The 55,315-nt window shown below is 63.4% G+C and carries 55 protein-coding genes, 1 tRNA gene and 4 pseudogenes (1 of these 60 cut by a window edge); 34 read left to right on the forward strand and 26 right to left on the reverse strand.

Annotated elements, in window-relative coordinates:
* Positions 1-236, reverse strand: the 5' end (the start) of a protein-coding gene (locus X760_RS58670; protein ID WP_023719992.1) for a TetR/AcrR family transcriptional regulator. It extends 349 nt beyond the left edge of the window; the window shows 236 of its 585 coding nt (coding positions 1-236); it begins with the start codon at positions 234-236; its stop codon lies off the left edge, out of view.
* A gap of 105 nt (positions 237-341) precedes the next feature.
* Here X760_RS58670 and X760_RS58675 point away from each other — a divergent pair, with 105 nt between their 5' ends.
* The 3 genes and pseudogenes from X760_RS58675 to X760_RS58685 all read left to right on the forward strand — a co-directional run bounded on the left by X760_RS58675 (position 342) and on the right by X760_RS58685 (position 2,788).
* Positions 342-1,157, forward strand: a complete 816-nt coding sequence (locus X760_RS58675; protein WP_023719993.1) for an oxidoreductase — start codon at positions 342-344, stop codon at positions 1,155-1,157.
* Positions 1,158-1,219: 62 nt separating this feature from the next.
* Positions 1,220-1,696: pseudogene (locus tag X760_RS58680) on the forward strand (alpha/beta hydrolase); the annotation flags it as partial.
* A gap of 90 nt (positions 1,697-1,786) precedes the next feature.
* The gene (locus X760_RS58685; RefSeq protein WP_023719995.1) at positions 1,787-2,788 is read left to right on the forward strand and encodes an NADP-dependent oxidoreductase; all 1,002 of its coding nucleotides are present in this window, start codon (positions 1,787-1,789) and stop codon (positions 2,786-2,788) included.
* Here the strand turns inward: X760_RS58685 and X760_RS58690 are convergent.
* A complete protein-coding gene (locus X760_RS58690; RefSeq protein ID WP_023719996.1) occupies positions 2,781-3,710 on the reverse strand; it encodes a sugar kinase in 930 nt (309 codons plus the stop codon). The two genes, X760_RS58685 and X760_RS58690, sit on opposite strands and share 8 nt — an antisense overlap.
* Positions 3,711-3,868: 158 nt before the next feature.
* On the opposite strand from X760_RS58690, the gene X760_RS58695 reads away from it, so the two are divergent.
* The 3 genes from X760_RS58695 (at position 3,869) to X760_RS58705 (ending at position 5,851) form a co-directional block, all read left to right on the forward strand.
* Positions 3,869-4,315: a FixH family protein gene (locus X760_RS58695; RefSeq protein ID WP_023719997.1), complete on the forward strand. Its 447-nt coding sequence runs from the start codon at positions 3,869-3,871 to the stop codon at positions 4,313-4,315.
* A gap of 7 nt (positions 4,316-4,322) precedes the next feature.
* Positions 4,323-5,522 carry a cytochrome c peroxidase gene (locus X760_RS58700; protein WP_023719998.1) on the forward strand — a complete coding sequence of 400 codons (1,200 nt, stop codon included), beginning with the start codon at positions 4,323-4,325 and terminating at the stop codon, positions 5,520-5,522.
* Between the two features lie 128 nt (positions 5,523-5,650).
* Positions 5,651-5,851: a hypothetical protein gene (locus X760_RS58705; RefSeq protein WP_031194293.1), complete on the forward strand. Its 201-nt coding sequence runs from the start codon at positions 5,651-5,653 to the stop codon at positions 5,849-5,851.
* A gap of 131 nt (positions 5,852-5,982) precedes the next feature.
* Here X760_RS58705 and X760_RS58710 read toward each other — a convergent pair whose 3' ends face one another.
* Positions 5,983-6,435: an Lrp/AsnC ligand binding domain-containing protein gene (locus X760_RS58710; protein WP_023720000.1), complete on the reverse strand. Its 453-nt coding sequence runs from the start codon at positions 6,433-6,435 to the stop codon at positions 5,983-5,985.
* 162 nt (positions 6,436-6,597) lie between these two features.
* Between X760_RS58710 and putA the strand changes: the two genes are divergently transcribed.
* Positions 6,598-10,209 (forward strand): bifunctional proline dehydrogenase/L-glutamate gamma-semialdehyde dehydrogenase PutA, encoded by a 3,612-nt coding sequence (gene putA, locus X760_RS58715; protein ID WP_023720001.1) that lies wholly within the window; start codon positions 6,598-6,600, stop codon positions 10,207-10,209.
* Between the two features lie 61 nt (positions 10,210-10,270).
* Here the strand turns inward: putA and X760_RS73760 are convergent, their stop codons facing one another.
* Genes X760_RS73760 through X760_RS58725 form a run of 3 tightly spaced genes read right to left on the reverse strand, consistent with a single transcriptional unit; the run spans position 10,271 to position 14,189 of the window.
* The gene (locus X760_RS73760) at positions 10,271-11,557 is read right to left on the reverse strand and encodes an energy transducer TonB (protein WP_023720002.1); all 1,287 of its coding nucleotides are present in this window, start codon (positions 11,555-11,557) and stop codon (positions 10,271-10,273) included.
* A gap of 47 nt (positions 11,558-11,604) precedes the next feature.
* Positions 11,605-12,039: a hypothetical protein gene (locus X760_RS58720; RefSeq protein ID WP_031194295.1), complete on the reverse strand. Its 435-nt coding sequence runs from the start codon at positions 12,037-12,039 to the stop codon at positions 11,605-11,607.
* 2 nt (positions 12,040-12,041) lie between these two features.
* Positions 12,042-14,189, reverse strand: a complete 2,148-nt coding sequence (locus tag X760_RS58725; RefSeq protein ID WP_031194296.1) for a TonB-dependent hemoglobin/transferrin/lactoferrin family receptor — start codon at positions 14,187-14,189, stop codon at positions 12,042-12,044.
* 256 nt (positions 14,190-14,445) lie between these two features.
* Between X760_RS58725 and hemP the strand changes: the two genes are divergently transcribed.
* The 5 genes from hemP to X760_RS58750 are packed head-to-tail and all read left to right on the forward strand — an operon-like array spanning position 14,446 to position 18,545.
* A complete protein-coding gene (gene hemP / locus X760_RS58730; RefSeq protein ID WP_023720005.1) occupies positions 14,446-14,652 on the forward strand; it encodes a hemin uptake protein HemP in 207 nt (68 codons plus the stop codon).
* A 9-nt stretch (positions 14,653-14,661) separates the two neighbouring features.
* Positions 14,662-15,723 carry a hemin-degrading factor gene (locus tag X760_RS58735; RefSeq protein ID WP_023720006.1) on the forward strand — a complete coding sequence of 354 codons (1,062 nt, stop codon included), beginning with the start codon at positions 14,662-14,664 and terminating at the stop codon, positions 15,721-15,723.
* A gap of 11 nt (positions 15,724-15,734) precedes the next feature.
* Positions 15,735-16,637 (forward strand): hemin ABC transporter substrate-binding protein, encoded by a 903-nt coding sequence (locus tag X760_RS58740; RefSeq protein ID WP_023720007.1) that lies wholly within the window; start codon positions 15,735-15,737, stop codon positions 16,635-16,637.
* 5 nt (positions 16,638-16,642) lie between these two features.
* A complete protein-coding gene (locus X760_RS58745) occupies positions 16,643-17,746 on the forward strand; it encodes an iron ABC transporter permease (protein WP_023720008.1) in 1,104 nt (367 codons plus the stop codon).
* 10 nt (positions 17,747-17,756) lie between these two features.
* The gene (locus X760_RS58750) at positions 17,757-18,545 is read left to right on the forward strand and encodes a heme ABC transporter ATP-binding protein (RefSeq protein ID WP_023720009.1); all 789 of its coding nucleotides are present in this window, start codon (positions 17,757-17,759) and stop codon (positions 18,543-18,545) included.
* Between the two features lie 13 nt (positions 18,546-18,558).
* Here X760_RS58750 and rirA read toward each other — a convergent pair whose 3' ends face one another.
* Positions 18,559-19,020: an iron-responsive transcriptional regulator RirA gene (rirA, locus tag X760_RS58755; protein ID WP_023720010.1), complete on the reverse strand. Its 462-nt coding sequence runs from the start codon at positions 19,018-19,020 to the stop codon at positions 18,559-18,561.
* Positions 19,021-19,211: 191 nt separating this feature from the next.
* Here rirA and X760_RS58760 point away from each other — a divergent pair, with 191 nt between their 5' ends.
* The 3 genes from X760_RS58760 to X760_RS58770 all read left to right on the forward strand — a co-directional run bounded on the left by X760_RS58760 (position 19,212) and on the right by X760_RS58770 (position 21,665).
* The gene (locus tag X760_RS58760) at positions 19,212-20,516 is read left to right on the forward strand and encodes a DUF445 domain-containing protein (RefSeq protein ID WP_023720011.1); all 1,305 of its coding nucleotides are present in this window, start codon (positions 19,212-19,214) and stop codon (positions 20,514-20,516) included.
* 84 nt (positions 20,517-20,600) lie between these two features.
* Entirely contained in the window at positions 20,601-21,029 is a 429-nt protein-coding gene (locus tag X760_RS58765) for a phasin family protein (protein ID WP_023720012.1), read from the forward strand.
* A 138-nt stretch (positions 21,030-21,167) separates the two neighbouring features.
* A complete protein-coding gene (locus tag X760_RS58770) occupies positions 21,168-21,665 on the forward strand; it encodes a MaoC family dehydratase (protein WP_023720013.1) in 498 nt (165 codons plus the stop codon).
* Positions 21,666-21,910: 245 nt separating this feature from the next.
* On the opposite strand, the gene X760_RS58775 is transcribed toward X760_RS58770, so the two are convergent.
* Positions 21,911-23,314, reverse strand: coding sequence for a PLP-dependent aminotransferase family protein (locus tag X760_RS58775; protein ID WP_023720014.1), 1,404 nt, complete (start codon positions 23,312-23,314; stop codon positions 21,911-21,913).
* 104 nt (positions 23,315-23,418) lie between these two features.
* Here X760_RS58775 and X760_RS58780 point away from each other — a divergent pair, with 104 nt between their 5' ends.
* Complete coding sequence (locus X760_RS58780) at positions 23,419-24,327, forward strand: DMT family transporter (RefSeq protein WP_023720015.1); 909 nt, start codon at positions 23,419-23,421, stop codon at positions 24,325-24,327.
* Positions 24,328-24,508: 181 nt separating this feature from the next.
* Positions 24,509-25,366 (forward strand): alpha/beta hydrolase, encoded by an 858-nt coding sequence (locus tag X760_RS58785; RefSeq protein ID WP_023720016.1) that lies wholly within the window; start codon positions 24,509-24,511, stop codon positions 25,364-25,366.
* On the opposite strand, the gene X760_RS0138290 is transcribed toward X760_RS58785, so the two are convergent.
* Positions 25,335-26,750 carry an MFS transporter gene (locus X760_RS0138290; protein ID WP_031194301.1) on the reverse strand — a complete coding sequence of 472 codons (1,416 nt, stop codon included), beginning with the start codon at positions 26,748-26,750 and terminating at the stop codon, positions 25,335-25,337. The genes X760_RS58785 and X760_RS0138290 overlap by 32 nt on opposite strands.
* 208 nt (positions 26,751-26,958) lie before the next feature.
* On the opposite strand from X760_RS0138290, the gene X760_RS58790 reads away from it, so the two are divergent.
* Positions 26,959-27,852 (forward strand): LysR family transcriptional regulator, encoded by an 894-nt coding sequence (locus X760_RS58790; RefSeq protein WP_023720017.1) that lies wholly within the window; start codon positions 26,959-26,961, stop codon positions 27,850-27,852.
* A gap of 20 nt (positions 27,853-27,872) precedes the next feature.
* On the opposite strand, the gene X760_RS58795 is transcribed toward X760_RS58790, so the two are convergent.
* From X760_RS58795 to X760_RS58810, 4 genes and pseudogenes are all read right to left on the reverse strand, one after another.
* Positions 27,873-28,913: a zinc-dependent alcohol dehydrogenase family protein gene (locus tag X760_RS58795; protein WP_023720018.1), complete on the reverse strand. Its 1,041-nt coding sequence runs from the start codon at positions 28,911-28,913 to the stop codon at positions 27,873-27,875.
* 34 nt (positions 28,914-28,947) lie between these two features.
* Positions 28,948-29,596, reverse strand: a pseudogene (gene maiA, locus X760_RS58800) (maleylacetoacetate isomerase).
* Between the two features lie 4 nt (positions 29,597-29,600).
* On the reverse strand, positions 29,601-30,311 hold the full coding sequence (locus tag X760_RS58805) for a fumarylacetoacetate hydrolase family protein (protein ID WP_023720019.1): 711 nt from the start codon (positions 30,309-30,311) through the stop codon (positions 29,601-29,603).
* 377 nt (positions 30,312-30,688) lie between these two features.
* Entirely contained in the window at positions 30,689-31,564 is an 876-nt protein-coding gene (locus X760_RS58810) for an acetylserotonin O-methyltransferase (RefSeq protein WP_245278623.1), read from the reverse strand.
* A gap of 144 nt (positions 31,565-31,708) precedes the next feature.
* Here X760_RS58810 and X760_RS79125 point away from each other — a divergent pair.
* Positions 31,709-31,881: pseudogene (locus X760_RS79125) on the forward strand (carbon monoxide dehydrogenase); the annotation flags it as partial.
* Between the two features lie 162 nt (positions 31,882-32,043).
* Positions 32,044-33,066 (forward strand): acyltransferase, encoded by a 1,023-nt coding sequence (locus X760_RS58815; protein ID WP_023720021.1) that lies wholly within the window; start codon positions 32,044-32,046, stop codon positions 33,064-33,066.
* Positions 33,067-33,083: 17 nt separating this feature from the next.
* Here X760_RS58815 and X760_RS58820 read toward each other — a convergent pair whose 3' ends face one another.
* Positions 33,084-33,581, reverse strand: coding sequence for a GNAT family N-acetyltransferase (locus X760_RS58820; RefSeq protein WP_023720022.1), 498 nt, complete (start codon positions 33,579-33,581; stop codon positions 33,084-33,086).
* 23 nt (positions 33,582-33,604) lie between these two features.
* The gene (locus X760_RS58825) at positions 33,605-34,369 is read right to left on the reverse strand and encodes a copper homeostasis protein CutC (protein WP_023720023.1); all 765 of its coding nucleotides are present in this window, start codon (positions 34,367-34,369) and stop codon (positions 33,605-33,607) included.
* A gap of 226 nt (positions 34,370-34,595) precedes the next feature.
* Between X760_RS58825 and X760_RS58830 the strand changes: the two genes are divergently transcribed.
* Entirely contained in the window at positions 34,596-35,039 is a 444-nt protein-coding gene (locus X760_RS58830; RefSeq protein ID WP_023720024.1) for an SRPBCC domain-containing protein, read from the forward strand.
* Positions 35,040-35,158: 119 nt separating this feature from the next.
* Positions 35,159-35,614, forward strand: a complete 456-nt coding sequence (locus X760_RS58835) for a carboxymuconolactone decarboxylase family protein (RefSeq protein ID WP_023720025.1) — start codon at positions 35,159-35,161, stop codon at positions 35,612-35,614.
* Positions 35,615-35,641: 27 nt separating this feature from the next.
* Here X760_RS58835 and X760_RS58840 read toward each other — a convergent pair whose 3' ends face one another.
* On the reverse strand, positions 35,642-36,409 hold the full coding sequence (locus X760_RS58840; RefSeq protein WP_051409689.1) for a LysR family transcriptional regulator: 768 nt from the start codon (positions 36,407-36,409) through the stop codon (positions 35,642-35,644).
* Positions 36,370-36,549 (reverse strand): LysR family transcriptional regulator, encoded by a 180-nt coding sequence (locus X760_RS77255; protein WP_051409690.1) that lies wholly within the window; start codon positions 36,547-36,549, stop codon positions 36,370-36,372. The genes X760_RS58840 and X760_RS77255 overlap by 40 nt, the downstream gene beginning before the upstream one ends.
* 127 nt (positions 36,550-36,676) lie before the next feature.
* On the opposite strand from X760_RS77255, the gene X760_RS58845 reads away from it, so the two are divergent.
* The 4 genes from X760_RS58845 to X760_RS58860 all read left to right on the forward strand — a co-directional run bounded on the left by X760_RS58845 (position 36,677) and on the right by X760_RS58860 (position 39,350).
* On the forward strand, positions 36,677-37,180 hold the full coding sequence (locus X760_RS58845) for a nuclear transport factor 2 family protein (RefSeq protein ID WP_023720026.1): 504 nt from the start codon (positions 36,677-36,679) through the stop codon (positions 37,178-37,180).
* A gap of 59 nt (positions 37,181-37,239) precedes the next feature.
* Positions 37,240-38,223: a CocE/NonD family hydrolase gene (locus X760_RS58850; RefSeq protein ID WP_023720027.1), complete on the forward strand. Its 984-nt coding sequence runs from the start codon at positions 37,240-37,242 to the stop codon at positions 38,221-38,223.
* On the forward strand, positions 38,220-38,774 hold the full coding sequence (locus X760_RS58855; protein WP_031194303.1) for a nuclear transport factor 2 family protein: 555 nt from the start codon (positions 38,220-38,222) through the stop codon (positions 38,772-38,774). The genes X760_RS58850 and X760_RS58855 overlap by 4 nt, the downstream gene beginning before the upstream one ends.
* 129 nt (positions 38,775-38,903) lie before the next feature.
* Positions 38,904-39,350, forward strand: a complete 447-nt coding sequence (locus X760_RS58860; RefSeq protein WP_023720029.1) for a nuclear transport factor 2 family protein — start codon at positions 38,904-38,906, stop codon at positions 39,348-39,350.
* Between the two features lie 55 nt (positions 39,351-39,405).
* On the opposite strand, the gene X760_RS58865 is transcribed toward X760_RS58860, so the two are convergent.
* Both X760_RS58865 and X760_RS58870 read right to left on the reverse strand, forming a co-directional pair.
* On the reverse strand, positions 39,406-39,837 hold the full coding sequence (locus X760_RS58865; protein ID WP_023720030.1) for a cupin domain-containing protein: 432 nt from the start codon (positions 39,835-39,837) through the stop codon (positions 39,406-39,408).
* 70 nt (positions 39,838-39,907) lie between these two features.
* The gene (locus tag X760_RS58870; RefSeq protein WP_023720031.1) at positions 39,908-40,738 is read right to left on the reverse strand and encodes an AraC family transcriptional regulator; all 831 of its coding nucleotides are present in this window, start codon (positions 40,736-40,738) and stop codon (positions 39,908-39,910) included.
* A 90-nt stretch (positions 40,739-40,828) separates the two neighbouring features.
* Here X760_RS58870 and X760_RS58875 point away from each other — a divergent pair, with 90 nt between their 5' ends.
* Positions 40,829-42,016, forward strand: a complete 1,188-nt coding sequence (locus X760_RS58875; protein ID WP_023720032.1) for an amidohydrolase — start codon at positions 40,829-40,831, stop codon at positions 42,014-42,016.
* A gap of 113 nt (positions 42,017-42,129) precedes the next feature.
* On the opposite strand, the gene X760_RS58880 is transcribed toward X760_RS58875, so the two are convergent.
* From X760_RS58880 to X760_RS58895, 4 genes are all read right to left on the reverse strand, one after another.
* The gene (locus X760_RS58880; protein WP_023720033.1) at positions 42,130-44,352 is read right to left on the reverse strand and encodes a xanthine dehydrogenase family protein molybdopterin-binding subunit; all 2,223 of its coding nucleotides are present in this window, start codon (positions 44,350-44,352) and stop codon (positions 42,130-42,132) included.
* Positions 44,349-45,338: a xanthine dehydrogenase family protein subunit M gene (locus X760_RS58885; RefSeq protein ID WP_023720034.1), complete on the reverse strand. Its 990-nt coding sequence runs from the start codon at positions 45,336-45,338 to the stop codon at positions 44,349-44,351. The genes X760_RS58880 and X760_RS58885 overlap by 4 nt, the downstream gene beginning before the upstream one ends.
* Positions 45,335-45,820 carry a (2Fe-2S)-binding protein gene (locus X760_RS58890; RefSeq protein ID WP_031194306.1) on the reverse strand — a complete coding sequence of 162 codons (486 nt, stop codon included), beginning with the start codon at positions 45,818-45,820 and terminating at the stop codon, positions 45,335-45,337. The genes X760_RS58885 and X760_RS58890 overlap by 4 nt, the downstream gene beginning before the upstream one ends.
* 285 nt (positions 45,821-46,105) lie before the next feature.
* Positions 46,106-46,360: a hypothetical protein gene (locus X760_RS58895; protein WP_023720036.1), complete on the reverse strand. Its 255-nt coding sequence runs from the start codon at positions 46,358-46,360 to the stop codon at positions 46,106-46,108.
* A 371-nt stretch (positions 46,361-46,731) separates the two neighbouring features.
* Here X760_RS58895 and X760_RS58900 point away from each other — a divergent pair, with 371 nt between their 5' ends.
* Positions 46,732-47,157, forward strand: a complete 426-nt coding sequence (locus tag X760_RS58900) for a hypothetical protein (protein ID WP_023720037.1) — start codon at positions 46,732-46,734, stop codon at positions 47,155-47,157.
* A gap of 595 nt (positions 47,158-47,752) precedes the next feature.
* On the opposite strand, the gene X760_RS58905 is transcribed toward X760_RS58900, so the two are convergent.
* Positions 47,753-48,643 (reverse strand): LysR family transcriptional regulator, encoded by an 891-nt coding sequence (locus tag X760_RS58905; protein WP_023720038.1) that lies wholly within the window; start codon positions 48,641-48,643, stop codon positions 47,753-47,755.
* A gap of 103 nt (positions 48,644-48,746) precedes the next feature.
* Here X760_RS58905 and X760_RS58910 point away from each other — a divergent pair, with 103 nt between their 5' ends.
* The 5 genes and pseudogenes from X760_RS58910 to X760_RS0138315 all read left to right on the forward strand — a co-directional run bounded on the left by X760_RS58910 (position 48,747) and on the right by X760_RS0138315 (position 51,789).
* Complete coding sequence (locus X760_RS58910; RefSeq protein WP_023720039.1) at positions 48,747-49,610, forward strand: NmrA/HSCARG family protein; 864 nt, start codon at positions 48,747-48,749, stop codon at positions 49,608-49,610.
* A gap of 37 nt (positions 49,611-49,647) precedes the next feature.
* Positions 49,648-49,919: pseudogene (locus X760_RS78015) on the forward strand (AtaL-like protein); the annotation flags it as partial.
* 934 nt (positions 49,920-50,853) lie between these two features.
* Entirely contained in the window at positions 50,854-50,985 is a 132-nt protein-coding gene (locus X760_RS78885) for a hypothetical protein (RefSeq protein WP_280940424.1), read from the forward strand.
* Between the two features lie 49 nt (positions 50,986-51,034).
* Positions 51,035-51,289 carry a DUF982 domain-containing protein gene (locus X760_RS58920; protein WP_023720040.1) on the forward strand — a complete coding sequence of 85 codons (255 nt, stop codon included), beginning with the start codon at positions 51,035-51,037 and terminating at the stop codon, positions 51,287-51,289.
* 209 nt (positions 51,290-51,498) lie between these two features.
* Complete coding sequence (locus tag X760_RS0138315) at positions 51,499-51,789, forward strand: DUF982 domain-containing protein (RefSeq protein WP_023720041.1); 291 nt, start codon at positions 51,499-51,501, stop codon at positions 51,787-51,789.
* A 1,651-nt stretch (positions 51,790-53,440) separates the two neighbouring features.
* Here the strand turns inward: X760_RS0138315 and X760_RS58925 are convergent.
* Positions 53,441-54,082, reverse strand: a complete 642-nt coding sequence (locus X760_RS58925) for a peroxiredoxin-like family protein (RefSeq protein ID WP_023720043.1) — start codon at positions 54,080-54,082, stop codon at positions 53,441-53,443.
* Between the two features lie 334 nt (positions 54,083-54,416).
* Positions 54,417-54,491: transfer RNA gene (locus X760_RS58930), tRNA-Asn, on the reverse strand.
* Positions 54,492-54,711: 220 nt separating this feature from the next.
* Between X760_RS58930 and X760_RS58935 the strand changes: the two genes are divergently transcribed.
* Positions 54,712-54,972 (forward strand): hypothetical protein, encoded by a 261-nt coding sequence (locus tag X760_RS58935; RefSeq protein ID WP_023720044.1) that lies wholly within the window; start codon positions 54,712-54,714, stop codon positions 54,970-54,972.
* Positions 54,973-55,315 lie beyond the last annotated feature (343 nt).

Below are 55,315 nucleotides of genomic sequence, written 5' to 3' on the forward strand. Positions count from 1 at the left end.
GCGGCCAACGCTTCCTGCACTTGCTGCGACTGCGCGTCCAGGGCCGCCGCCACGCTTTCACGGACGAGCTCCGCCTTGGACTGAAAGTGCGGATAGAAGGCCCCGTTCGTCAGCCCGGCGTCGCTCATGATGGTCGCCAGCCCGGACGCCGCGATGCCGTCAGATCGAAAACGTTCGGCGGCGACCTCCATGATCCGGCTGCGTGACGCGTCTTTTCGGCCCTTTTCGTAGCGCATGTCTTCTTTCCTGCCCTGCTATTGCATTATGCTCATAATCTGATATTACGACCATAATTCAATTCGTGGAAATAAGCTAGACCTCTCGAACCTGGAACATCAAAAATGAATGGGAATTCTGAAAAAACCGCAATCGTGACCGGAGCCTCCTCGGGCATTGGCCGCGCCAGCGCCGAGGCCTTGGCGCGGGCGGGGTTCACTGTCTTTGGCACAAGTCGCCGCAAGACCAGTAATGGCCCGGAAGGGGTGACCATGCTGGCATGCGACGTGACCGATGATGCGGCCGTCACTGCGCTCGTTGCCACCGTGCTCGCGCAGACCGGCCGGATCGATCTCCTGGTCAACAATGCCGGTGTCGGCCTGCTAGGGGGTGCCGAGGAATCCTCGGTCGCACAGGTACAAGCCCTGTTCGACGTCAATCTGTTCGGCGTCATGCGGATGACCAACGCAGTGTTGCCGTCGATGCGGCGGCGCGGCCAAGGGCGCATCATCAATATCGGCTCCATTCTGGGATTGGTACCCGCGCCATACTCAGCGCATTATTCGGCAGTCAAGCACGCGCTCGAAGGCTATTCGGAATCGCTCGACCACGAGGGGCGCGCCTTCAACGTCCGCGTTTCCGTCATCGAGCCGGCATTCGTCCGCACCGTCTTCGACCAGAACGGCATCGAGCCGGATTCGCTGTTGAAGGAATACGATCGGGCTCGAGCCGGGCTCAAGGCGTTGCTGGGCGATGTGATGCCGATAGCCGATCGGCCGGAAGTGGTGGCGAATGTGGTCGTCAAGGCGGCGACCGATGCCCGTCCGCGACGGCGTTACACCGCTGGCAAGGCAGCGCGCCAGGTCAGCCTGCTGCGCCGCTTTGCCCCCGCGGGGATGTTCGACAAGAGCCTGCGCAAGCAGTTCCGCTTGCCGGTCTGAACAACAGAGCCAGGGGATTTCGCGCATATGCGACTAGCAACCACAACACATTTGGTCAGGCCCTTGTGCGCAAACTCATCCTGGCTGGCACGGGGCCGGCCGGTGGCGAAGGCATCGACAAGGTGACGCCGCTGACGATCGTGGACATGATCAAGGGCGCGCTGACTTTGCGGGATCCGAAATACTATCTCTTCTTCACAACGACGCCGAATGGGCGCCGCGCCGCAAACGCATTTCTGCAACGGCTGAAAGAGCGCCGGTCCAACCGGGACAAGGCGGTATCGCTGAGCGCCTTCGGCGCGCAACTCAAGGCGATCAAGGCCTACGGACTCCAGGCGCCGCAAGACCTGAGCGCTATCCGCATTCCCACTTTGGTTGCGAATGGCGACCAGGACAGGATGGTGCCGAGCAGCAATACCTACGATCTCGCCGGGCGTATCCCAGGGGCGCATCTGGTTATCTATCCGGATGCCGGGCATGGCGGGGTAGTTCAGAACTACGCCGATTTCGTCCCGAAAGCCCTGTCCTTCCTCGAGGCTGAGGTCTTGCCGCAGGGCGGCCATGCAACTGAAAACGTTCGGCTTGTTTTGTCGCGGAACACCAACAGACATTCTTAGAAAGTAACTGCCATGAAGGCATTCGTTGTCGATAAATATAATAAAAAGGGCCTTCTGCGGCTGGCCGAAATGCCGGAGCCGCAGCTCCAGGACAGCGATGTCCTGGTCGAGGTTCATGCCGCAGGGGTGAACCTGCTCGATTCCAAGGTCAGAACCGGAGAATTCAAGCTCATCCTGCCCTATCGCCGGCCCTTCATCCTGGGCCATGACGTGGCTGGGAAGGTTATCCGCGTGGGATCGAAAGTCCGCAAGTTCAAGGCCGGCGACGATGTCTATGCGCGGCCGCGCGATGGCCGGATTGGGACATTCGCCGAGTTCATCGCCATGGATGAAGCCGATGTGGCCTTGAAGCCTGAGAATCTCAGCATGGAAGAGGCGGCCTCGATTCCCCTGGTCGGTCTCACCGCCTGGCAGACGCTTATCGACAGGGCAAACCTGAAGAAGGGACAGAAGGTCTTCATCCAGGCTGGTTCCGGGGGCGTGGGAACATTCGCTATTCAGTTGGCCAAGCACCTCGGCGCGACCGTTGCGACAACCGCGAGCGCGTCGAGTGCCGATCTGGTGAAAAGTCTCGGCGCCGATGTTGTCGTCGACTACAGGCAAGAAGACTTCGAGAAGGTTCTGTCGGGCTACGATGTCGTCTTGAACAGCCAGGACGCCAAGACGCTCGAAAAATCCCTGAGCGTGCTGAAACCGGGTGGCAAGCTCATCTCCATCTCGGGTCCACCGGATTCCGAGTTTGCCAGGGAAAAGGGACTGAATTTTATGCTGAGGCTGGTGCTGCGCCTCCTGAGCCGCGGAATTCGGGCCAAAGCCAAGCGCCGTGCCGTGCAGTTTTCGTTCCTTTTCATGTGGGCGCAGGGCGATCAGCTGAGCAAAATCGCCGCTCTAATCGAATCCGGCGCGATCCGCCCGGTTCTGGATCGGGTCTTTCCATTCGAAGCGACCAATGAGGCTCTGGCCTATGTCGAAACAGGACGCGCCAAGGGCAAGGTCGTCATCAAGGTCAGATAGCAGTTGCCTCGAACGCAGCCCTGAGCGTCTCGAACGGCGCCAGGGCGCCGCGCACCTGTACGACGGCGGCGGCGACGCGATGGGCGCGCTGCACCGCCTCAGTCGGCGCATGGCCGGCAAGGCGGGCGGCGAGATAGGCGCCATTGAAGGAGTCGCCGGCGCCGGTGGTGTCGACCGGGGTGGCGACGTGTACCGCCGGCACGGTTTGCAAGGTTCCGTTTTGCGCGATCAGCGCCGGTTCCTCGCCGTTCTTGACGACGACCTCGCCGACCAGCTTTCGCAGCCGTTCGGCTGTTTCCTGCGGTGTCGTATCACCAAACAGCATCTGCTCGTCGGGAAAGGTGGGTAGCGCGATGTCGGCGACGGCGAGCGCCTCGAGGATCGCGGCCTGCGCTTCCTCGCTTTGGCGCCACAGCCGCGGCCGGTAATTGGGATCGAAGGCGATCAGCGAGCCGGCCGCGCGCGCCTTGGCCACGGCCGTCAGCAGTACCTTGCGCGCACCCTCGTCGAGGATTGCCAAAGTGATTCCGGAAAAATAGACCAGCGCCTGGTTTTCAAGGCTTTTCTGTAAAGCGGCTGGGTCCGAAGCCAACTGCCTCGCGGCCGCATCGGCCCGCCAATAGGTGAACGAACGTTCGGCGCCGGTCAGCGTGATCGCATAGAGGCCGGGGCGGGCGCCCGCTATCACCGGGCTGGCGCCGACGCCGATGCCGTTTTCGGCGAGGAATTTGATCTGGTCGCCCGAGAACGGGTCGTCGCCGAAGGCCGAGACATAGGTCGCCGGCCGCTCGCCGCTCAAGGCATGCAGCGCCCATAAAGTGTTGAACGTGTCGCCGGCAAAGCCCATGCGCCAGTTCGGCCCGGCCTGGCCCGAAAGCTCGAGCATGCACTCGCCGATCGAGGCGACGCCGTTTCCTGCCATGAAGTACTCCTCCATCCGTGCAATTGCGGTGCTGTAGCTTTTTGCGGCCGGCAGCGCCATGCTTGGCGACGGCGGATTCTTGCGCTGGGCGCGATTTCCCACAGGGGCGTGGGACGCGATCTGCCCAGCGAATCGTTATCCGCAGAACAGGAATGGGTTTGGCATCGTTATGGCGTTATCTTCTTGGAGGCTTCGGCCTGGCTGCCTTGCTCGCCGGTGTGCTGGCCGTCGTCTATCTGACGGCGCCGCATGCGCCGCAACCAAGCTCGGACGTCGGCCGTTCAAGGACGACGGCGAACAAGCTGTTCGTGGCGACTTTCGAGCCCGAGAAAGGCGTCATCCGGCAGGGCGAACTGGAGTCCTGGCTGCTCACATTGAAAACCGTCGAGGGTGCGCCGGTGGAAGGTGCTGCGATAACGATTTCCGGCGGCATGCCGCAGCACAAGCACGGTCTGCCGACCAGCCCGCAGGCGACCGATTACCTCGGCGAGGGACGCTATCGCATCGACGGCGTGAAATTCACGATGAGCGGGTGGTGGCAGTTGCATTTTGCCATTTCCGCCGCGGCCGGTTCGGACACTGTCGTCTTCAACGTGGTGCTGTGAGCCATAGATGAGCCGGTTTTCCAGTCTTCTCGCGTTGGTGATGGTGGCCGTGCTCGCCGGCTGCGGCAGGCCGGAGTTTTCCGACGCCGAGAAGCAAACCGTCGCCTCATTGGCGCTGTCCAAGCTGCCGCCGCTGAAGCCCGACACGACCAATCGCTTTGCCGAGGTGCCGGCCGCCGCGGCACTCGGTTCGACGCTGTTCTTCGACACCGGGATGAGCGGCGGCGGCACCGTATCCTGCTCGACCTGCCACAAGATCGACCGCCAGTTCCAGGACGACCTGCCGCAAGCGGTCGGCGTCGGCCGCACCAACCGGCGTACCATGCCGCTGGCCGGCGTCGCGCATGATCCCTGGTTCTTCTGGGACGGGCGGCGCGACAGCCTGTGGGCGCAAGCACTGACGCCGCTCGAAAATCCGCTGGAGCAGGCCGGCAACCGCGCCGCCTTCGCGCATTACATCAAGGCCCGTTTCGGCGAGCGCTACGAGCGCATCTTCGGGCCGCTGCCGGACCTTTCGGGTGTGCCGGCCAATGCCAACCCGCTCGGCACCGATGCCGAGAGGGCGGCCTGGAACGCCATGCCGGAGGCGCAAGCCGAGGAGGTCAATCGCGTCTTTGCCAATATCGGCAAGGCGATCGCCGCCTTCGAGCGCTCGATCGCGCCGCCGCAGACACGCTTCGACCGTTTTGCTACCGATCTTGCGGTGGGCGCCGAGCCGCAAGGCGACGCCGTCTTTTCGCCGGAGGAAATCCTCGGCCTGAAGCTGTTCATCGGCAAGGCCAATTGCGTGACCTGCCACAACGGCCCGCGTTTTACCGACGGCAGTTTTCACAACACCGGCGTGCCGCCTGTCGCGGGCCTGCCGCCGGATCGCGGCCGCGTCGACGCGGTGGCGCAGGTCGAGGCCGATCCGTTCAACTGTTTCGGCACCTTTCGCGACGGTGATGCCAGCGCCTGCCGCGAGTTGCGCTTCATGGTCAAGGCCGGGCCGGAACTCATTCGTGGGTATAAGACGCCGTCGCTGCGCGGTGCCGCCACCCGGCCGCCCTACATGCATGCCGGGCAGTTTTCCTCGCTGGACGAAGTGGTGGCGCATTATTCCAAGGCGCCGGCCAGTGTCGAAGGTGTATCCGAGATCCACCCGCTGCAGCTTTCGGACCGCGAACGCGCGGCTCTGGTGGCGTTTTTGAAGACGCTGGCGGAGTGAGGCCGGGTTTGTGTGCGACAAGAGCGGACCACCGTCTTGGGCCGCCAAATAACGTTGACACGATGCAGGGTCGCTGCTCATGATAACCAAGGCGCAAAGTGCGATACCTCAGGCTGTGGGAGGATAAAATGCAGCCACTTGAAATCGACGCCAAGCCTCAACCTGTTTCAATTGACCCCGCCAAGACCGCAGTTCTCGTCGTGGACATGCAGAATGACTTCGGCTCGAAAGGCGGGATGTTCGACAGAGCCGGAATCGACATTTCCGGGATTCAGCGGGCTGTCCGCCCCACCGCCCATCGCGTCGGATGCACCCAGGAGCAATCATGACGCCTCGATTACGCTCGTGCAGATACTCTTTGGATGGACATCGACGTCCGACCATTCCTGAGGGCGATCGAGGAGCAATTTCAGGAGCGTCTTGAACGAGCCGGATGAGCTGACGAGATATCAGTGAGCGCCTACCGATCCTTCACCGTCTCCATCGCCACGAAGGTCGAGGTCTGGGCGACGTGCGGCAAGGCCGAGATGCGTTCGCCGAGCACGCGCCGGTAGGCGGCGATGTCGGTGGTGCGGACCTTCAGCAGATAGTCGAAGCTCGATGCCATCATGTGGCACTGCTCGATCTCCGGCACCGTCTGCACGGCGCGGTTGAAGGCGTCGAGCGCGGCCGAGCGGGTGTCGGACAGTTTCACCTGGACGAAGGCGACATGGCCTTCGCCCATGCGCTCGCGGTCGACGATCGCCTGGTAGCCCCTGATAAAGCCGTCCTTCTCCAGCCGCTTCACCCGCGCCTGCACCGGCGTCTTCGACAGGCCGACTTTTGCCGCCAGTTCCGACATGGAAAGCCGGCCGTTGCTGCCCAGGGCCGACAGGATGTTTCTGTCGATGCGGTCCAATTGGTCTTCTGCCATCGGATTCCTGGTCGAATTGGAGGTGATTGGCCATAATGATAGATCAATCGACCTGTCCTGTCGATTTCTTTGGACCGGACGAAATCCCTACTTATGTTAGCTTGCGCCATTCGGTCCGGTGACCGCCGGCCCGCTTCCTTATGCTCGCTCTACAGGACCGCCATGCCAGCGCTCGACACCATCCGCCAGCAAATCCGTGCCAATTATTTGCCCGACGAAGACCAGGCGGTGAAGCGGCTGGCCGAGGCGGCCGGGCTGTCCGTGCACGATCGCAAGGCGATTTCGGCCCGTGCCGCCGATCTGGTGCGGGCGGTGCGCGGCTCGTCCGATCCGCGGCTGATGGAAGTGTTCCTGTCCGCCTACGGCCTCTCGACCAAGGAGGGCGTGGCGCTGATGTGCCTGGCCGAAGCGCTGCTGCGGGTGCCCGACACCGAGACGATGGACGACCTCATCGCCGACAAGATTGCGCCGCACGACTGGTCGGCGCATTCGGGCGGTTCGAGCTCGATCTTCATCAATGCATCGACCTGGGCGCTGATGCTGACCGGCCGCGTGCTCGACGAAGGCGAGGGCGGCATCGAAGGCACGCTACGCGCCATGGTGCGCCGGCTGGGCGAGCCGGTCATCCGCAAGGCAGTCGCCGCCGCGATGCGCGAGATGGGCGAGCAGTTCGTGCTCGGCCGCACCATCGCCGAGGCCGTCAGGCGCGGCCGGCCGATGACGCAGAAGGGCTATCTCTATTCCTTCGACATGCTGGGCGAAGCGGCCCGCACCGAGGCCGACGCGCTGCGCTATCTCAAGGCCTATGCCGACGCCATCTCTTCGCTCGATGCCGGCGCCAACGGCCCCGACATCCGCCAGAACCACGGTATTTCGGTCAAGCTGTCGGCGCTGCATCCGCGCTATGAAGTGACCCAGAAAGAAAAGATGCTGCCGGTGATGGCCGAGCGGCTGTTGTCGCTGGCGCTGGCGGCGCGCCATTCGCGCATGGGGCTCAACATCGACGCCGAGGAAGCCGACCGCCTCGATTTGTCGCTCGACGTCATCGAGCGGGTGTTGGCCGAGCCGGAGCTTGCCGGCTGGAACGGCTTTGGCGTCGTCGTCCAGGCCTATGGACCGCGCGCCGCCTTCGTCATCGACTGGCTCTACGCTCTGGCCAGGAAATACGACCGCAGCATCATGGTGCGGCTGGTCAAGGGCGCCTATTGGGACACCGAGATCAAGCGGGCGCAGACGCTCGGGCTCGACGGCTATCCGGTCTTTACCCGCAAGGCCAACACCGACGTCTCCTACTTGGCCTGCGCGAAGAAGCTGTTGTCGATGACCGACCGTATCTATCCGCAATTCGCCACTCACAATGCCCACACCGTCGCCGCCATCCTGTCGATGACGACGGAGCGCGATACATTCGAGTTCCAGCGCCTGCACGGCATGGGCGAAGCGCTGCATGAGACGGTGCGGCGGGCCGAAGGCACGCGCTGCCGCATCTATGCGCCGGTCGGCGCGCATTCCGACCTGCTCGCCTACCTGGTCCGCCGGCTGCTGGAGAACGGCGCCAATTCCTCCTTTGTCCACCAGATCACTGACGAGGAGGTCGAGCCCGAGGACATTGCCCGCGACCCGCTCGAAACGGTGGAGAAACAAGGCCCCGCCGCCAATCCGGCGATCGTGCCGCCGTCGGCGATCTTTGGCCCCGGCCGGCGCAACTCCAAGGGTTTCGATATCACCGACACGCTGACGCTGGCGGCGATCGACAAGGCCAGGGCCGAGTTCGCCGGGCCGGAGCGCTGGCACGCCAAGCCGGTCAGCCGCGCCGCCGGCTACGGCAAGCAGCGTCCGGTGGTCAATCCGGCAAAACCTTCGGAAGTGGTCGGCACGGTCAGCGAGGCCGGCGCCAAGCAGGTCGAGACCGCCGTGCGCATCGCCGTCGAGGCACAACCGGTATGGGCAAGACGCCCGGTCGCCGAGCGCGCCGCCATCCTCAACCGCGCGGCCGATCTCTATGAGGCGAACGCCGTCGAGTTCTTTGCGCTCGCCGCCCGCGAGGCCGGCAAGTCGCTGGCCGACGGCGTTGCCGAGGTGCGCGAGGCGGTCGATTTCCTGCGCTACTATGCGGCCCAGGCCGCCAATGCCGAGGCGGGCACCGAGGCGCGTGGCGCCATCGCCTGCATCTCGCCGTGGAATTTTCCGCTCGCCATCTTCACCGGGCAGATCGCGGCGGCACTGGTCACCGGCAATTCCGTGATCGCCAAGCCGGCCGAGCAGACGCCGCTGATCGCTTTCCGCGCTGTCCAACTGCTGCGCGAGGCCGGCGTGCCGGAAGACGTCATCCAGCTTCTGCCCGGCGACGGTCCCTCGGTCGGCGGCCCGCTGACCGCCGATCCGCGCATTGCCGGTGTCTGCTTTACCGGCTCGACCGAGGTCGCCAAGCTGATCGAAAAGCAGCTGGCCGAGACCGCCGCGCCCGACGCCATGCTGATTGCCGAGACCGGCGGCCTCAACGCCATGATCGTCGATTCCACGGCGCTGCCCGAACAGGCGGTGCGCGACATCCTCGCCTCCGCCTTCCAGAGCGCCGGCCAGCGCTGCTCGGCACTGCGCATTCTCTACGTGCAGAAGGACGTCGAGAAGAAGATGCTGGAGATGCTGAAAGGCGCTATGGAAGCGCTCAGCCTCGGCGACCCCTGGCGGATCTCGACCGATGTCGGCCCGGTCATCGACGACGAGGCACAAGCGTCGATCCGCGACTATTGCACGAAAATGGGCCTGCAGGGCCGGCTGATCGCCAAGCTCGAAGCGCCGAAGGACGGCCGCTTCGTCGCGCCGCACGTCTTTCGGGTCAAGAGCATCGAGGAGTTGGAACGCGAGGTGTTCGGCCCGGTGCTGCACGTCGCCACCTTCGATGCCGACGAGATCGATGCGGTGATCGCCGCGATCAACCGCAAGGGCTACGGCCTGACCTTCGGCCTGCACACCCGCATCGAAGGCCGCGCGCAGCATTTCGTCGACGGCATCCATGCTGGCAACATCTACGTCAACCGCAACCAGATCGGCGCCGTCGTCGGGGCGCAGCCCTTCGGCGGCGAGGGGCTTTCCGGCACCGGACCGAAGGCGGGCGGGCCACATTATCTCCGGCGCTTCCGCAAGGGGCCGGAGGCCGGCACCCATCTTGCCGAAGGCCGCAAGGTGACGGCGACCGAGCTCGCCGACAATCTGCCGGACCCGGCCTTTGGCGGCTGGTCGACGCGGCCGGATCGCGTCGCCATCCTGAGGAAACATCTGCGCGGCAAGGGTGCCGCGGCCATCGGTGCCGCCGCCGGCATCGATTTCGGCCAGGTCGACCTGCCCGGGCCGACCGGCGAGGCCAACACGCTGTCGCTGTCGCCGCGCGGGCGCGTGCTGTGCCTCGGTCCCGACGCGGATACCCTGCTTGCGCAGACGATCCAGGCGCTGGCTGCCGGCAATGCCGTGCTCGCCGTCGCACCTGGCGCGCCTGCGGCACTGTCGGCGCTGACCGGCAAGGGCCTGCCGCTGGCGGCGATCGACGGCCGTCCGGACCCGGTCGAAGCGCGCTCGCTGCGGGTCGATGTCGTCGCCTTTTCCGGTATGCCCGAGGCCGCGCGCATCGTGCGCAAGGTCATCGCCGACCGCGCCGGCCCGATCGTACCGCTGGTCAGCGAAGTGTATTATCCGGCCGCCTATGCGCACGAGCGCGCCGTCTGCGTCGACACCACGGCGGCGGGCGGCAATGCCAGCCTGCTGGCCGCGGCATAGGGTTTCGCCAGGGCTCGCTCATCGCGGGCAGGGCGGCGCCGACTCTGCGTGGGGAGGGTCGCTACCTGATACCGAGCGGCACCTCGAACTGCCAGGCCGAGCGACCGGCTCCGTCTGGAATCGGGGGAAACGGAGAAGCCCGGCGGACCGCGTCGAGAGCGGCCTTGTCCAGCGCGGCAACGCCTGAACTGCCCGTCAGCCTGGCCGACCGGACGCTGCCGTTCGAACCGACGGTAAAGGCAACCGTGGCTGTGCCCGTGGCGCGCGTGCGTGTCGAATTGAAGGCCCGCACCAGCTTTGATCGGATCTTGCCGGGGTAGTTTGTGACGGCTGCATTGCCGATGCCGGACTTGCCGCCCCTGCTGGCAGTCAGGATCTTGCCGTCCTTCTTGCCGTCGGCCGTGCCGCGCGCGACATCCATTTCGTCACGGCCGCCGGAGCCGGTCTTTTTCTTCTTGGAATCGGCTTTGGCAAGTGCCTTGCCCGCCTTCTTGCGCAGGGCCGGCTTTTCAGGCTCGTTTGGTTCGGCTTTCCTGGCCGGCTTGTTCTTTGCGGTTGCCTTCTTCGGCTGCTTGGGCTTCGGCCTTTCCGGCTTCGGTTCTTCCGCCGCGACGACGGTCTCGACCGTCTGAACCGTTTCGGCCGGCGCCGGGTCGGCTGGTGCCGGAGCACTCGTCTCGGCAGGATCGGCCCTTTCGACCGTGCTGACTGGCGGCGGCACGGCATTGTCGTCAGTGGGCACCAGCCTGTCGGTCGCGAGAATGTCGGGCGATGGATCCGGGCGCGCCGGCTCGACAGGCTGGGCAGGCGCGGGCTCGGGGCGATCGGCAAGAGGAGCAGTTTCCGTGACGGCCTCGCTAACCGGCTCGACCACATCTTTTTCCGATGCTTCCGCCACATCGGTGACCGGCTGGAGCGCCTCCTCTGCCGCGGTTGCCTGCGCCTCGACCGTTTCGACGGGCTTGGCGTCGAGCATGGTCACCATCGTTACGTTGGTCACTTCCGGGTCGTCTCCGACATCGCCGGCCGCCTGCTGCGGATCGGCGCCGAGCAGCATTTCGCCTTGCTGGTCGGCACCTTCGATGCTTGGCCTGTCGTCCGGCAGGGTGAGAAAGGCCAGCGCCACCGCTGCGTGAAATGCGCAAGAGCAGGCGATCGCCACCGTCCAGTTGTGGCGCCGCTGCATCTGTCGTGCCTGCCGCAATGGCTCCGCCGGCACCGCAGTCAATTCGCCGTCGGCATCGGCGATGCAACTGTCTTCCGGTCTGTCGCGCGGCGAAACATGCAGCACCCCGCGAGGGATGGCGAAATCGGGATCGTCCGGTTCCGGCGGCAGGAAACCGGCCAATGGCCACGCCAGGGTGTTTCGCGCGAATGCCGGTTCCAGTCCCAAATTCAGACCCCGAAGGCGATGCCGGTCCTGGTCTGCGTCTTCAGCCCGCGCATGCAGGCATTCGGCTCGGCGCCGGCGCATTCCGTGGCGCTGTTGATCAACACGCGGCTGACCTTGCCGCAATCGGTGCCGGCAAGGTCGAAACGCGTCACCTTGGTCTTGCCTGCAGGCAGCTCCTTGAAATCGAGCACGGTCAGCCGGTCGACGACGCCGGCCTCGTTGAACAACGCGATCTCGAACGCCGCCTTGGAAAGACCGGCGCCGAGATTGTTGGTGACCACGAAGGTTAGGCGGCAGCCCTTGTCGGATGGCTGCGCGCCGTTCAGCTCGAGGATCAGCGCCGGCGCTTGCTGCTGTGTCCATGCCGGAGCCGCCGCAAGCGACATAGCCACCGCCGCGGCCAACAGACGAAGGGATGCTGTCACGCCTTGCCTCATCGTCAGCCTCCAAACCGCATGGTCGCCGCCAGCTTCAGGGTGACGCCGGGCTCGTAGACGATACTCGTGGTCGACGCGTTCAGTGGGTTGGCGTATTTGACGTCGAACAGATTGTCGGCGCGGAAATCGACCTTGAAATTGTCGGTCGCCTGGTAGCTGGCGAAGGCATTGACCAGCGTATAGTCCTTGGCCACCGCGTTGCCCTGCGGCTTGCCGTTGTATTGCACCTCGCCGCCGACAGTCAGCCTGTCCTCGAGGAAGCGAAAGCCGAGTTGCCCGGTGACCTGGGAGGAGGGGACGGTGACAAGGTCCGCCCGCTCGCCTTCATAGGAAATCGTGTGGCCATCGGTGAACGACGCCGAAAGCCCGGCAAAGCCCCAGGCTGCGTCATAGACGCCCTCCATCTCGAAGCCGTGGATCTTGGCCTTGGCGAAATTCTGATACTGGAAGCAGATCGGGATGCCCGGACCGAACGGGCAGCCGCTGGTCGGGTCGAACGCCGATAGCGTCACGCCGTCGATGTAATCGTCGACATTGTTGTTGAAATAGGCCGCCTTCAGCCGCAGCGCGTCGTCGGCCTCGATGACGCCGTTGGTGCTGTAGTTGACGCCAAACTCCACGGTCTTGCCGGTTTCGGGCTTGAGATTGGGATTGGGGAGGAACGGGAAGCTGACGCCTGCCGGATGATTGCCGCTGATCAGGGTCTCCGATAGCGAAGGGGAACGGTAGCCTTCTGCGTAAGTGCCGTAGAATTGCAGGCCGGAAAGGCTGGCGCTTTCGAAGGGCGAAATGCCCACTGTGATGCGTGGCGACAGCCGGTCGCCAGAGGTTTCGCCGACATCGCTGTCGAGCTTGTAGCTGTCGTAACGCAGCCCGGCGATGACCTCGAGCCAGTCCCAGGTGAGCTTGTCCTGGACGTATGCGCCGGAGACGTTTCTATCGCCCAAGGGCGTGTAGAAACTGTCGCCGCCCGCCGTGCCGCCTGTCTCGACATCGTCGCCAACCCAGTCGCCGCCATAGGTCAGCTCATGCGCGATCCCAACGGTCTCGAATCTCGACGTGTTCCAGATGTCGATGCCGGAGGTGCCGATGTCGAACATCGATTTCGAACCCGCCGGCAAAACCACGGGCAGACCGGTGACCGGATCAAACCGGTTTTGCGCCACAAGGGTCGTCAGATCGAGCTTGGTCTTGTTGTAAGAGGCGTTGATGTGGAGATCGAGCCAGCTCTTGTCTTCGTCGGTGATGTTGTAGCGGGCCGTGAAGGTATTCGCCTTCAGGTCGGCGTCGTTCACCGGCGCGCTGCCGCTGGTCTCGGTCCATCCGTCGTTCGAGCCGATCCAACCGAGCTTCAGCTCGCTGTTTTCGCTGGGGCGGATGGTCGTCTTGAGGAGGCCGCTCAAGACGTCGAAGCCAGTGCCCGCTACAGTGTCGCCGCCGCCATGCTTGTAGTCGTCATAGTCGCGGTAGACGATGTTGCCGAGCACGTCCCAGTTCTCGTTTATCCGGTAGGCGCCGGTGGCGCTGGTGGTCCAGCCTTCACCGTTGGTTTCGTAACGCCCGGTCGCGGATGCCGCCCAGGTCTCGTCGGGCTTGAGGAAATCCTGAGCATCCTTGGTATCGAAAAAGACGACGCCGCCGATCGCCCCGGAGCCGTAGGTATTGGCGACCGGACCGCGGATCACGTCGACGGATTTGATCAATTCGGGATCGATGTAGAAGGTCGATTGCGTGCCGTGATCCGAGCGCTGGAAATTCTGGCGGGCACCGTCGACGATGACGGAGACGCGGCCGAAGTCCTGCAGGCCGCGGATGTTGATGCTGGAGCTGACACGCCTTGCGTCGGCCTGGACGGCGACACCCGGCACACCGAACAGCATGTCGTTGGGCGTCGTCGCCATGCGGCGCTCTAGCTGCTCCTCGTCGACATGGCTGGCTGAAGCAAGCGACTCGATCGCCGTCTCGCCGGTGCGGCTGAGGATCAGGATCTTGTCGAGCAGCGTGGCACCCGCCGGGGCGGGCTTTGCCTGTTCTGGCGGTTGAGACGGGTCAGTCTGCTGCTGGTCGGCTGCCGGTTGGGCAGCCGGCTGGGCGCCGGCCGGTGCGGCGAGCAGCGGGATCGCCGCCGCGCCGGCCAGCAACGCGGCCATTTTGCTTGTCATAGAACAGTGTGCCAGGCCGCTGCCCACCGGCCGTCCCCAATTCGCCAACCCCATGCTGCAACTCCAAGAATCCATGTTCGATGCTGGCTGGCTTGGGGCTCGCTGGCATTTTTCATCGCGTCCGGCGTCTTAAATGTTGACTCATTTACTCCGCTAGATAACATGACCATTCGAGTCAAGAATTGAATCGGCATTTCACGCAGGCGCCGAGCCAGATGCCCGGCACAGAACAGGGAGCGAACCCATGAACACGCACAATCCCAGCGACTTTCGCTATCGCGTCCGCCGTTCCGACGAAAATTCCGTCCGTTTCGAACGGGTCCAATCGGCCGTGAGAACGCTGTCCAGCAACACGCTGTTCCAGGGCGAGCACGAGATCGGCATCGAACATCACGGTGCGCTGTATCGGCTGAAGATCACCCGGCAGGGCAAGCTCATCCTCAACAAGTAGGTGGTGGAAATGGACCAGCGCGTAAAACCCGCCCCGCACGAGATCCGACGGGCACGGGTAGACAATCCGAAAATGCGCGAGCGCGACCTCGCCGCCCAACTCGGTATTTCGGAGGCCGAACTGGTCGCCGCGCATTGCGGCGACGGGGTCGTGCGGGTCGAGCCGCGTGTCAACGACCTTTTGACTGGTCTCGAAGCTGTCGGTGAGGTGATGGCGCTGACCCGCAACGAAAGCGCGGTGCACGAGAAGATCGGCGTCTACGACAAGGTCGTCACCGGCAATCACAATGCCATGGTGCTCGGCGAAAACATCGACCTGCGCATCTTCCCGAAAGTCTGGGCGCACGGCTTTGCGGTGGAAAAGCGCGACGGCGCCGACATCCGTCGCAGCCTGCAGTTCTTCGACGCCGCAGGCGAGGCGATGCACAAGGTGCATCTCAGACCCGCATCCAACCTCTATGCCTATCAGAAGCTGGTGGCCGGGCTGGAATCACCGAACCAGGAACCGACGGTGGCGATTTCAGCGGGCGCGGCTGACGACGAGATCGAGACTGCGGACAATTCGGCCAGCGTCGAGCATCTGCGCGACCGCTGGAGCCAACTAACCGACGTGCATCAGTTCTTCGGCATGCTGAAGACACTGAAGCTCAGCCGCCGGCAGGCGGTGCGCTTGGTCGGCCAGGATTATGCCTGGCTGGTCGATAACGATGCGGTGAGCGCCATGTTCAACCACGCCGCCGCTGGCGCCATGCCGATCATGTGCTTTGTCGGCAATCGCGGCTGCATCCAGATCCATTCCGGCCCCGTCGCCTCGATCAAGCCGATGGGACCATGGCTCAATGTGCTCGACGAGACCTTCCATCTGCACCTGCGGACCGACCACATCGATGAGGTCTGGGCCGTGCGTAAGCCGACCAAGGACGGCCATGTCACGTCGCTCGAAGTCTATGGCACCGACGGCAAGATGATCATCCAGTTCTTCGGTAAGCGGCATGAGGGCGAAAGCGAGCGCGAAGACTGGCGCTTTCTGGCCGAAAACATGCCGCGTATCCCAAGCCCGACCGCAGCCTGAGGAAAACGACGATGGTTCTTTTCTCCAGGCTGCCATCGGTCTCCAGGTCGGCGCTTGGTCCTGCGGCCGCTGTTTTCCTGGCGTTCGCCGCGCTGATGCCCGCTCAGGCCGCCGAAGGCATCGCGACTTTTGCCGACCGCTCGAGGATCGTGGCCATCGGCGGCTCGATCACCGAGATCGTCTACGCGCTCGGCGAACAGCATCGCCTTGTCGCGCGCGATTCGACCAGCCGCTATCCGCAAGCGGCGGCGGAACTGCCCGATGTCGGCTACATGCGCCAGCTGTCGCCGGAGGGTGTGCTGTCGGTCAATCCGTCGGGCATATTGGCCCTGCACGGCAGCGGACCGAAGGAAGCCGTCGACGTCTTGAAGAAATCAAGAATCCCGTTCATCGAGGTGCCCGAGCGCTATGATAATCAAGGCATTCTCGAAAAGATCCACATCGTTGGCAAGGCGCTCGGCGTCGACGCCAAGGCCGATGCGCTGGCAGCCGAGATTGACGCCAAGCTGAAGGCAGCCGAAAAGCAGACCGCCTCGATCAAGGAGCGCAAGCGCATCCTGTTCGTGCTGTCGATGCAGGGCGGCAAGCTGCTTGCCGCCGGCAGCGACACCGCAGCCGACGGCATCATCAAGCTTGCGGGCGGCATCAACGCCATCGACGGCTTTGCCGGCTACAAGCAATTGTCGGACGAGGCAGTCATCACCGCCAGGCCGGACGTGATCCTGATGATGAACAATGCCGGACCGGCCACCGCGGATGACGAATTGTTTTCGAACCCTGTCGTGGCTTCGACGCCGGCGGCCCGCAAGCTGATCCGCATGGACGGCGGCTATCTGCTCGGCTTCGGCCCGCGCACGGCCGACGCTATCCACGATCTCGCCGTCTCGCTCTATGGCGGCCAGGTCACGGATTGAGCGCGATGGCCGATCAGTCGATCGCTGATGCGGCGGGCATCATGGCGACGGCAGCCGAGGGTGACCGTTCGCGGCGCGCCCGCCTCGTCATCGTGCTGCTCTGCGTCGGGCTGGCTATCGCCGTGCTGTTGTCGCTGACCTCCGGCGCATCCGATGCCTCGGCCATCGGTGTCATGCACGACTGGCTGTTCGGCGCGTTGCCCGGCGACGCGGCATTGAGCGCCCGCGACCATGTGATCATCCATGACATCCGTCTGCCGCGCGTCATTCTGGGCGTACTGGTCGGCGCATCGCTTGCCGTCTCCGGTGCCGTCATGCAGGGTTTGTTCCGCAATCCGCTGGCCGACCCCGGCCTGATCGGCGTTTCGGCCGGATCGAGCCTCGGTGCGGTCGCCGTCATCGTGCTTGGCTCGACGATGCTGGCGCCGCTGACCTCGGCGCTCGGCACGCTGGCTCTGCCGCTGGCTGCGTTCTGCGGCGGGCTGGCGACGACATTGCTGCTCTATCAGGTCGCGACACGGCAAGGCCGGACCTCGGTCGCCACCATGCTGCTCGCCGGCATCGCGCTGGCGGCGCTTGCCATGGCGCTGACCGGCATCCTGATCTTCATGGCCGACGACCGGCAATTGCGCGACCTGACCTTTTGGCAGCTCGGCTCGCTGGGCGGCGCAACCTGGCAAAAAATCGGCTCCGTCGGGCCGATCATCGTGCTGGCGCTGGCGGCAATGCCGTTCCTGGCGCGCGGCCTCAACGCGCTGGCGCTTGGCGAGGCGACGGCCGGCCATCTCGGCATTCCGGTGCAGCGGCTGAAATACACCGCGATCGTCGGCGTCTCGGCAGCGGTCGGCGCGTCGGTCGCCGTCAGCGGCGGCATCGGTTTTGTCGGCATCGTCGTGCCGCATTTGCTGCGCCTGCTGATCGGCCCCGACAACCGTTACCTGCTGCCGGCATCGGCGCTGCTCGGCGCCGCGCTGCTGCTGTTGGCTGACGCCGTTGCCCGCACCATCGTTGCCCCGGCCGAATTGCCGATTGGGATCGTCACCGCGGTCGCCGGTGCCCCGTTCTTCCTGTGGATCCTGCTGCGCAAGCGCGGCGTCATCGACCTGTGAAAGTTTGCCTATGATCGAAGCGCGCGATGTCTCGGTGGCGATCGGCGGCAAGCGCATTGTCGCCAATGTCGATTTCGAGGCGCGGCCGGGCGAAATCGCGGCCATTGTCGGCCCCAACGGTTCGGGCAAGACGACCTTCCTCAGAGCACTGTCCGGCGATCTTGGCTATTCGGGAGAGGTCACCATCAACGGCCGCAATCTATCGGCGATGAAGCCGGTCGAGGCGGCGACGGTGCGCGCGGTGCTGCCGCAGGCGACGACGCTGTCCTTCCCGTTCACTGTGCGTGAGATCGTCAGGCTGGGCCTGGTCGGCGGGCGCTCCGGCGCGCTGCCCGGCGAGGACCAGCGCCTGCCCGAACGCGCGCTGGCGCGCGTCGACCTCGACGGTTTTGCCGGCCGCTTCTACCAGGAATTGTCCGGCGGCGAGCAGCAGCGCGTGCAGCTTGCCCGCGTACTCTGCCAGGTCTGGGCGCCGGTGCTCGACGGCAAGCCGCGCTATTTGTTCCTCGATGAGCCGGTGTCCAGCCTCGACATCAAACACCAGCTGATCATCATGGACATCGCGCGTGATTTCGCCAGACGGGGCGGCGGCGTGGTCGCCATCCTGCACGACCTCAATTTGACGGCGATGTATGCCGACCGGATTTTCGTCATGCATCGCGGCAGGCTCGCCGCTACAGGTTCGCCGCAACAGGTACTCAGCGATGAGCTGATCGAAAAGGTCTTCGATTGCCGGCTGAAGGTCGGCGTGTTGCCGGCAGGAAACATGCCGTTCGTTTTGCCGCAATCGGCAGCTTAGGCAATCAGAAAAATCAGGCGGCCGGCGCCCGTTGCACCAGCATGTCGATGCCGAGCAGGTGTCGCACATTCGGGCGCGCCGCCACCAGATCGGCGATCGTGTAGCGCGACAGCACGGCGAAGAAGGCGTTGAGCGCTTCGCGCAATGCCGAATTCAAGGCGCAGCTGTCGACCAGCGGGCATTCGGCGGCGTCGTTCTCGAAGCACTCGGCCATGGCAAAGCTTTCCTCCGTCACCCGCACGACATCGAACAGGCTGATCGTTTCGGCCGCGCGACCGAGCCTGACGCCGCCATTCCTGCCGCGCACCGTTTCGATCAAGCCGTTTTCGACCAGTGGCTGCAGGATCTTGAACAGGAAAAGTTCCGATACCGAATAGGCGGCGGCGATCTCGGGGATGCGGCTCAGCCGTTCGGTATTGGCGGCGCAATACATCAGAATGCGCATGGCGTAGTTGGTCTGACGGGTAAGCCGCATTGTGTCCTCACATAGCAGTGGTTGGGGTCAATATGGCCTATAGTTTGGAACAATTCCAGACTGGCGCTGCATAATAGATGAATTCAGGCGTCAAGTTTGCATGCGCGATTGCGCGCACCGGGATCAGCGGCGCGCTTTCTGTGGGAAGCGACATTAGATAAGTTCGCATGATCGATCAGGAGCGGCCCACCATGTCACGACCAGCCCCGGTTCTTGCATCCGTCGCGTTCGCCCGGTTCGACACCGACGCCGATGCCAAGCTTTCGGCGCTCAGGCGCACCAAGTTCGCTGCCACCGCAGCACTTGCGTTTTGCGTGCTGATCTTTGCGGCGGCGAAATCGTTCGAGAGCCGGCATGCGTGGTTGGGCTTTGTTGCCGCTTTCGCCGAGGCGGCGACGATCGGCGGGCTGGCCGACTGGTATGCGGTGGTAGCGCTGTTTCGGCGGCCACTCGGCCTGCCGATCCCGCATACGGCTATCATCCCGGAGAACCAGAACCGAATCGCCGACAATCTCGGCCGCTTCATCGAGGTCAATTTCCTGGCGCCGGAGCCGGTGCGCGAAAAGCTCGCCGAAGTCGATTTTTCCGCGCTGGTCGCGGACTGGCTGGCCGACCCGAACCGCGCCGCCGACCTGTCGCGTTTTGTCGGCCGGCTGGTGCCGCAGACGCTGGCGGCGGTCGAGCAATCCGGACTGCGCGGCTTCGTCACCAGCCGTATGCTGGAGCAGATCGAAAAGGTGCCGCTGGCGCCGCTCGCCGCCGAGTTGCTGTCGGCGCTGACTGACGATCGCCGCCACCAGAAACTATTCGACGAGTTCACCAAGGTGGTCGGCCGCTTCTTGAGCGACGAGCAGGCGCTGGCGACGATGCGCGAGAAGATCCGCGAGGAACTGCCGTCGCTGTTCAACCTGTTTCGCGCCGACGCCTATCTGTTGAAGAAGATCGTTGCGTCGGCCGGCTCGCTGCTCGATGAAGTGCGCGCCGATCCGCACCATCCAATGCGCGCCGAATTCGACCTTTTCGTCGCGACTTTCGTCGAGCGGCTGAGGACATCCAAACAATATGCCAGGCGCGCCGAAAAGCTGAAGCGAGATTTCCTCGCCCGGCCGGAACTCAGCGCTCTGGCCGGCGACATGTGGGAGAGCCTGCGGCTGTTCATCGAGCAGGACGCCAAGGCGCCGAATTCGATGATCCGCGACCATCTCGCCACCATGTTCGTCGAGGTCGGCCGCCATCTTGCCGACGACGCGCAGATCAGGGCCGACATGAACCAGGGGTTCATCGTGGCGCTGGCATCCTTCGTCGAAAGCCAGAAGAGCGGCGTGTCCAAATTCATCGCCGACCAGGTCAAGCGCTGGGACCTCGCGCAACTGACAAGGCTGATCGAGATGAACATCGGCAAGGACCTGCAATATATCCGCTTCAACGGCATGATCATCGGTGGCCTTGCCGGGCTCGTGCTCTACACCGCCGAACGGCTGTTTCTCGTCGGCTGACCTCGTCCGAATGGACCGCTGAGCTTCGCTGCACTATCTTCCGTGCAGTGGCGGCGTTCACGGCAACAGGGGGAGAGTACCAGCATGGCAAAACGACCGGATTCCGAGTCCTTTATCGACATGTTCGGCAAGTTCGGCCGCGACCTGAAGCTGCCGAATGTCGATGTCGAGGCGATCCTCGCCCACCACGCCAAGAACCTGGAAGCGCTGGAGAAGTCGGCCAGGGCGAGTGCCGCCGGAGCGTCGGCGCTGTTGTCCAGGCAACGCGAGATGCTACAGGACACGCTGCGCGAAATCACCGACATGGCACAAAACTACAGGGCGCCCGGCAATCCCCAGGAAATGATGCAGAAGCAGGCGGCGTTCGCCAGGAGATCCTTCGAGACCGCGCTGAAGAATGCCGGCGAGATGGCCGAACTGGCGAGGGCGTCCGGCACCGAATCCATCGAAATCCTGCGCAGCCGCATCAAGGAGGCGATGGAGGAGATCCGCGCCGGCCACGACAAGAAATAGGCTGTTCCCCAGCAGCACGCTTGCCGGCGGCGAAGACTGGCGGTTCGCGGCCGAAGATTATGGGCTGGAATCGCACTGGCGAATTGACAGGGGCGGCCCGTCGTGGTCCGGAACAGGCAAGCGATCGGGAAAGCAGGAATGACGCAGATACGGCCCACGACGCCGCCGACCTTCGAGCAACTCAGGGCGATGGCCGGGCAGGAATTAGGCGTCTCGGACTGGACGCTGGTCGATCAGCACCGCATCGACCAGTTTGCCGAATGCACGGGCGATCATCAATGGATCCATGTCGATCCCGAGCGGGCGAAGCGGCAAAGCCCGTTTCGCACCACGATCGCGCATGGCTATCTGACCCTGTCGATCATCGGCGCGCTGGCGCTTGAGATGGGCATCGTACCCGAAAACACGCAGGCCGCTTTCAACTACGGTTTCGACAAAGTGCGTTTCGTGGCGCCAGTCAGGGTCGGCTCGCGAATCAGGCTGCGCACCACGCTGTTGTCGATGGAAGACAAAGGCCCGGGGCAATATCTGATGAAGGCTTCCAATACGGTCGAGATCGAAGGCGAGCAGAGGCCGGCGCTGACCGCCGAGACGCTCGTCATGCTTTACGCACGCCGCAAGCGGGCCGGCACCTGAGAGACCGTTTGGAAACTCTACTCTGGCGGCCATCTGATCGCGTTTTCTGCGCTTCCGGCCTTCGCCGGCCGAAGCACCGATCAGCGGTCGTGGCAGTTAAGGCTACGGCCGGCGTAGGCCGGTGCTCACGGACCTAAATGTCCGCTGCGCTCCGGTTCTCGAAACCACCACCATATGACTCGCCAGAGCGAATTTCGAAACAGTCTCCGAGGACACGGGCTCAGACAGGCGTGCGGCGGTGCAAATCAGCGCGACATCGCCTGTTCAAGCGCCCTGAAAATCCGGTCGTCTCCGGACTGGGCGACGTTGAAGCGCATGAAACGGCTGGCCGACCGAGACAGGCTGAACGCATTGCCGGGCGCAAGCACGACGTTGGCCGACAAAGCGTGACGGGCGACATCCGCGGCATCTATCCCCTCCGGCAGCCTGCACCACAAAAACATGCCGGCCGGCTGATCTATCCATGGCACGATGCCGATGGCCTTCAGGCGGGCGCTGGTTTCTTCCACGGCGCGCGAGAGCCGCGCGCGCAGCAGATCGACGTGCTTGCGATAGAGGCCGTCCTTCAGCAGCGTCAGCACCAGTTCGGATGCAAGCCGCCCGCTGCCAAAGGACGTGGCGATCTTGAGATCGGTCAATCCTTCCATCCAGTCGCGAGGAGCGGCGATGAAGCCGCAGCGCACCGATGCCGAAAGCGTCTTGGAGAAGCTTCCGATATGGATGACCCGGCTGAGACCGTCGAAGGCCGCCAGCCGGGGCGCGGGCGTATGTTCGAAATCGGCGAAGATATCGTCCTCGATAATCGTCAGCCCCGACTGGTCGGCGAGCTTCAGCAGCCGATGGGCGGCGACGGGCGACAATATCGCGCCGGTCGGATTGTGGAGCGCGGAATTGGTGATGTAGAGGCGCGGCCGGTGCTCGTTCAGCGCTTGCGCGAACAGCTCGATGTCCGGCCCCGAGCGTGTGTAGGGAACGCTGATCACCTTGGCCCGATGGGCGCGCAACAGGGCATGGAAGTTGAAATAGCAGGGATCGTCGACCAACACGGTGTCACCCGGTTCGAGCAGAAACCTACACAGCAGGTCGATCGCCTGGGTGCCCGATTCGGTCAGCATGATCTGGCCCGGGGAGGCTTCGATACCGTGCTCGGCCATGCGCCGCGCCAGCAGATGGCGCAGCGCCGGCAAGCCGAGCGGCGTGCCGTAATCGGTCAGCGCGGCATCGTCGGCGCGGGCCATGGTCCGCAGTGCGCGGCGCAATCCGGCCTCGGGCATCCATGCGGCCGGCAACCAGCCGCAACCGGGTTTGAGCACATTGTCGCCAGCTTCCAGCGATTGGCGCGAGACCCACAGCGGGTCGACAGCACGGTCAAGCCTGGGGCCGATCTCGGCCAGTGACAGCGGAGCCAGCGATCCGGCGGCATAGAAACCCGAGCCCGGCCGCGAGCGGATCATGCCTTCCGCCGCAAGACGCTCATAGGCTTCGACCACGGTGGATTTGGAAACCTGCATGGCCTTGGCGAAAGCCCGGATCGAAGGCAGCCGCATTCCCGGTGTCAGGCTGCGCGCGGCGATCCTGTGCCTGATCGTCGCCATGACGGTTTCGACAAGCGTCCGGCTGCCCTCATCTGTTGTCGTCTGCTCGTCCATCCGTACTGCTCAGCCTACCATGACGGTTTTGTCGAACTGTACCTCATTGTCTCTGGCGGAGCCATACGCCCGGCCCGATAGAGGGCGAAACGAGCGGGGCATCGATGGACAAGGTGGCAAGTGGCTGGGCGGCGAGTGGTTGGGCGGCGAGTAGCTGGGCGGCGAGCGGCTGGGTCAACGGGTTCATAGGCGTGCTGATCTTCAGCGGTTCGCTTCCGGCGACGCGCGTGGCGGTGATGGATTTCGATCCGGTGTTCGTGACGGTCGCCCGTGCGGCTTCGGCGGGCATTCTCGGCCTCGCGCTGCTGCTCGTTTTTCGCCAGAAGCGACCGGAGCGGCAAGATCTGTTCTCGGTGGCGATCGTCGCGCTTGGCGTCGTGGTCGGCTTTCCCCTGCTGACAGCGCTGGCGCTCAAGCACATCAATTCGGCTCACTCGATCATTTTCGTCGGCCTGTTGCCGTTGGCGACCGCGATCTTCGGCGTGGTTCGAGGCGGTGATCGCCCGAAACCGGCGTTCTGGCTGTTCTCGTGTCTCGGCAGCGCCCTTGTTGCCGGTTTTGCAGTGACGCATGGCCTCTCGGTCTCGCCGCTCGGCGACATCTTGATGCTGGCCGCCATCATCGTGTGCGGATTGGGCTATGCCGAAGGAGCGACGCTGTCGCGCAAGCTCGGCGGCTGGCAGGTGATCTCGTGGGCGCTGGTGCTGTCGCTGCCGGTCATGCTGGCGCTGACGTTCATCACCATGCCGCCGTCGCTCGAAAGTGCCGGCAGGGGCGCGTGGATAGGTTTGGCGTATGTGTCGCTGTTCAGCATGCTGATCGGTTTCGTGTTCTGGTATCGCGGCCTGGCGCAAGGCGGCATCGCCGCGGTCGGGCAGCTGCAACTGCTGCAGCCTTTCTTCGGCCTTGGGCTGGCGGCAGCGCTGCTGCATGAGCAGGTCAGTCCCGCCATGATCGCCGTCACCGCCGCCGTCGTGCTTTGCGTCGTCGGCGCCAAGAGATATGCGAGATAGGTGCGCCGGCGCAGTCTTGAACTCGATACAATCGCGTCCAGTTGATACCAAGAGCTGCCGACCTGGCGGAACGGCGTCTCCGAGGCGCCGAATCGGCCAGCGTGGCGCAAGGCGCGAAGTGGGCCTTGCGCGGCGTGGAGAAAAAGGGGCAATTTTGGTGCCTGGGATCCAGAAGATACGCTTGTCCTCGGGCGGCGAGGTGGCCGTCCGGACGGCTGGTGATGCTTCCGAACCCGCGCTCGTGCTGCTGCACGGCTTTCCTAGCTCGTCGCGGACGTTTCGCGACGTGATCGCGCCGCTCTCCGGCAGCGTCTATGTCGTGGCGCCGGACCTGCCGGGCTTCGGCGCATCCGATCTGCCGCCCGAGCCGTCGTTCGACATGCTGGCCAGCGCGATTGAAGAGCTGCTCTCGCGTCTCAACGTTGGCCGCAGGTTTCTCTATTTGCATGATTTCGGAGCCCCGGTAGCGCTTCATCTCGCCATGCGCGCCCCGGAACTCGTCGAAGGCCTTGTCGTCCAGAATGCCAATGCCCACCGCTCCGGCTTTGGTTCGCAATGGGCAGACACATTGGACTTCTGGGCTGAGCCGAATGCGGCGAATGAGCAGGCCGCCACCGCCCATCTCACCCTCGAGGGAACCCGCGACCAGTACGTCGCCGGCCTGCCAGCCGAGATCGCGGCGCAGATCGATCCAGGTGGTTGGATTGAAGACTGGCGGGTCATGTGCCTGCCGGGACGACTTGATCTGCAGAAGGCGCTCATTGCCGACTACGGCCGATATGTCGACCGGTTCGCGGCGGTGGCTGATTATCTGGCGAAGCGTCAACCCCGAGCGATGCTTCTTTGGGGTCGCCACGATGCCTTCTTCGACATTGCAGAGGTTCAATCGTGGCTTATGGATCTTCCCCGGATGGAGGCCCACGTCTTCGACGCAGGCCATTTCCTTCTGGAGACGCATGCGCTCAGGGCTGCTGAACTGATGCTGGAGTTCGTCGCTGGCGGCTCAGCTAAGCGCGCTGGCCGCGGCGACCAGAAATAATCGCAATGATCAAAGCCGCCACCACCAGGGCCGTCGCGACCTGGAAAGTGACCTGCATGCCGCGTGCGGCTGCCGCAGATGCCAATACCTGCCGACCGGTGCCTTCGCCTCCGCCAGCCGATGCGAAGGCAAACACCGCGCCCATCACCGACGCACCGGTGATCAGGCCGAGATTGCGCGACAGATTGAGCAGGCCGGAGACGACGCCGCGCTGGTCGGACGCGACGCCGGTCATCACGGCTGAATTGTTGGCGGTCTGAAACAGGCTGTAGCCGGTGCAGACGATGATGATTGGCACGACATAGCCGGCAATACCGAATTCCGCCTGCGACAGAATGAAGATACCAATGGCGAGATCGAGCAGGCCGACGATCATCATCCGGTGCGCCCCGAAACGATCGACCAGGCGTCCGGCCGGCAGCGCCGCCAAGGCCGTAACCAGAGGGCCGGCCGACAGAACCAGCCCGACCATGGCTGCGTCCAGCCCAAGCGCGCGCGACAGATAGAATGGCGCGACCACCAGCGTCGCCATCATCACGGTGGCGACGACCAGGCTCATGGCGAGGCTTGCGTTCAAGGCGCTATCGCGGAACCTCGCAGGCTGGATCAAAGGGTTCTCGGCGCTTGTCTGCGCAATGACGAACAGCAGGCCACCCACGGCAGCGGCAATCAGCAAGCCGACATTGAGAGAACCAAAACTGCCGCGCCCAAGGGTCATGGCGAGCGCATAGGCGGCTAGCGTCAGCGCGAGCAAAGCCGTGCCGATGCCGTCGAAACCGCGGCGATCCGGTTCCGCTGACTTTTTTCCAGCCGGCAGGACGCGACGGGCGAGCGCGAAGGCCAGCGCCCCCAACGGCAGATTGATGAGGAAGATCGCTCGCCAGCCGAGACCGGCGATCAGCAGTCCGCCAAGCGAGGGGCCAAGCGTGGTGCCGATCGCGGACATGGCGCCGAGCAGGCCCATGGCGCTGCCGGTTTTTTCCCGGGGAACCGTGTCGGCGATAAAGGTCAGCGTCAGAGCCATCATGACGGCCGCGCCGAGCCCCTGTGCCGCCCTTGCGGCAATCAGCAGCCAGAGCGTCGGCGCGAGCCCGCAAAGCACCGATGCGAAGGTGAACAGGCCAATGCCGCCGAGCAATAGCGGGCGGCGGCCGAATATATCGGCGAGTCGCCCGGCGCTGACGATCAAGGTGGTGATGGCGAGCAGATAGGCAAGAACGACCCATTGCACGAGCTGGAACGATGCGCCGAATGCCTGCATCAGCGATGGCAGCCCGACGCTGGCGATGCTGGTGGCGAGCGACGACAGCAGCGTTGAAAGCGACAGGCTGGCCAACGCCCATCGGGCCGAGCGGACGCTCACCGGGGCCGTTTCATTCCCGATCTTTTCAGCCCCGGCCTTTTCAGCCCAGCTCTTTTCAGACCAAGTCTTTTCAGCGGTCGATGCCACGGTGAACTCCTCTGCCGGCAAGCCCCCAAAATCGGAGCTGTCGGAAGCTATTCCTCTGCTTGATGTGGCGGAAGGCGCAGTATTTGCATCTTATTCGTGCATGAAACGCCACGTCACCGCTGAGCTGTGTTATGGTCCTTCCATGTCGTCACCCGATCTCAATCTGCTTGTCGCCCTCGATGTGCTGCTGAGCGAGGGCAGCGTCGCCCGTGCTGCCGCGCGGCTGCACCTCAGTCCGTCGGCGATGAGCCGGGCGCTGGCGCGGCTGCGCCAAGCGACAGGCGATCCATTGCTGGTCCGGGCCGGCCGTGGCCTGGTTGCGACACCGCGCGCGCAGGAATTGCAGCAGCAGGCAGGCCGCGTCGTGCAGGAAGCTGAAGCGCTCCTGCGCCCGGCCACCTTGCTCGACCTCTCATGCCTCGACAGCGTTTTTACGCTGCGCGCCAATGAAAGCTTCGTCGAGGAGTTCGCGCCGCGTCTCGTCGCCCGTATCGAAGCGGATGCGTCTGGCGTGCAGCTGCGTTTTGCGCCGAAATCCGACAAGAACGACATGTCGCTGCGCGACGCAGGGATTGATCTCGAAATCGGGGTTGCCGGTGAAACGAGCCCTGAAATGCGTATTCAGGCGCTGTTTCGCGACCGCTTCATCGGTGCGGTGCGAATGGGCCATGAGCTGAGCGAGGGTCCGGTGACGCCGGCCCGCTATGCGGCCGGCCGCCACATCAGCGTTTCGCGGCGTGGTCGCGAAAAAGGCCCGATCGACGAGGCCTTGAAACTGCTGGGTCTCCAGCGGACGATTGTGTGCATGGTTTCCAGCTTCTCGGCCACGCTCGCCATGGCGCGCGCCTCCGATTTGATCGCCAGCGTCCCCGAGCGGCACACGCTAGGCGCGCGCACGGGCATGTTCAGCTTTCCGTTGCCGGTCGACGTTGCCGAGGTCACGATCTCGATGCTCTGGCATCCGCGGCTCGACGCCGATCCGGCGCAACGCTGGTTACGCGCCTGCGTGCGGGAAGTCTGCGCCTTTCTCCGCTAATCCAGAGTCGGGTCGCTGATCTAGAATCGGGTCACCACGCCGATGCCGATGCCTTCGAAGCCGCCCATAGCCATCAATGCGGCCGGCGCTTCCTCGAGGCTGATCTTCTTGCCGACCAGCAGTTCGGGCTTAAGCTTGCCGGTGCGGATCATCTCCATCATCGCCTGATAGCGGAAAGCCTGCATGCCGTGGCTGCCGCGGATCTCGAGCTCGAAGGCGATCACCTTGTCCATCGGTATCTGCGGCCTGGCATGCTCGCCGAGCATCAGGCCGACCTGCACATGGCGGCCGCGCCGGCGCAGGTTCGCGATCGAGTTGAACGACGTCGTCGGATGGCCGAGCGCGTCCATCGACATATGCGCGCCGCCATTGGTGATCTGCTTGACTGCCTTGACCACGTTCGGCGTCTTTGCCGCGTTGATCGTCGCCACCGCGCCGATCGTTTTGGCGAAGTCCAGCTTCTCGTCGGTCAGGTCGATGGCAACGACATTGGCGCCCATGGCGCTGGCGATCATGATCGCCGACAGGCCGACGCCGCCGCAGCCATGCACGGCCACCCATTCGCCGGGCGTCACCCGGCCCTGGTCGACGATGGCGCGGAACGAGGTGACGAAGCGGCAGCCGAGGCTGGCGGCGGTGGCGAATTCCATCTCGTCGGGCAAGCGCACGAGATTGGTGTCGGCGTGGTCGATGGCGACATATTCGGCGAACGAGCCCCAAGCGGTGAAGCCGGGCTGGAACTGGTGCTCGCAGACCTGGTGGTTGCCCGAGGTGCATTCGGAGCAGCGGCCGCAGCCGACGGCGAACGGCACGGTGACGCGCTCGCCGGTCTTCCAGCGGGTCACCTGGCTGCCTGTGGAGACCACGACGCCTGCCAGCTCGTGGCCCGGCACATGCGGCAGGCGGATGCCGTCGTCGTGGCCCATCCAGCCATGCCAATCGCTGCGGCAAAGGCCAGTCGCCTCGACCTTGATGACGACGCCTTCCGGCGAAGGCGTCGGATCCGGCACGGTCTGGATCGTCGGCGCCTCGCCGAATTTTTCGAAGACGACGGCTTTCATCGGCAGTTCCTCATCACTTCATGCAATTTGCGGTCTACTCGGCATCGATCTGGTTCTCCGGCGCCGCCTTCTGGAACGCCGGCAGCGCCATGCAGGCGGCGTTGATGCGCGCGATCGTCGGGTAGCGTCATATCGACGCCGAAACGGGCATTGCTGGTGACCTGTGCGACCAGGCAGATATCGGCTAGCCCCGGCGTGTCGCCATGGCAAAAGGTCTTTGTCTCGGGCGAGGAAGCCAGAATCTTTTCAAGCGGCTGGAAACCTTCGTTCACCCAATGCCGGAACCAGTTGGCGACGTCCTGGTCGCCGGCGCCGAACAGCGTGCGCAACGAGGTCAGCACGCGCAGATTGTTCACCGGATGGATGTCGCAGGCGATCATCTGCGCCAGCATCCTGACGCGGGCGCGGCCAGGCGCATCCTTGGGCAGCAATGGCGGCTCGGGCGTGGTCTCGTCGAGATATTCGATGATCGCCAGTGATTGCGTCAGCAGCGTGCCGTCGCCCAGGATCAGAGCCGGCACCAGACCTTGCGGATTGACCGCGAGATAGGCGGGTTCGAGATGCTCGCCGTGGCGCAGATGATGCGGCACGTATTCGTAGGCGAGGCCCTTCATCTCCAGCGCGATCCGCACCCGGTAAGACGTCGAGGAGCGGTAGTAATTGTGAAGGACGATGTCGCTCATCGGATCACGGGCCCGGTTGGCCGATGGTCAGCTCGATTTCGCCGATGCCGTCGACGCCGCCGGTGATCTTTTCGCCCGGCCCGACCGCGCCGACGCCGGCCGGCGTGCCGGTGAAGATCAGGTCGCCGGGCTTAAGTTCTACCGCCTCGCTGCAAATCGAGACGATGTCGGGAACCGGCCAGATCAGTTCGGCGAGGTCGCCGTCCTGCCTGATCTTGCCGTTGACGGCGAGCCAGATACGGCCCTTTTCGGGATGGCCGGATGTTTGTGCCGGAACCAGCGGGCCGCAGGGCGCCGAACGGTCGAAGGCTTTCGACCAGTCCCACGGTCGTGCCGCCTTCTTCGCCTCGTCCTGAAGGTCGCGGCGGGTCAGGTCGACACCGACGCCGTAGCCCCAGACATGGTTCAGCGCCCGCTCGCGCCGGATGCGGAAGCCGGCTCCGCCGATCGCGACGACTAGCTCGATTTCGTGATGCAGGTTTTGGGTCAGCGGCGGGTAGGGGATGATCGTGCCCGAACCGACCGCCGCATCGACCACTGCGTCGCCTGGCTTGGTGAAGAAGAAGGGCGGGTCGCGCTCATCATTGCCGAGCTCGCGGGCATGGGCGGCGTAGTTGCGGCCGACGCAGAAGATGCGACGCACCGCAAAACGCTGCGGCGAGCCGGCGACGGCCACCGACGGGGTTGCGGGCAGGGGGAGGGCGAAGTCTGTCATGCACTGTCTCTGCTTCAGTGAATCTGTCGCCGGCACATTCGGCCGATTTGGATCACCGGGCAAGGCATTGCATTTCAGAAGAGCTACGCCCCGCCGCGCGGCGCGGCCTGAATTTAGTCGCTCGTGTCCTCGTCCGTGCCCTGGCGGGCGGGCTCGGAGAGCCTTGCGTCCGAAACCAACCACTCAGCCACGATCAGCCCGTGAGGCGCGCACGAAACAACGTGGAGCCGTCCGTCAGGCGCGACCTGGAGATATCCCGGAATCCAGCCTCGGTCATCCATGCGCGATACTGACCTTCAGTGTACGATTCGCCGTGGCGATAGAGGTTCAAGAAGGTGAGATTCAGAAAGACACCCTCAGGCGGGCCGAGGCGGTCGTCATCGACGACACCCCACCCCGCAATTGCGATCTCGCCTCCGGGTGTGAGGCAACGNCGGGCCGAGGCGGTCGTCATCGACGACACCCCACCCCGCAATTGCGATCTCGCCTCCGGGTGTGAGGCAACGCGCCGCGTTCAGGATCGAACTGCGCGCCTGGTCCGGCGGAAGGACCTGGACGACGGCCTTCAGGATCGCCAGGTCGTGCCGACCGATCGATGGTGCGACAGTTATGTCCCCCTCTTCGACAACCACGTCGTCGGCACCGTATTCTGACAGGATATCTGGCGCGACCGCTGCCACCGTTGGGAGTTCCATCAGCGTCGCCGCAATCTGCGGCCGCCGCTCGCGAAGTCCGACGAGAATGGTCCCGGAGCCCCCGCCGATGTCGATCACCGAACCGATCGCAGAGAGGTCCATCTCCCGGGCCAGATGTCGGCCGAAAATCACCCCGCCCGGTGCGAGCAGGCGGCTGAAGGCCGCCGCGGCCTCGGGCCCCGCTTCGGAAAAGTCGTGCAGCGCAGCCGGCCGGTTCTGTCGCAGCGACTCTGCGGTCAGCAGGTCGGCTCCCCAGAGCTCGCGCAGGAGCGCATGATCGCCGCCGCGGTAGGTCGGTTTGGACGCGTCGAGGAAGGCCGACGCTTCGGCTCCATTGCGAAATTGACCATCCTTGACTTCGAGGAGACCGATGCTGGCGAGCGCGTAGAGGAGCCGCGACAGACGATCGGGCTCGACTTTGAGCGCGGCCCCAAGGCTGTCGGCAGTCACCGCGCTGCCGCCGAGCCGGGTGAAGATGCCGAGGTCCAGCCCGGCGCGAAGCGCCAAGGCGGGGGGCACCGCTGCGATCAGGTTGTCGATCCGATCAGAATCCACCATGCCACATTCCCTTCCGCGATCCAGAACCGACTTTGAGCTCAACTTGCTGGTTACACCGCATATGTGACACTTCCGTTCGGCATGTCCGTCCACCAGTTTGGTGACAGACCCTCTCTTTATCGAAGGAGAAACACAAGGCCTTCCACCGGCGCCGGCGACAATGGCCTCTTCCGTTCGAAGGAGATCGAGGCGGCGCTCGCCGGAAGCTTCGTGGCCTCGGCACTGGCCGGCGTTAAAGTCGCGGCGGATAATTTGATGAGCGACATGAATGGTCGGCCGACTACCGCGCCAGTCTCGTGGCTGCCGCCAACGCCTGAGACCACCGACCTTCGGTTTTGGGAAAGGGGCCTTAACGGCCCTTTTCTGTCCGTCCCGTACTTCGGGCGTGTCGTTATCTCGCACTTGCACAAAGTTCTGGTGCGCTGCAATATAGCTGGAGGAATGCGGCCTCCAGCCCGCCTTTCGCAGAAGGGACCGGCATGACGGACATCTCCGCGGCGCGTCTTGTCGTGTCCAGGCCTGTCGCCGATAGCTCGGCAAGAACCAGGCTTGCCTATCTCGACGGCTGGCGTGGCCTGTCGATCGCGCTGGTGCTGATCGGCCATTTCTTCCCCGTTCCCGGCATCAATCTCGGCGTCCTGGGCGTCGAATTCTTCTTCGTGCTCAGCGGCCGGCTGATGGCCGAGATCCTGTTCGTCGAACACTATCCGCTGAAGAAATTCTTCAAGCGCCGGTTCTCCCGCATCTACCCGGCACTGATGGTTTTCGTCGTCGCCGCGGTGGTTGCCTTGTCCGGCACATTCATCGCCTTCAAGTGGAAGGCGGCGCTGACGGCGCTGACGTTCACTTACAACTACGCCGGAATTCTCGTCACCCGCGCCGGCGCGCTCGACCATATCTGGTCGCTCTGCGTCGAAGAGCACGCCTATGTCATCCTGGCGCTGATCGGCGTCGTCGTCTCGGGGCAGTCCCGGGTCATCGTGCTGCTCGGCGCATTGTCGGTGCTGGCCATGGCAAACGGCGCCATCTCCTACTGGGTGCTCGGAATAGGCTACGAGTCCACCTATTGGCGCACCGACGTGCACATCGCCTCGATCCTGCTGTCAGCGGTGATATGCCTGCTCAAGGCCGACGACAGGCTGCCGGCGCTGCTCAAGGGCCCACATGTCGCCCTGGCGGCCGCTGTCGTGGCGGTTCTAGTGTTCATGGCTGCCGTGCCAACCCCGATCCACTATCTGGTCGCGGTGCCGCTGTTGGCCCTCGCCGTCAACTCGCTCGACTTCAGCAGTTGGTACCTGACCGGGTTTCTATCCTCCCGGCCGATGACGATGCTGGGGCTGTGGTCGTATTCGCTCTATCTTTGGCAGCAGCCCTTTTATCAATTCGTCGACATACAAGGCAGTTCGCCGTGGCTGATGTTGGCGGCGGCGTTCGCTTGCGCTCTGTGCAGCTACTACATCGTCGAAAAGCCGACCCGCTCCTGGCTGAACCGCAATTGGTAGGGCGAGGCGGCTGCCGTTCAGCCGGCGATCCGTCTTAGATAATACCGCACGGCTTTCTTGCCGCCGTGGATTACCGCGTCGCCCACTTCCATGAAGCCGAGTGCCGCGTGGAAGGCGTCCGAAGCCGGATTGGGTGGCTCGGCATTGACCTCGCAAGTGACGATCGCCTGGCCGGCGCGTGACGCCTGCTCGAACAGATCCTCGTACAGCCGGCGGGCATGACCCCGGCCGCGCGCATTGGCGCCGACCACGACGCGATCGACATAGACGAAGCGCGGATAGCGCTCGCGAAACCACAGGAAATTCGGGCTGTCGTAGCTTGCGTCCTGGTCGAAGGTCATGATGAAGGCTTCGAGTGCACCGATACGGCGCGCGTAAAACGCTTCGCCAAGCAGGAAGGAAAGGCGCTCAGGTTCGAGCCATGATAATTCCGCAGCGTGCTCGTTGTTGAGCGCGAGGATTGCGGGCTCATCCCGCGGCAAAACCAGCTCGATCGGCAATCGCGTTTCAATCATTTTCTTTCTTCTGTCTTCCAGGATCATGCCCGGGCAGCGGCGATGGTCGCCGCCACCAGTACCTCGTCGGTCACGGTGTTGCGGTATTCGCGGTCGAGGTCGGTGCCGCCCATACCGACTTTCGGGTTGCGATAGCGCATGGCGCTCGGCACGTCCTTGAGCGCGGCGAAGTGCATTTCGCTCACCCCGGTTTTCCTCCGCACCTCGGCAATGTTCTGCGGGTCAAGCCCGCCGCAGCCGAGGATGATGATGCGGTCGCCAGCCTGCCTGACCAGATCGGCGAGCAGGTCCGCGCCCTCCAGCGCCGTGTCGCGCTGGCCGCTGGTCAGCACACGGCCGACCTTGCAGCGGATCAGCGATTCCAGTGCCTCGGTCGGGTCGCGGGTCATGTCGAAGGCGCGGTGGCAGGTGACGTTCAAGCTCCCCGCTGCCTGCGCCAGTTCGCTCATGCGCTGCTCATCGATCGTGCCGTCGGCAGCGAGGCAGCCGATAACGACACCGGCGACGCCAAGCTCGGCAAGCGCTCGGACATCGGCGAGCATCGAACGATATTCGGCCTCGCTATAGAGAAAATCGCCGCCACGCGGCCGCACGATGACGTGGAACGGGATCGTCGCTAATTCAAGCGCCGTGCGCACGGTGCCGAAGCTCGGCGTGATGCCGCCCTCGACCAGGCTGGCACAGAGCTCGACACGGTCGGCACCGGCGGCTTGCGCGGCCAGCAGGCCGTCTATGCCTTCGACGCAGATCTCGATCAGCGGCAGGCGAGGGCGTTCGGTCTCGGTCATGGGCGATCCGTTGATGATTTCAGCTGGCCAGCGGTAGCATCGGGCACGGTGCCTTGAAAGCCGGAAGTGTGGGCTCAATGTGCTTGCGGGCGCGCCTGCCATTCCGCCGCTTGACACATTCATAACTTAAGCGTTATACGTAACTCATAGCTGATGGGTTATTGGTTCTCATGGAGAGCGCGTTGTTGAATAGCCCAGCCAAACCGCAAACAACGGGTCCCAAGTCATGACTGAAGCAACCACAATCGAAACCAAATCCATTGTCGTCGAGCGTCTGATCCCGCATGCGGCTGAAAAGATATGGCGCGCACTGACCGTGCCGCATCTGGTTGCCGAATGGCTGATGGAGAACGACTTTGCGCCTGAGCAAGGCCATCGCTTTACCTTTCGCGCGACGCCGGTGCCTGGCTGGTCCGGCGTGACGAACTGCGAGGTGCTGAAGATCGAGCCGCCACGCCTGCTCGCCTACAGCTGGGGCGACGGCACCGAATCCGACAGCGGTCTGAAGACCGTGGTGACATGGTCGTTGACGCCCGAAGGTAAAGCGACGCGGGTGCGCATGGAGCATTCCGGGTTCCGGTCCGAGGACGAGCGCGGCTACATCGGCATGGGAAGCGGTTGGCCGCGCATTCTCGAGCGGCTTGAGCGGGTGACTGCCTGGCAAAGCTGAATATCCCGGCGCTCGCCTTGCCGCAACGCGGCGGCCGGCGAACTGACAGAACCAAGAAATATCGAGACCCCGGATGTTCGTCGTCCGGGCTTGAGAAAACACGCCCGAAGGAGACCACTATGCAAGCACGATTGAAAAACCCGGTGATGCTCATTCCTGGCGCTCTGCAGGCGCTGCTCGCGCTGGACAAGTCGACGGAAACGGCCGATCTGTCCTATGTGACGCGCAAGCTCGTCCATTTGCGCGCCAGCCAGATCAACGGATGCAGTGTCTGTATCGATATGCATGCACGCGAATTGAAGAAGGCCGGTGAAAAGGATGAGCGCGTCTTCACCGTGTCGGCCTGGCGGGAAACACCTTACTTCACCGACGCCGAGCGCGCCGCGCTGGCGCTGACCGAGGCGGCGACCCGGTTAGCCGACCGGCCAGACCCGGTGCCGGATGCGGTCTGGGATGAAGCCGCCCGGCACTATGACGAAAAGGCGCTTGCCGCACTGGTCGTCCAGATTGCCCTGATCAATGCGTTCAACCGTCTCAACGCAACCACCAGACAGATGGTCGGCGCCTGGGGCTGAACGGGGCCGGGTTCTCGCAAAGCCACATCAGATCCGCAGCTTGTGAGAATTCGCGCGCACGAAGTCGATGAAGGCCCGCAGCTTCGGCGGTACCAGGCGGCGGCTGGGATAATAGAGGTGGAGCGGCTCGTAAGCGGGACAGAAAGGCTCCAGCACCTTGACCAGCGCGCCTGAGGCAAGAAGCGGCGCGGCGAGCCCCTCGACCGCGAAGGCGAGGCCAAGCCCTTGCGCGGCAGCAGTAATGCACAGCGGAAGCGTGTTCACGACCAGACATGCGTCCGGTGTGAAAGCGACTTCGCGTTCATCCACGGTGAACTCCCAGGGCGAGATCGCGCGGGTGCGGGTGAGGGCGAATGCGATGCAGCGATGGGCGGCGAGGTCGGCCGGCCGCTTCGGCGTGCCGTTGCGCGCCAGATAGTCCGGGCTGCCCACCACGACCATCTGCAGGGGCCCGCCCAGGCGCGCGCCGATCATATCTTTCTCGAGAAGCTCGCCGATGCGCAGGCCGGCATCGAACCCCTCGGCGGCGATGTCGACGAAGCTGTCGTCGAAGATCAGATTGAGCCGCACTTCTGGATAAGCATCCATGAACGGCCGCATCAGTGGCTCGATCAGCAGCGGGGCGGCGATCCAGGGCAGGCTGAGGCGCAGCGTGCCGGCAGGACGATCGCGGGTCTCGCGCAGCGCCGCACCAGCCGCCCAGATGTCTTCGGCTGCCGGGCGCACATGGTCGAGGTATTGGGCGCCAGCTTCGGTCAAGCCAACGCTGCGGGTCGTGCGGTTGAGCAGCCGCACCCCCAGGCCTCCTCAAGTCCTTTGACCGCCTCGCTCAACGAGGCCGGAGCGACGCCGAGCTCGGCGGCGGCGCGGGTGAAGCTCCTGGCCTCCGCAACTTTTACGAAGGCGACGATGCCGCTGAATTGGTCGAGGCGCATTGTAAGGTTTTTCCAAATAGCCCTGTCGAACTCTACTGGTTTTTCCGGTGAACAAAAGGCGTCATGTTGGGCTCGACGAACGGGCCTCGCTGTTGCGAGGGCCCGAACGGGCAAGGAGACAGGACCGATGACCAGGCTCGCTTCACTCGCCGCCGGCGCTCTTCTGGCGGTGTCTGCCGCCCCGGCGAATGCCGGGCCGCTGGAGGACAGCAACATCCAGCTCATCAAGGACTACTACGCAGCTTACGCGACCGGCAATCCTGAGGCCGTGCGGCCCTTCCTCGCGCCCGACATCGTGTGGCGCATTCCCGGTCATCATCCGCTCGCCGGCGACAAGCGCGGGCCGGACGAGGTGGTCGCCTTTTTCCGCGGCCTGGCCGATGGCAAGTTCAAGGCCGAGCCGATCTTCTTCCAGGCGCAGGGCGACCTCGTCGTCGATGTCCATCGCGGCTGGTCGAATGTCGGCTCAGGTCCCGAGATCGACCAGCTCTATGCGCTGATGTTCCGCATCAAGGGCGGCAAGATCGCCGAGGCACAGAATTTTTTGACCGACATGTATCAGTCGGACGCCTTTTACTGGGCGCATTACCCGCTGAAGCCATTGCCCGGCCGACTGGCTGGCGAGCGCTGAGACGGCGGTCTTTCTTGCAACGCGCCGCGCTTCTCACTCCAAGCCAAAGGAGACTTGCGATGCTTAAAACCCTGACACTTGCTGCAGCAACCGCCGTGGCGCTCGCCGCCTCCAATGCCTTCGCCGCACCGCGCATCGAGCGCGTCGCTTTCGCCTCGAACGGTGAGCAGATCGTCGGCGAGCTCTATCTGCCGGAGGATCTGGACGCGGCGAAACTTCGGCCCGCGCTGGTCGTGACCGGCGCCTGGATGACGGTAAAGGAACAGATGCCGGCCCGCTATGCCCGCGAGATGGCCGACCGCGGTTTCATCGCCTTGACCTTCGATTTTCGCGGCTGGGGCGAAAGCGGCGGCGTGCGCCGCCAGTACGAGGATCCTAACGCCAAGATCGCCGACATCGAAGCGGCGGTCGCCTATCTCGCGACCCGGCCCGAGACCGATCAGGACCGCATCGGCGGGCTCGGCATTTGCGCCAGCTCCGGCTACATGGTCACCGCTGCGGCCGAAAACGTCGCGATCAAGTCGGTCGCCCTCGTTGCGCCCTGGTTGCAGGATGCCGAAGGGGTCGAGCAGACCTATGGCGGCGGGGACGGTGTCGCCAGGCTCGAGGCCGCGAGCGATGCGGCCGAGGCGGAATATCGCCGCACCGGCAAACAGGCATTCCTGCCCGCTGCTAGCTTGACCGACGAGCGCGCGGTCATGTTCAAGGTGCCTTACTACACCGAACCCGATCGCGGCATGCTCCCGGCCTGGCGCAACGAGGCCGATCCCGCCTTCTGGCGCGGCTGGTTGAGGTTCGATGCAATCCAGGCTGCTCCGCGCCTGCACCAGCCTTTTCTGATGGTGCATAGCGAGGCGGCTGCCATTCCGCAGGGCGCGCACAAGTTCTACGCGCGGCTGACCAGTTCCAGGCAGGAGATGTGGCTAGACAATGTCACCCAGTTCGATTTCTACGATCGTGCCGCGCCGGTGAAGGCGGCGAGCGATGCCGTCGCCGCGCACTTCCGCGCAACGCTGGGCGGTGCAGGGGAGGCGGGACAATGAGCCTCGTCACCCGCCGGTATGTCTTGGCCTCGGCGGTTTCAGCCGCGATGATTTCCGCCGTCTCGGCGCCCGCCTCGAGCGCTCCGGGAGATGCGCTGACGGTCGAAGACAGGATCGTGATCGCCGAGGCAGTTGCCGGGATCGGCCTCTATGCCGATCTGCGTGAATGGAACCGGGTCAAATCCTATTTCGCGGCCCGTGTCACGACCGACTATACCAGCCTCTTCGGCGGCGAGGTCACGACCAGCGGCCGCGACTCCCTGATCGCCCAATGGCAAGCGCTGCTGCCGGGCTTCGACGCCACCCAGCACCTCATCACCAACGTCATTGTCGAAGGCGCGGATAAGCATGCGGTTGCACGCAGCCATGTCCGCGCGACCCACTGGATCGGTTCCCGGTTCTGGACGGTCGGCGGCAGCTATCTACACCGGCTGGTGCGGACGTCGGAAGGTTGGCGCGTCAAGGCAATCTCCATCCGCCGCTTGTACGAAGAGGGAGATCGCGCCCTTTTGACCGCCGCTGCCGACCGGGTGAAGGCGGAGGCCAAATGAGTGTTCGGATTTGCGCATGCCCAGTCGCGCGGCGAGGTTGCTCGGAGCAACGGCAACGTGAATATTGATCGAATGTCGGGGCAGGCTTGGCGCATGCGGCATTAGTGCCGCCAACCGCGGAGACAGGACATGACCCTTTCACTGCAGGAGGTTTCCGATCGGCTTGAGATCGAACAGCTGCTTGCTCGCTATTGCTACGCTGTGGACGATCGCGACTGGGAAGCCTATCGGAAAATATTCACGCCCGACGCCGTGCTTGACGACACTGTAACAGGTGGAATCAGGAGCGGTGTGGATGAGCATGTTGCTTATATGAAAGGCGCCCTATCGAAGATATTGATCTCGCAGCACGCCATTTCAACAATCCTTCTTGATCTCCGAGGGGATGAGGCCAGCGCGCGCGTGCATTGTTCATGCCCGATGGTGGTCGACCTCGGCGAAGGCAAAAGGCAGGTCTTCTTCCAAGGGCTCTGGTATCGCGACCGCGTCATACGCACGTCCGAGGGCTGGCGCATAAGTGAACTTGTCGAGGAAGGCTATTGGAATCACAATTTGCCGGAGGGGTTCACGTTCTGACGTCTGTTACGCGCTGTGCTGGATCCGCCACGGACGCTGTTTTCAGACGTGGCAGCTACTGGCGCAACACGGTGTTCTTGGTGCCTTCTTCGACCTGGTCGATGACCAGCAGCTTGACCGGATCGGCGCCGACATTGGTGGCCTGATGCCACTGCCCGATCATCTCGATGATGAAATCACCTGATTTGTAGGTGTTGCTCTTGCCGGTTTCGACGTTGGTGACCTGAAGCGTGCCGGCCTCGACATAGGCATAGCGCGGAAACGGATGCTTGTGGACCGGCAAAGTGGCGCCCGGCGCGATCTGATAGGCCGAGACCAGGACCTGCACGTTCTTCTGCGGCAGCGTGATCGGCTGGCCGGACGCAGTCTCGGTGCGAGAGGCAAGCGGGGTCACGACAACCGGCGTCCCGCTGGCGTCCAGCGCCTGGGCGTTGTTTGCAAACAGTGCAGCCGCGAGCAGCAGCGTCGGCGCCAAGATTATTCGCATGATTCCCCCCGAGCTGCGTCAGCATTGCGCAGCACGCATTGGCGCGCAAACTTGTCTGTTGAGGAGCGCCTTATCCAGCTCTTCTAAACATGCCCGGCGTCATGCCATGCATGGCCCGGAACGTACGGGAGAGATGGCTCTGGTCGGCGAAACCTGCCGCGATAGCGGCGTCGGCGAGGCCAAATCCCTGTTCGATCAGCGCGCTCGCCCGGCGCAATCGCCGGTCGCGGATATAGGCCACCGGCGTCAGGCCGATCGCCTTGTTGAAGTCGCGGATGACCTGGAACCGGGTCACGCCACCCGCACCGGCAAGCCGCTTGAGGTCGAGCTGCGAGCCGAGCTCGCTTTCGACAAGGTCGCGATAGAGCGAAAACCTCCGCTGCGATCCGGAGCTTTCGACCTCCTCGGCCTGTCCGCTCGAGTCGCCATGCCGAACGATCAGCCGTCGCAGCGCCACGAGCAGGGACGTCTCGGCCGTCATTGTGTCTGGGGATGTCGAGCCCTGGTGTGCGGCCGTCAACGCTGCGGCGAGATTGTTGTCTTCGATAGTCGCGTGCGAAAACACCGGAGCGCCGTGCCAGCCGAGTTCGCGGGCAAGTGCGGTCATCAGCGGCACCGAGGGATAAAACGTCCGGTAGGCCCAGCCTTCGTCCGCCCCGCGTTCGCCGTCATGCCACTCCTCTGGATTGACGACGGCAATGGCGCCTGCCGGGGCGAGAACGCTTTGACGGCCGATGCGAATCCGCTCGCAGCCGAAGGTGATCAGGGCGATCACATAGGTCGGGTGTGTGTGCAAGTCGTAGCGGTGCCGGGTGAAGCGCGCTTCGAACAGGCCAAGGTCGGGGAAGCACGGATGGCGCCAGTATTTCCCGGTCTCCGCCGCTTGGTTTGTCTTTGCCATAGTCAATCCGGTTCAAGACGCTTTTCGTCGGGCCTTCTATGGCAGCAGGATCAAGCCACGCCGCCCATTGCCGGTGTGAGAGGAGGTATCATGTTGCATAATGACCCCATCGCCGCGCTGACACCAGAGGTCATAGGCTGGCGGCACCATATCCATGCCAATCCGGAGCTCGGATTCAATGAATACGAAACGGCGCGTTTCGTTGCAGAGAAACTGCGCTCCTTCGGCCTCGACGAGGTGCATGAAGGGATCGGCGGCACCGGGGTCGTCGGTGTCCTGCGCAGCGGTGGCGGCACACGCGCCATCGGCCTTCGCGCCGAGCTCGACGCGCTTCCGGTGCTGGAGAAAACCGGCTTGCTCTATGCTTCGAGGAGAGAGGGCGTGATGCATGCCTGCGGCCATGACGGCCACACCGCCATGCTGCTCGGCGCTGCCAAATTGCTCAGCGAGTCGCGCACCTTCGACGGCACCGTCACTTTCATCTTCCAGCCGGCCGAGGAAAACGAAGGCGGCAGCATGCGCATGATCGAGGACGGCCTGTTCAGGCGCTTTCCGGTCGAGGCGGTCTATGCGGTCCACAACTGGCCGGGCGTCAGGCTGGGGACGATCGCGGCCCGTGCTGGTGCGCAGATGGCGGCCGTCGACAATTTCGAGCTGACTTTCGAGGGTCTTGGCGCGCATGCCGCGATGCCGCAGCTCGGCGATGACCCGATCCTGGCAGCGGGCGCCTTCGTGCAAGCCGTCCAGCGCATCGTCAGCCGCACGGTCGACCCGCAGAGCGCGCTTGTCGTCAGCATCACGCAGATCCATGGCGGCAATGTCGGCAACATCGTGCCGGGCAAGGTCTGGCTGCAAGGCACCTGCCGCTTCTTCGAGCCCGGCCTTTCCAACCACTGCGAGACGCTGATTGGCGAGATCGCACAAGGCATCGCCGCCGCGCATTCGCTCAAGGCAAGGTTCGACTACCGGAAGGGCTATCCGCCACTGATCAACACCGCGGACGCGACGGCCCGCGCCGTCGAGGCGGCGGCATCCGTCGTCGGCCGGGAGAATGTCATGACCGAGTTCAGTCCCAGTCTCGGCTGCGAGGATTTCGCTTTCATGATCCGTGAGGCGAGCGGCTGCTATGCGTGGATCGGTGCCGGCGAGGTCGGCCCGGGCGAAGGCCTGCACGGCGACCGCTACGTCTTCAACGACGAGATCGTGCCGACGGTGATGCGCTACTACGTCAACCTCGTCGAGCAGACGCTTGCCGGCAAAGTATCTGAGCTGAAATGAAGACGTCGGTCTGGGGGCCGCAGGTATTTCCCAAGTCTCGGCAAGCTTTGCAGAGGAGATAATCGACTACGTCAGAGACCCGCTATCGCAGGGCAATAGCGGGCCTAGTCCTTCTACAGCAGTTTTTCCGGCGTGATCGGCAGCTCCCGGATCCGCTTGCCTGTAGCGTCGAAGACGGCATTGGCAACCGCTGCGGCAACGCCGGTGGCGCCGAGCTCGCCGATGCCCTTGCCGCCAATCGGGCTGGCATGCTCGTCCACCTCGTCGACGAAGTGGATAATGATGTCGCCGGGAATGTCGGCGTTGACCGGAATGGCAACCCCTGAAAGGTTCTTCGACAGGAACCGCCCGAGCACCGGTTCGTGCCTGCTCTGCTCCATCGCCGCCATGCCCCAGCCCCAGATGATGCCGCCCGTCATCTGGCTGCGTGCGGTGCGGGGATTGACGATGCGGCCGGCGCTGTAGCTGCCGACGGCGCGACGAAGCCTGAGCAGGCCGAGCCCCGGATCGACGCCGACCTCCATGAAAATCGCGCCGAAAGTGCGCATGGCGAGGCCTTTGCCATGCTGCGCCGGATCGAACGAGCCGGAGCCGATGATCTCGCCGATGTCGGTATGACTCATCACGTCGGCGATCGTCTGACCGCCGGCAGCGCCTTTGCGGCGAATATGGCCGTCTTGCATCTCGACCTCGTCGGGCGGCAGATTGGCAAGACGGGCAAACTGCGAACGTGCATCTTCGGCGGCTGCAAGCACCGCCGCGCCCACCCCCATGGTCGACGATGAGCCATAGGTCGGACCCGCCTCCGGCAGCTGTGTATCGCCCATTTCCAACTCGATCCTCTCCATCGGCAGGCCCAGGACATCGGCTGCGATCTGCGGAAAGATGGTGAGTGTTCCGGTCCCTATATCCTGGGTGCCGGTGCGGATGAGCACCGTGCTGTCCCTGTGCAACCTGACCTCGGCTGCAGGCGTCGGGTGGCGGAAACAGCCCATGCTACAGGTCGCCATGCCGTAGCCGATCAGCCAATCGCCATCGCGTTGCGGCTTGCGCGGGCGCTCGCGCCAGCCGAACAGGCGGGCGCCTTCCTCATAGGCCTCGCGCAGCTTCTTCGACGACCAGGGCTGGCCGGTGGCCGGATCCGTGTCCGCATGGTTGATCAGACGCAGGTCGAGCGGATCGATGCCGAGGCGGTGGGCGAGCTCGTCCATCGCGCTTTCGAGGGCCCAGGTGCCGGGACCCTCGACCGGCGCGCGCAGCGCCGTCGGCATGGCGACGTTCGCGCGCTCGACGCGCTGGCTGAGACGCATGGCCGGCGTGGCGTAGAGACCCTTCGAGGCTTCGGTGGCGAACTCGACGAAATCGTCGGTGACGGTGGTCAGGTTGACCACGTCCTGTTGCACGGCGGTCAGCTTGCCCGACTTGTCCGCCGCCAGCACGATCTTCTGTGCCATGCGCGGCTGATAGCCGAGACAGGAATAGGCATTGGCGCGGCTGAGCGCCAGCCTGACCGGGCGCTGCATGATGCGCGCCGCGGCGGCGGCCAGCACCTGATGCGGCCAGATCCAGCCCTTGCCGCCGAAGCCGCCGCCGGTATGGCGGGAAATCACGCGGACCTTCTCGGCCGGGACATTCATGCGGGCCGCAACCACCTGGCGGACACCGTAGACGTGCTGCGTGGCGTCGTGCAGCGTCAGCTCTCCGTCGTTCCACTCGGCGAGCGTCGCCGAGGGCTCCATGGCGTTGTGATGGCGCGACGGCTGCAGGTAGACGGCTTCGACCATGGCGGCTGCGTTGCTAAGCCCGCGGTCGACCTCGCCCTTCGTAAACGTCGGCTCCAGGAACAGAAAGCCGCTCTCCCTCGGCACGACCGCAGCCTTGTCGATTGCGGTCCATTCGGGTGGTGCCGGCAATTCCGGCTCGGCGAACTCGTAGCGCAACGAGACGCGGCGGGCGCCGGCTTCCGCCGCCTCCAGTGTCTCGCCCAGCACAATTGCAAGCGGCTGGCCCTCGTGACGTATCTCGTCGTTCTGCATGGGCATGAAGCTCTGCGCCGCCGGCGGACCTTCGGCGTGCTGCGTCTGCGTATCCGGCTCGGCCCTTGGCGATGCGAACCGGCCGAATTTGGGCATGTCCTCATGCGTGAGCACGCGCACGACGCCTTCCTCGGCGAGCGCGTCGTCGACCATGATCGACGTCACGCGGCCGGCGGGAGCGGGCGCGGTCACCAGCACTGCATAGAGCAGGTCGGGGGCAAAGTAGTCGGCCGCATAGCGGGCGCGGCCGGTAACCTTGACGCCGCCGTCAGGGCGGGCAACAGGCTGGGTGATCATCATGACGGCATCCTCGCTGCTCTTTCGATCGCCCGCAAAGCGGCGGTCTTGGCCAGTTCGATCTTGTAGGCGTTCTGCAACAAGGGACGCGCTTCGGCGAAGGATTGCTCGATAGCGGTGCTCAACGCCTCGCGATCGCCGACATCGGCACCGGCGAGCCGCTCCTCGGCGGCGCTCAGCCGCCACGGCCGCAGCGCGACGGACCCCAGCGCCAGGCCAGCCCGACGAATGGTCCGGCCGTCCATCTCCAGCACCGCGGCGGCGGAGACGATGGCATATTCGTAGGATTCGCGCTCGCGCACCTTGAGGTAAGCCGATCGCGGCGCCGGTGCCGGCAGCTCGATTGCCGTGATCAGTTCGCCTTGCTGCAACACATTGTCTGCCTCGGGCCGCGTGTCGGGAAGCAGGTGGAATTCGGCTGCCGGAATGCGCCTGCCGCCGCTGCGGTGCGCGGTGACGATGACTGCATCAAGTGCTGCCAGTGCCACCGCCGGGTCGGATGGCTGGGTGGCGATGCAATCCTCGGTCCAGCCGAATATCGCGTGATTGTCGTTGATGCCATGCAATGCCGAGCAACCGGAGCCGAGCCGACGTTTGTTGCACGGCAACTGCTCTTCGGCACGGAAATAGGCACAGCGCGTCTTCTGCAGCAGATTGCCGCCTATCGTTGCGAGGTTTCTCAGTTGCGGCGACGCCGCGTTGAGGATCGCCTGGCTCAACACCGGATAGTCGCGCATGACCAACTCGTGCTGCGCGACGTCGTTGAGATGCGTCAGCGCGCCGATCCTCAAGCCGCCGCCGGGCAGTGCCTCGATCTGATCCAGCCCGTCGAGGCGGGAGATATCGATGATCCGCGCCGGCCCGGCAATGCCAAGGCGCAGCCAGTTGAGCAATTCGGTGCCGCCGGCGAGAAAAGCGCTGTCCGGCGCCGCTCCGGCCGCGATCGTTTCGCCCAGGCTATCGGCGCGCGCATAGACGAATGGGGTCATTGGCTCGCCCTCCCAGCCGCTGCGCGCACCGCCTCGACGATTTGCGGATAGGCCGAGCAGCGGCACAGATTGCCGCTCATCCATTCGCGGATCTCGGCGTCGGAGCCGGTATGTCCCTCCTCGATCAGCGCCGCCGCCGACATCACCTGCCCGGGCGTGCAGAATCCGCACTGGAAACCATCATGATCGATGAACGCCTGCTGCACGGGATGAAGCGCATCGCCGTCCGCCAGGCCCTCGATCGTCGTGACCTCGCGTCCCTCGGCGGACACGGCCAGTATCATGCAGGCATTCACACGCCGTCCGTCGAGATGCACGGTGCAGGCGCCGCACTCGCCGAAATTGCATCCCTTTTTCGTTCCGGTCAGATGAAGCCGCTCGCGCAACAGGTCGAGCAGCGTGACGCGGGGATCGAGATCGGAAAGGCTGTGGTCCTCGCCGTTCACCCGCAACCGCAGTAGGTGCCGATCGTGGAAGTCCATTGGGGGTACCTCGAAGCACATGCCGTCCTAGTCGCAGGGACTCGTCCAGCAATCAGCCGCCCACCTGTCGAGGCGAAATAGGGCGGTCGATTTCGGGGGAAAGGCACTGCCGGTCACGGAAGGCGAAAAACGTTTGGGAACCCGCACGGGATGGGCTGAGAATGCCACGCCGCAAAAAGTGCACCGTCACCGTAGTTCAATACCGGCGCTCGCCTTCGTGGCCGCCTGTGTATCCTGCTGGCCACCTGTGCTGCATTCAAGTTAGCGAAACACGCAATCAACGAGCTAAAAGATTGATATGATGCCAGGGTTAACCGTTTCGTAGCCTAGGCGCGGCTCAAACTTGTCTTTGGGGATTGCGCCGGAGACAGTTCCGGTTGAACGGTAATCCACCTCTGTCTTCTTCTTTTTCTTGATCGTGCCTGACAAATCGGCACAGAGTTGCGTTGTCCCTTTTCTGGCTACCACCTTTTTCTCGTGCGCAACGGCGGCGGTGGATCCGGCAATCACAATTGCCGCGCACACGATGGCCAATCTCATCGAATTTCCTCCCCCAAGCGCCGGCCTAAGCCGCGGTCGATCTACCGACGCTGGGGCCGAAGCTCAGGTCGGCATCTTGGCCGAAGCGCATTATCACCGAGCCGATTGGCTCTGGCGCGTTATCAGCCTCTTTCAGGTAAAGCGTCTTCCTTCATTTGAGTGAAATCGAGCGATGGTTTCCCTTCGAACGCAGAATTACGGTGACAGTGCGCTTTCGATACATTGGCCCGCTGCGGGCCTCAGCTGGGTTAACCAGCTTCCTGGGCGGAGCATGGGCCTGCTCAATTGTGTTTTGACTATTTGGCTGCACGGGCGCGTAAAATATCCGGTTCGACCAGTTGTGGGCGGACTAACTCAGGGAGGATAATGTTATGAAGATGAATCGACGTAATGCTCTCGCCCTTGGTGCCACCTCGTTGTCGACCCCGCTATTGGTTGCATTGCCGACTCCGGCAGCGGCCAAGACCTACGGTCCGACTGATGGCAAAGAGATTTTTCCCGGCGTTCGGCTCGTCGAACTGGGAACACGAGACTCCCATATCAAGGGGTACAAGAAAATCGCGATGGAAGACGTCGTGTATCAGCCAAAGGGATCTAGCCCGCTGGGGGATGTCATGGCCGACGACATGGTCTGCACGGTCACTGAAGGCGAGCTGCAGGTCACGGCCGGGGATATGCAGTTCACAGCCAAGGAAGGCGATGTATGGAGCTGCGGCAAGGGTAGCACGAAGGAGGCTGCTACGAACAACGGGACAGTGGTCGCCGTGATGCGGGTGATTAACCTCAAGGCTGAATAAAGCCAAGTTGGCGATCGTGGGCGCAATCCGCGCCCGGGTGGAATCTTGCGGTTAGCGATCTAACCGGCCAGCGCCATTCCAGTGCCAACGCCGATGGCAGGCCCCATTAGAAGCTTCCCGGCCAGATCGATGGCCAAGACGCGGATGGCTCCCCAAACGTCTGCGCGGGGGCCTTATCGCGCTGGCAAGATCGTCAAACGTCTTTTCCATTCCTGGAGTCTAGATCAACACCGGGAATCTCTGAATTCACCTGTTTGTTGTCCGCTAATTCAGCATGTCAACGCAGCGGCTTCTTGCGCTTCGGCGGCCTGTACTTCTCGACCAGCCTGACCTTATCAATATCGCAAGCATCATTCGAACGAACACTTTTCGTCCACGAGGAGGGAAGGGAATGCGGTCGGTGGCGCTCTCAATACCTACACATAGCCGGCCGTCAGCAGTGGTGACGATGGCACAGTTCGCGGAGCCGGTTGCCGTTAAAAAATGTCGCGTTCGCGGAAGATATTTCGGATAACGCACCCACCTAGAAAGCACGGCAACTGCTTTCCTTGTGCCTCGCATAAGGCCTCAGCTGGGTTAACCAGCTCCCTGCGCGTCATTTGCCGATATAGGCGGCCAGCTCGTCAGGCGTCCCCATGGGAAAGGCCTGTTTCAGATGGTCGAGGAATGCGGAGACGCGGGCGCTCAGCAGCCGCCGAGAGGGATAGAGCGTCCACAGGGCGATGTCGGGTCGATCGAGATCCCCCCAATGTACCAGTGTTCCGTCCGCCAGATCATGGCTCACCAGCGACACAGGTAGGCGCGCCGCGCCGACGCCCGCTCGTACCGCATCCCGGACCATGATGAGTGACGACAGCGCAAGGACCGGCTCGATCGCGATTGTTGACCGGCCAGTGGGCGTCTTCACGTCCCAAGCCCCTCGATCGGCTGTCGAACGCATGACGGCCGGGGTCGCCAGACCGTCCGCCGGCCGGGCGAGGTGAGGACTTGCCACGACCACCAGTCGATCACGCAGAAAGGCTCGCCCAACGAGGCTCTCATCCGGATCCGGATTGACCCGGATCACCAGGTCAAATCCCTCTTCGATCATGTCGACGGCGCGGTCTTCGGTCGTGACCTCGAGCCTTACCTCCGGGTATTTCAGGGCGAAGCCGGCAGCGATCTTCCCCATCGCGGTCTGTGAGAACAGCACTGGGGCGCTGATCCGCAACCTGCCTCGCGGCCTTTCGCCGCCTGAGGCGATCGCGGCCGCTGTCTCTTCGAGCTCGGAAAGCAACCGGCCCGTGCGCTCGAAAAGCGCACGTCCTTCTTCCGTCAGCTTCAACGCGCGGGCGCCACGCTCGAACAGCCGTAGATCCAGACTGGCCTCCAGCTCCGCCACGCGTCGGGACAAGGTTGCCTTCGGGCGCCCGGCAGCGCGGGCGGCCTTACCGAAGCCCCCGTGGCGGGCGACCAGATTGAAATCGGCAAGGGCAAGTAGATCCATATGTTCCACCAATGAGACGGCGTGTCCAAATATAACGCCTACCGACACAAATGTGGATCACTAATTTCTGAGCAGCCATCCGGCTCAACTCAGGAGTAACCCCATGACCATTCTCGTTACCGGCGCGACCGGCAATGTCGGCCGCAACGTAGTCGAACAGCTCGTGAAGCGTGGCGCCCATGTGCGCGCTTTGGTTCGCGATCCCTCCAAGGCCAATTTCGCCGCTGGCGTAGATGTCGTGCAGGGCGACCTGCTCGATGTCGATTCCCTACGCAAGGCCTTCTCCGGCGTCTCCACCCTTTTCCTGCTGAACGCGGTGGTGGCCGACGAATACACCCAGGCGCTGGTAGCGCTGGCCCTTGCCCGCGAGGCCGGCATCGAGCGGATCGTCTACCTGTCGGTGATCCACAGCGACCTCTACGTCAACGTGCCGCATTTTGCGGGCAAGTTCGGCGTCGAGCGGATGATCGAGCAGATGGGGCTCAACGCCACCATCCTGCGGCCCGCCTACTTCATGAACAACGACATCACAATCAAGGACGTGGTGACCGGCTACGGCATCTATCCTATGCCGATAGGAGCCAAGGGCGTCGCCATGATCGACGCGCGGGACATCGGCGAGATCGCCGCGATCGAACTCATCCGCCGCGAGCAGGCCGCCGCGCCGCTCCCGTTCGACCGCATCAACCTGGTCGGCCCCGACACGCTGACCGGCGCGGATGTCGCGGCCATCTGGACGGACGTCCTCGGACGCCAGATCACGTATCCGGGCGACGACACCGCCGGGTTCGAGCAGAACCTGCGGCAGTTCATGCCGAGCTGGATGGCCCTCGACATGCGCCTGATGGCGGAGCGCTTCCTCACGGACGGCATGGTCCCCGATGCCGGCGATGTCGATCGGCTGACCGCGCTGCTGGGCCGGCCGTTGCGCTCCTATCGCGACTATGCGGCCGCAATTGCCGGCTGAGCCCCATTACCGATGACCTTTGTCGGGGAGACACATCATGATTTACTCGACCGCTACCGTTCCGGTGAATCCCGGAGGCGAGACCAGGCTGACCCGTGCGCAGATATGGCAGGGCCTGGAACTCAAGGCGCGCGACGCCCGCCTGTTCCTGCCCGCAGGCCTCTGCACCCGTTGCGACGTCGTGGAGGAGAGCGCGACCCACTTCGTGCGCGAAGCTATGATCGCCGGTACTGATCTGCGCGAGATCGTGACGCTTGAGCAGGAAGCAAGGTCACCTTCTTCCAGGCGACCGGTCCGCGCGAAGGCGCGGAAATCGCCTTCATAGCTAGTGGTCGGGTCATTCACATCAGTTGCGCCAACGGCAATTGCAACCAGCTGGTGAGCGAGCTGCTTTATAAGCACGGACGAAACGCAAAGCCAGTCCGTCAAAACGCGGGTGTAGATGACGTACTGCTTCACGGCTTTGTCCAGTTCAAGCGTTGTGCCTGACAAGGTGGTGGCCGAAGCATTGTCTAACGTCAACGTTCGTTGTGCTTGACAAGAACCGCAAGATTGAATGGAGGGGCACTGTTTGGTCTGACGGCGAGCCGAGTAGCGACGAGCCTCGCATGGGCCTGGTCCATCCCGCCAAAGTCGAAAGTAGGGTGTTCGTTGCGGGAACGGAAGGTCGACGCTGCGGAAGGGGGCATGGGGGTCTTCGCGCGAGCGGGTTATCCGATCCCCCGCTCAGAAATTTCTACCAAACATTCCTGACGGTTACGGCCCGAGCATTGTACGGTTCTTACATCCTGTTGATGTCGGTCAGGGAGAGAGTACTGTCGTCTCTTCGGCGTGCCCCTCGGGGATGGTCGGATGAGTGTCGTTCAAAGTGTCAGTCCAATTCTACATCAGGCTATTGCTGCACTCCTGAACGGGGCGGCTCGCGGAGACATTGTCTCGATCAAGGCTGCAATAGAACGAGTCCGCGTGACTGCGCCTAATCTGCGGGCATCTGACGAAGAGCTAACTGAGGCTATCCTTGAGGTAGCTTCCGCCACTGGCCTGTTCGTGTGTTTCGACGGCCGGGAGTAGCTCTCAGCCACGCGCCTCACTAATCCGCCTAACGTTCCCCCCCAGCATTCCAGGAATTTTGCTCATTGTGGCCCCGCGAGAGGGGGCGCGCCGTCCTGCTTGATCTTCGTAATTAGCAGGAACAAATCCGCTCGCGGTGCAGTTCGGTCCTTTTAAGCATGCAGGCCCGAACATGGCTGAAATCGATAAAGCCAAACAGAAGGTTATTGCCGAAGTTGTGCGGCGGTGGATCACTTCAGAGGTAATCCGCAATTACCTTCGCAACCTGCTAAATCTGCCTGTAGAAAGGGGAACTGCCGGCTGAGCAAAGGTATTTGCTGGAGGAACTTGATAGGGCCGACAAAGAGTGACGTATGGCCCCCCACTGGTTCAACCCTCCGGTCCCCGTCAAGACACAGCGTACCGGGATCATTCGCAACGTCAACAACGCCGAGACAGCCGGCGAGGAGCTGATGAAGTGGACCAAGCGTGGCCCTTGCTGGGACCTCGCGGTGCGCGTTTGCATGGCCGTGATATTCGACGAGATGGAACCCGAGGAGGCCCGCAAAGCATTCCTGGCTGCCGCGATGGAGGAGGGGACGTTAATTCCCCCAACGACAAATAGCTAAATTGTTTTGCGGTATAAGGTTCTATGTGTCTCTGACCAACACCGCCTTCCAGAAAGGAGCCCGCCGCCGGTGAGGGACAGGCGACGGACCCCCCTCAGCGGCTGCATCCACGAAGACTCGACCGCTGCAAGTTCTAACCCCGCGAGGGCCTACATCGTTCCCTACAACCTGGGTTGGTCGGCAGGCTTGTGCCGCTCTAAGTTCCCCTTATGGCAACCCATTGGTTCTCCCCTCCGGTTCCTGTGACGACTGACCGTGCCGGTATGACCCGGAACGTGAACAACGTCGAGGCAGCCGGACAGGAGCTGATGAAGTGGACCAAGCGTGGCCCCAAATGGAACCAAGCGGTGCGCGTCTGCATCGCCTGCATTTCCGACGAGATGGAACCTGAGGAGGCACGAAAGGCATTCTTGGCTGCTGCCGAGGAGGAGGGGTGCTGCGCTCGTCTGATTAGGGCCGAATGTGCCAGTTACCCGAGCCCAGTACCCAAACATTCCTGATCCCTAATGCAACCATTCCCTGATCTCCGAGTTGCGCGACAGGCGGGGAAGCTCGGTCGACATGACAAAGCGCGACAAAGCTGGGCATAAGTCCCTTGCAGACGCCGTTCGGGAGTTGATCGGAACCGAAGACAATCGTCGTCATGTACACAAGCTGTTTGGGCCAGTCGAAACAGAGCTGACCCCAACCCTAGCTTCATTACTTGAGGCGATTGGTAAGGCCAGAGACGACGAAACTCCCTAGCCGCTCTAAGTTCAGCCTCATGGCAACCCTCGGCATTGGCGCCGACTTGCTGGAGCTTTTCATGAAGGCCCGCGATGCAGGCTGAGCCGGACGAGGAAGATCAGCGCCCTGACCTACCGTTCCAGGGCGGGCCTCGGGTAAGGCATTTCAAATTTAAAAGGAACGTCGGTTAATACCCCTCGGCGTCAGGCTTGACAGCGGTCCCATGTCGATTGTGAGTGCCGCCTTCCTCCTCTATGCGTGTGATCTCGCTGGCAAGCTCGATCTGCTGACCTCTCTTGATCTTGGACGTGCTGTCCACGATGGAATGCGGGAAGCCGTAGCTCGGAATCGAGACGCTTGCCCGGTCCTCAGTGACCCGCCTACGTATCGTGGCCGTGATCGCAACCAGTGCCCCGCGCCAGACGCTTGAGTCTGGAGCGGACGGCGCCTAGTCAAGATGTTGCTAATATACATCGGCCTGCAAGCTTCGCCGTTGGCGAGGCGGCCCAGCGGCTTGGTTGCGGGGGGGACGGCAGCTAGAGGCCGCTGGGCCTTGACGACCAGCGAGCTTAAGAGGAGGCCCTGTGCTGGCTGGTCAAAACCTTGCGCTTAGGGCAACGGAAAAGCATCATTCGAACGAACACTTTTCGTCAACGAGGAGGGAAGGGAATGCAGTCGGCGGCGCTTACCCATTACATAGCCGGCCCTCAGCAGTGGTGACGACTGACACAGTTCGTGGAGTGGCGAGCGGAATCGTCGCTCAGCAATCACATTCTTCCACGATAGGGAATCCCAGACGCAGTGACCATGGTCTTGGCGTTGTCAAAACCGTGGTGTCAGCCAAAACAATGAAAACGCCGGAGCCTTGAAAATACTGGCTCCCCGGGCCGGACGAAACCGCGAACTATGAGCTGCCGATTCCTCTCAAAACTGCGCCGCAGCCCGCCATCAAGACTCGCGAGCGTGACCGGGAGCGCGCCGAGCGCCTCCGATCAACCGGTGGGCCAAAACCATCTTTGAGGCAACGGGCAGTCGCACTCGCGAAGGAGGGCGTTGTGCGCACACACGATCTCACAGACATCGGCGTTCCCCCTGTTATCTAACCCGGATGTGCGAGGGAGGGGCCGCTAATCAAGGTTCGCTATGGAGTCTAGTGAGCAGCAGACGGGGAGGCGGCATAATTACCTTATGCGCGCCTGTCGGAACAACGTGATTGCGGCAAGGAGCGGACGTTGCCCCGCCTATGCGGCTTGCTCACTCTAGCGTCGGGGCGGTCCGCAGACCGTTGAATCGAAAAATCGCTACGAAGCCCACGGGCAGACCTTAGCCTCCGGCGCTGAGCATTTCGACGATTGTTAAATCCAAAGAATCACCACAGGACGGTGGCCGTCGAGCGAGTTTTTAGCAGCCCATTTCCGCAGCCTGTTAATGTGCAACTTGGGAAGCTGCCGACATCAATTCCTCGGGATTCGGCGCTCTGAAGGTGTTGAGGCCATCCTCCAGAACTTCAGTGAAGTTCCAGCGTACGATGCCCGCCCGGTCGATTAGGAACTGACCGACAAGCTGCGCCTGGCTGGAAGCCATCGCCTGCTGATCGACTTCCGTAATCTCATAACCTTCCTTCTTGTTAAGAAATTCATTCATTGCCATGACGTCCATAGGCTCGGGCAACTCGCCCGGAAGATGGAACGGTATCGCCATGACCGTGTCCATCCCGACCTCGCGCAAGCCGAAAGCACGGTGCGAGGCTCGCTCCGGGTCGGATGCGGCGAGAAGATCGGGTGCCGGGTGGTAACGGAAATAGAGCCGCGCCCGCTCGACCGGCGTATTGACCACAGCCAGGCATTCGACGCCTTTCTCCCGCAGGGCCGGCTTAAGTTGCGCCATCGCCGCGACATGGCGCCGGCAGAACGGACAGTGCAGGCCTCGGAACAAACCGATCAACAACGGGCTACGGCCTCGAAAATCATCGAGCGCGATCTTGCCTTCGCGTGAGATCGCATTGAGCACAACATTCGGTGCGCTGTCGCCCGGCTGCAGCGGGCGGTCAACACTACTCGTAGACATGGACAACCTCCTCGCCGCGATCAGTCAGGGAAAGCAGCACACCCAGCGGAGGCGATCAAGTGCTGGGGGCGAAAGCTTCCTGTGCCAAGGCAATAGCTTTCGACCTCTGCCATATTGCCGAGGTCGAGATTACGCGCGTTGCAAGCCCATCATAACACGAAAAAGCATCTGCGTCGCCAGTCCTGCGATCGGCTTGCGAAGAATAGGCGGGGGCGGGCCAGGCCGCTATTCTGCGCTTGATTTCATCTGTCCTCGATGCTCTGACACGAGATCGAAGCGTAGGGAAAAATCGCACGCCGGCGTGCAAAATCGCGACTTGGCGTAGAAAAGGCGATGGCTCCCCGGGCCGGATTCGAACCAGCGACCAACCGGTTAACAGCCGGTTGCTCTACCACTGAGCTACCGGGGAACAGAGGCTCTCATGTGAGTGGGGCAGCCTATAGCAAACCCGTTTCGGCTTTGCAAAGAAGCATTTCGCATTTTTTCGGTGCTTTTTGGCGCAGGGCTTTCTGGCAATGGCCGGCGAGCGCCCTCATATGAGCTGTCTCTCGCCTGTCGGGGAACGGAAAAGGCCGTTGCGGCTTTCTCCGGCTGATGGTGCTACTGATGCAAACGGATCGACATTTCACATGACGGCAATGAGCGACGAACAGCCACCGGCCCGGAAAATCTCGGTCTTCGGCCGCCAGTTCACCATGCCGCGCTCGCGCGGCCTCAGGATTGCGATCGGCGTCGTGCTGATCATCGGCGGCATTCTCGGCTTCCTGCCGATCCTTGGGTTCTGGATGGTGCCGATCGGATTGCTGGTGCTCTCCTACGAATTCGCATTGGTGCGCCGTCACCGGCGCCGTTTCGTCGTCTGGTGGGAGCGGTGGCGGCGGCCGGACTGAGATTGCCCTGCTGACGGGCCGCTAGCCGGAAAATGCCGGAGGACGGCGTGCTCCGCCTATGCATTAGCTTCTGCATTACCGAGGTTGGTCGAAGCAGCTTTCCAGGCGTTCGCAAAGCTCCTTGAGGACGGCGGTAGCCGATGCGAGCCGCGCAGGGTCGCGCGGCGGCAGGCTGTTTGCGCCTTCTATGCTGAGGCGGTCGATGGCATAGCGCACAAGCTCTGCAGACTGCGACAATCCGCGCGGAGTGCCATCTTCCGTAGCTGCTCGACGCATGGCGGACCCTCCTATCTGCCCAACGTGGCCGCCGGTATCGGGTTCCTCTCGCCGAGAATCGTGCTTA

This window comes from Mesorhizobium sp. LSHC420B00 (assembly GCF_000503055.1).
Lineage (GTDB): Bacteria > Pseudomonadota > Alphaproteobacteria > Rhizobiales > Rhizobiaceae > Mesorhizobium.

Coding starts and splice junctions, on each gene's coding strand:
- rirA (WP_023720010.1), bottom strand. CDS start 19,020: ATGCGGCTTACCCGTCAGACCAACTACGCCATGCGCATTCTGATGTAT.
- X760_RS58690 (WP_023719996.1), bottom strand. CDS start 3,710: ATGGCAGGAAACGGCGTCGCCTCGATCGGCGAGTGCATGCTCGAGCTT.
- X760_RS58870 (WP_023720031.1), bottom strand. CDS start 40,738: ATGGCAAAGACAAACCAAGCGGCGGAGACCGGGAAATACTGGCGCCAT.
- X760_RS58720 (WP_031194295.1), bottom strand. CDS start 12,039: ATGAGGCAAGGCGTGACAGCATCCCTTCGTCTGTTGGCCGCGGCGGTG.
- X760_RS58835 (WP_023720025.1), top strand. CDS start 35,159: ATGCAAGCACGATTGAAAAACCCGGTGATGCTCATTCCTGGCGCTCTG.
- X760_RS58925 (WP_023720043.1), bottom strand. CDS start 54,082: ATGTCTACGAGTAGTGTTGACCGCCCGCTGCAGCCGGGCGACAGCGCA.
- X760_RS77255 (WP_051409690.1), bottom strand. CDS start 36,549: ATGCGCCTCGACCAATTCAGCGGCATCGTCGCCTTCGTAAAAGTTGCG.
- X760_RS58780 (WP_023720015.1), top strand. CDS start 23,419: ATGGACAAGGTGGCAAGTGGCTGGGCGGCGAGTGGTTGGGCGGCGAGT.
- X760_RS58740 (WP_023720007.1), top strand. CDS start 15,735: ATGGTTCTTTTCTCCAGGCTGCCATCGGTCTCCAGGTCGGCGCTTGGT.
- X760_RS58685 (WP_023719995.1), top strand. CDS start 1,787: ATGAAGGCATTCGTTGTCGATAAATATAATAAAAAGGGCCTTCTGCGG.
- X760_RS58745 (WP_023720008.1), top strand. CDS start 16,643: ATGGCCGATCAGTCGATCGCTGATGCGGCGGGCATCATGGCGACGGCA.
- X760_RS58885 (WP_023720034.1), bottom strand. CDS start 45,338: ATGACCCCATTCGTCTATGCGCGCGCCGATAGCCTGGGCGAAACGATC.
- X760_RS58905 (WP_023720038.1), bottom strand. CDS start 48,643: ATGGATCTACTTGCCCTTGCCGATTTCAATCTGGTCGCCCGCCACGGG.
- X760_RS58890 (WP_031194306.1), bottom strand. CDS start 45,820: ATGGACTTCCACGATCGGCACCTACTGCGGTTGCGGGTGAACGGCGAG.
- X760_RS58725 (WP_031194296.1), bottom strand. CDS start 14,189: ATGGCCGCGTTGCTGGCCGGCGCGGCGGCGATCCCGCTGCTCGCCGCA.
- X760_RS58855 (WP_031194303.1), top strand. CDS start 38,220: ATGAGCCTCGTCACCCGCCGGTATGTCTTGGCCTCGGCGGTTTCAGCC.
- X760_RS58700 (WP_023719998.1), top strand. CDS start 4,323: ATGAGCCGGTTTTCCAGTCTTCTCGCGTTGGTGATGGTGGCCGTGCTC.
- X760_RS58675 (WP_023719993.1), top strand. CDS start 342: ATGAATGGGAATTCTGAAAAAACCGCAATCGTGACCGGAGCCTCCTCG.
- X760_RS58805 (WP_023720019.1), bottom strand. CDS start 30,311: ATGACAGACTTCGCCCTCCCCCTGCCCGCAACCCCGTCGGTGGCCGTC.
- X760_RS58825 (WP_023720023.1), bottom strand. CDS start 34,369: ATGACCGAGACCGAACGCCCTCGCCTGCCGCTGATCGAGATCTGCGTC.
- X760_RS58710 (WP_023720000.1), bottom strand. CDS start 6,435: ATGGCAGAAGACCAATTGGACCGCATCGACAGAAACATCCTGTCGGCC.
- X760_RS58830 (WP_023720024.1), top strand. CDS start 34,596: ATGACTGAAGCAACCACAATCGAAACCAAATCCATTGTCGTCGAGCGT.
- X760_RS58770 (WP_023720013.1), top strand. CDS start 21,168: ATGACGCAGATACGGCCCACGACGCCGCCGACCTTCGAGCAACTCAGG.
- X760_RS0138315 (WP_023720041.1), top strand. CDS start 51,499: ATGGCAACCCATTGGTTCTCCCCTCCGGTTCCTGTGACGACTGACCGT.
- X760_RS58865 (WP_023720030.1), bottom strand. CDS start 39,837: ATGCGAATAATCTTGGCGCCGACGCTGCTGCTCGCGGCTGCACTGTTT.
- X760_RS58795 (WP_023720018.1), bottom strand. CDS start 28,913: ATGAAAGCCGTCGTCTTCGAAAAATTCGGCGAGGCGCCGACGATCCAG.
- putA (WP_023720001.1), top strand. CDS start 6,598: ATGCCAGCGCTCGACACCATCCGCCAGCAAATCCGTGCCAATTATTTG.
- X760_RS58735 (WP_023720006.1), top strand. CDS start 14,662: ATGGACCAGCGCGTAAAACCCGCCCCGCACGAGATCCGACGGGCACGG.
- X760_RS58705 (WP_031194293.1), top strand. CDS start 5,651: ATGCAGCCACTTGAAATCGACGCCAAGCCTCAACCTGTTTCAATTGAC.
- X760_RS58820 (WP_023720022.1), bottom strand. CDS start 33,581: ATGATTGAAACGCGATTGCCGATCGAGCTGGTTTTGCCGCGGGATGAG.
- X760_RS58920 (WP_023720040.1), top strand. CDS start 51,035: ATGGCCCCCCACTGGTTCAACCCTCCGGTCCCCGTCAAGACACAGCGT.
- X760_RS78885 (WP_280940424.1), top strand. CDS start 50,854: ATGGCTGAAATCGATAAAGCCAAACAGAAGGTTATTGCCGAAGTTGTG.
- X760_RS58850 (WP_023720027.1), top strand. CDS start 37,240: ATGCTTAAAACCCTGACACTTGCTGCAGCAACCGCCGTGGCGCTCGCC.
- X760_RS58750 (WP_023720009.1), top strand. CDS start 17,757: ATGATCGAAGCGCGCGATGTCTCGGTGGCGATCGGCGGCAAGCGCATT.
- X760_RS58760 (WP_023720011.1), top strand. CDS start 19,212: ATGTCACGACCAGCCCCGGTTCTTGCATCCGTCGCGTTCGCCCGGTTC.
- X760_RS58775 (WP_023720014.1), bottom strand. CDS start 23,314: ATGGACGAGCAGACGACAACAGATGAGGGCAGCCGGACGCTTGTCGAA.
- hemP (WP_023720005.1), top strand. CDS start 14,446: ATGAACACGCACAATCCCAGCGACTTTCGCTATCGCGTCCGCCGTTCC.
- X760_RS58880 (WP_023720033.1), bottom strand. CDS start 44,352: ATGATGATCACCCAGCCTGTTGCCCGCCCTGACGGCGGCGTCAAGGTT.
- X760_RS58935 (WP_023720044.1), top strand. CDS start 54,712: ATGACGGCAATGAGCGACGAACAGCCACCGGCCCGGAAAATCTCGGTC.
- X760_RS58910 (WP_023720039.1), top strand. CDS start 48,747: ATGACCATTCTCGTTACCGGCGCGACCGGCAATGTCGGCCGCAACGTA.
- X760_RS58900 (WP_023720037.1), top strand. CDS start 46,732: ATGAAGATGAATCGACGTAATGCTCTCGCCCTTGGTGCCACCTCGTTG.
- X760_RS58790 (WP_023720017.1), top strand. CDS start 26,959: ATGTCGTCACCCGATCTCAATCTGCTTGTCGCCCTCGATGTGCTGCTG.
- X760_RS58860 (WP_023720029.1), top strand. CDS start 38,904: ATGACCCTTTCACTGCAGGAGGTTTCCGATCGGCTTGAGATCGAACAG.
- X760_RS58765 (WP_023720012.1), top strand. CDS start 20,601: ATGGCAAAACGACCGGATTCCGAGTCCTTTATCGACATGTTCGGCAAG.
- X760_RS58895 (WP_023720036.1), bottom strand. CDS start 46,360: ATGAGATTGGCCATCGTGTGCGCGGCAATTGTGATTGCCGGATCCACC.
- X760_RS58815 (WP_023720021.1), top strand. CDS start 32,044: ATGACGGACATCTCCGCGGCGCGTCTTGTCGTGTCCAGGCCTGTCGCC.
- X760_RS58845 (WP_023720026.1), top strand. CDS start 36,677: ATGACCAGGCTCGCTTCACTCGCCGCCGGCGCTCTTCTGGCGGTGTCT.
- X760_RS58875 (WP_023720032.1), top strand. CDS start 40,829: ATGTTGCATAATGACCCCATCGCCGCGCTGACACCAGAGGTCATAGGC.